Here is a 57671-nt window from a genome sequence, read left to right on the forward strand (position 1 = left end):
CTGCGTGCGTATGCGGGGGCTGTGGCTGAGCGCAGCGTGGAGTAGCCGGGGCTGGCTTGACCATGCGTCAAACCAGCCCCGGCCGGACTGTTCCCGGTACCGGTCAGTCGCGCACGGCCAGTTCGCCGAGTTCGGACCAGCCTTCCTGGTCCACCTTCGCGTGCACGATGCGCGGCGTTTCGGCCAAATAAGGCGGAAGCTCGCGCTGCGCGGTCTTGAAGTGGGCCGAACCGACGTGGGCGGCGCCCGCGTCGTCGTCGCGGAATGCTTCCACCAGCACGTATTCGCTGGCGTCGGCGAGGCTGCGCGACCACTCGTACCAGAGGCAGCCAGGCTCGGCTCGCGTCGCTTCGGTGAACGCGCGGGAGATCTCGGGCCACGCGTCCGCGTGCTCCGGCTTCACCCGGAACTTGGCGGTGATGAAGATCATCGGTCTCCTCGGAGCGGTTTTCCGTTTCAGGGAACCAGGATCGCGCGTCCGCGGACGCGGCCGGCGGCCAGGTCGTCGAGCGCGTCCTGAAAGGACTCGAGCGGGTAGGTCGCGGTGTGCAGGCGCACGCGGTCCTGCGCGGCCAGCACCATCAGCTCGCACAGATCGGTGTAGGAGCCGACCAGGTTGCCGATGAAGTTGATCTCGGCGGAGATGATGTCGATCGTGGGCACGTCGATGTTTTCGCCGTAGCCCACCACGTGGTAGTCGCCCGCGCGGCGCAGCATCGCGACGCCGTCGCGGGTCGCGCCGCCCTCTCCGACGAAGTCGAGCACGGTTTCCGCGCCCTCGCCGCCGGTCAGTTCCCGCACCGCGGCGACGTGCCCGCCGTCGGCGACCACGCCGTGGTCCGCGCCGATCGATTCGGCCAGCTTCACCGCGTCCTCGTTGCGGTCGACCACGATCAGCTCGGCGGCGGTGAGCGCCTTGAGCACCTGGATGCCGATGTGCCCGAGCCCGCCGGCGCCGATCACCACGCACCGGTCGCCCGGGCGCAGCCGCCGCGCTGCCTTGGCCGCCGCGTGGTACGCGGTCAGCCCGGCGTCGGCGAGCGCGGCGACATCGGCCGGTTCCAGCGAATCGTCGAGCTTCACCACGCTGCGCGCGGAGGTCTTGAGGTACTCGGCGTAGCCGCCCGCGGTGTCGATGCCGGGGAATTGGCTGGCCGCGCAGTGCACGTCGTCGCCGGCCCGGCAGGCGCGGCACAGGCCGCAGGTGATCAGCGGGTGCACGATCACCTTGTCGCCCTCGGCGACGTTGGTGACCGCACTGCCCACCGCGTGCACCCAGCCCGCGTTTTCGTGGCCGATCGTGTAGGGGAGCGCGACGCCGGACTTCTCCGCCCACTGCCCTTCGAGGATGTGGATGTCGGTGCGGCACACGCCGGCGCCGCCGATCCGCACGACGACGTCGTACGGGCCGGCGACCTCGGGGACGGGTACGTCGGCGAGCCGAAGTTGCTGGTCGTAACCGACGACCTGGACTGCTTTCACGATGCTCGGGCCTCCTCGGGCGAGCCGGGCCGCGGCGCCTGGTCGGCCGCGGATTCGGGATAACGGGTGCGGAGCAGGCCGCGGCAGAAGTGCGCGTTGCCGTCGATCGAAATCCGGACCGACCGCGCGAACCGCAGCCGCAGCGGCACTTCCTCCTTCGGATACGGCCGGCCGAGGTCGTCGACGAGCACCGGCTGGTCCGGCGTGACCGCGAGACCGAGCGCTTCCCGGCGGCGCAGGAGCGCGGCGGTGACCCGGTCGTCAGGCAGGTCGCCGAGCGTCACGTCGTGCAGCGCCTCTTCGCTCAGGTCGCCGTCCGCGCGCAGCAGCGCGGTGAGCGCCCGTTCCATGGCCGCGGTGTGCGCCTTGCGCCGGAACGTCGCCCGCAGCTGCTCGAGGTCTTGTTCCGCCTCGTCGCCGAACGTGCCGCGATAGCCGGCATCGGCGGCGAGGCCGCGGTTGATCAGGTCCGAATCGTGGTGGTCGTCCAGCAGCACCTCGACCCGGCCCGCCTCGGGCAGCGCGGTCAGCACGTCCTTCGCGTCCGATGCCATCAGGTACGCGAAATTGGGCGAACAGAACGAAGTCGGCAGCCGCAGGTGCACGGTCAGCGTTCCGTCGCGGGCTTCGAGCGAACGGACGAAGCCGAGATCGGTGATCGGTTCGTCCAGTTCGGGGTCGAAGACGGCGGACAGCGCGTCGCGGGCGCGCTCTTCCAGTGCGGGCATCAGCCGACCGCCACCGCGTCGGGGGTCGCCTCGGCCGGATCGTCGGCGACGCGCAGTTCGGCCGGGACCTCGATGTCGTACATCGCCGCCGCGTTGAGCCCGAGGATCTTCTTCTTGACCTCGGTGGTGAGCGGCGGGTACTCGGTCATGTCCGCCGGGATCTGGAAGTCGACGAATTTCTCCACCAGCCACTTCGGCGTCCAGATCGCGTAGTCGCTGGAGAACTGGATCCGGTTCTCGTCCAGCCAGTACAGCAGCTCCCCGATGATCTGCGCGAAATACCGCGGCCGGGTGTGGATGAACGGCATCGCGACGGCGAGCCCGGCGTGCACGTTCGGCTCCTGCGTGGCGATCCAGCAGAAGTCCTCCAGCCGGGGGAGCCCGCAGTGCTCGATGACGAAGTTCAGCTCGGTGAAGTCGGTGGCGACCTTGTCCACGTCGGCGACGTCGAACGCGTCGCGGTCCAGCGGCCGGATCGTCGGGCCCTTGTGGATGTGGATGTTCTTGACGCCCAGCTCCTGGGCCGCCTCCAGGTAGCGGTAGCTCCACTTGTCGTCGAGCTTCCAGCCGCGCGAATCGCCGAACCATTCGGCGGTGTAGAGCTTGGCGCCCTTGAGCCCGAACCGTTTCGCGTCCTCGCGCAACTGCTTGAGCCCGTCCTCGCCGAACCGGGGGTCCCAGCAGTGGTTGTAGGTGAGCTTGTCCGGATGCCGCTGGGCCAGCGCGAACGCTTCCTCGGTCTGCCCGAAGCCGTTCGTGTAGAACGCGGGCAGCAGGGCAGGCTGGAAGATCGCGTGGTCGACGTAGCCGTCGGCGAACAGGTCCTTCATCAGCCGGTCGCCGCCCTGGTAGAGGTAGTCCTCGTAGGGCCAGACCTCGGACTCCGGGCTGAGGTTGCGGTGGTAGTCGTAGAAGCAGTCGATGAACTGCTTGCCGTGGATGTTGCGCTGGTTGCCCGGCCGGGCGTCCCAGAGCGCGACGTGCGCGTCCAGGATGTAGTAGCTCTCCCCGTCCTTGGTGTACATCGGTTTCCTCTCCCGTCGTGACCTCATCGGCACGTCCGGACTCGGACGGTAGGGATCCCGGCGCAGGTCAGGCAGGGCCGCGCTGTCTCAGTTTGAGACAGCGGCCGCACTGCGGAGCGCCCGCGCGCGGGTAGCCTCGATCCCGTCCGACGCAGTGGCGCGTCTCCCGGGAGGCCGATATGGCGCACAGCCCGCGCGAATCGGGGCCGCTCGCGCCGCGAGGTTCGACCGCACCGCGGTTGCGCGCCTCGTGGCAGCGCAGCGAGCGTTACGGGGTGCCCGGCGACGAGGTCACCCCGGTGTTCAGCGGTGCGGTGGACACCGAATCGTTGCTGTACGACTGCGGCAACGAAGTGCTCGAGGGGTTGCACGCGACGCTCGCGAACGAGCCGATCAGCCTCATGCTCACCGACGCCGAGGGCCTGGTGCTCAGCCGGATGTGCGGGGACATGGGGATCACGCGGTCGCTCGACCGGGTCCACCTGGCGCCGGGGTTCTACTTCGCGGAGAGCAATGCCGGCACGAATGGACTGGGGCTAGCGCTCGCCGACCGCGTGCCGTCCTTGGTGCGCGCGGGGGAGCACTACTGCACCAGTCTGCGCGGCTACACGTGCGCCGCGGTCCCGGTGCTGGAGCCGATCAGCGGTGCGCTGGCGGGCAGCGTGAACCTCACGACCTGGTCGGAGCAGTCGTCGGAGCTGCTTCTCGCGCTCGCGCAGACCGCGGCCGGGCACACCAGCGCGCTGATGCTGGCGCGCGCGTCCGGTCGCCAGTCGCGTCCGGCGCCGCGCGGCGAGGTGTACCGGATGTATGCCGACCGGCTCGATCCGCCGCGGCTGTCGGCGACCTGGCAGCACGCGGTCTCCGAAGCCTCGGCTGCCATGCGCTGGGGACGGACGGTCCTCGTGACGGGCGAGCCGGGTGCGGGCAAGACCGCGCTGGCGGCGCTCGCGCGCCGGGAGCTGCACTCGCGCGAACGGCTGCTCAACGCCCGCGCGCCCGCCCCGGAGGACGTGCAGACGTGGCTCACGGTGTGGGAGCCCGAGCTGGGCAAGGACGACACCTGCGTGATCGTGGCCGGCGTCGACGCATTGCCGGCGTGGGCGGCGAGCGAACTGGCTGCCCGGTTCGCGGCGCTGCGCGAGCGCGGCAGTGCCGCGTCGTTCGTGCTCACCGCCGCCTCCGCCGAGGTCCCGGCCGCGCTCCTGCCGCTGGTGGACACCGTGGTCGAGGCGCCCTCGCTGCGCTTCCGGCCGGACGATGTGCTGCCCTTGGCACACCACTTCGCCCACCAGTCGCGGGGGCGGGCCGTCGCGTTCACGCCCTCGGCGGCGCGCGCACTGTGCGCCTACGACTGGCCGGAGAACGTCAAACAACTCCGGCGGGTGGTCCAGGCCGCCGCCGCCCGCTCGGAGACGATCGACAGCAGGCACCTGCCCGCGGAAATCTTCACGAACGCCGGGCACCGGCTCAACCGCCTGCAGGCACTCGAACGCGACGAAATCGTCCGATGCCTCGCGCAGCAAGGGGCGACAGTGGTTGCCGCGGCTGAGGAACTCGGCATGGCCCGGGCCACGCTCTACCGCAAAATGGCCCAGTACGGCATCGACCAGCGCCAGTTTCGCTCGTGACGCGGACAGTCGCGCCGTAGCGACGTTCAGTGGGACCGGCCGGGTGTCTCAAAGTGAGACGGCAGGTCCCGCCGCTCCGCTTGCCGCCTTCCTACGATCGGGCCATCGGCCGGTCGAAGGACATGGATTCGGCACATCCCGAAGGAGCATCAGCAATGTCGCTGCGCACCGTCATCAGCCCGAGCAGGTACGTCCAAGGAGCCGGCGCGATCCGGCGGCTCGGCGAATATCTCGCGCCGATCGGGGCGAGGCCGGTGGTCGTCGCCGACGATCTGGTGTGGGGAATGGTCGGCCACGACGTCGAGACGTCCTTGAAGAGCGCGGGCCTGCCGGTGCGGCGGGAGACATTCCGCGGCCTCCCGAGCGCGGCGGAGGTCGATCGGATCGCTGGTGTCCTGCAAGAAACCGGTGCCGATGTGGCGGTCGCGGTGGGCGGCGGGAGCGCGATCGACACGGTGAAGGCCGCGGGCCACCTCGCCGGGATCCGCTGGGCGAACTGCCCGACGGTGGCCTCGACCGACGCCCCCTGCAGCGCGCTTTCGGTGATCTACACCGAAAACGGCGAATTCGAGGAGTACCGGTTCTTTCCGCGCAACCCCGACTTGGTGCTCGTCGACTCACAGGTGGTGGCGAACGCACCGGTCGAACTGCTCGCCGCCGGGGTCGGCGACGCACTGGCGACGTGGCTCGAAGCGCGCGCCACCGCCCAGTCGAACTCGGCGACGATGGCGGGCGGGCTGCCCACGGTCACCGGCACCGCGCTGGCCAAGCTCAGCTGGGAAGTGCTGTGGGACAACGCACTTCAGGCCGTCGACGCGGTCCGCGATTCTCAGGTCACGCCAGCGGTGGAAAAAGTGATCGAGGCGAACACGCTGCTGTCCGGCCTCGGCTTCGAATCCGGCGGACTCGCCGCGGCGCACGCCGTCCACAATGGACTGACGGCGGTCGCGGCCACCCACGGGCTCGCGCACGGCCAGAAGGTCAACATCGGGTCGATCGCGCAACTCGTGCTGGAAGGCGCGCCGTCCGCCGAGGTCCGCGACTTCGTCGAGTTCACGACCCGGGTCGGACTGCCTACGACACTGACCGAAGTCGGCCTGCGCAGCGACGACCACGACAGCCTGCGCGCGGTCGCCGACGCCGCGACCGCCGAAGGCGAGACCATCCACGCCATGCCGTTCGCGGTGCACAGCCGCGATGTCGCTAGCGCGCTGGCCTCGATCGAACGCTTCGCGACCAGGGTCCGCCGCGAGGCGAAACTCCCTGACCCAGTGCCGTATCTGGCGCACGCCTGACGAAACCGCGCCCGCCCGGGCGGCGAGCGGAAACCCTCGCCGCCGCACGGGTAGTCAAGCCTGCCCGTCTGTGACCGACACACCATCTTTGCGCAGGCGGGGAGCCCTCGTGCGGCTCCGCGGCGGCTACGGCGATCCGCTCGCCGTGCCTTACACCGCGTACGCCTGACGAAATCACGACCGCCCGGGCGGCGGCGGAGCGGAAACCCCTTGCCGTCGCCCGGGTATTCAACCCTGCTCGCCTGCAACGGTTCCGGGACGGGCGAATGTCACTTCGGGTCAAGGAGGACCAGTGACCGACACACCACCTTTGCGCAGGCAGGGAGCCCTCGCACGGCTCCGCGGCGGCTACGGCGATCTGCTCGCCGAATTCTTCGGCACGTTCGTGCTCATCGCGCTCGGCGACGGCTGCGTCGCCATGGCGGTGGCCGGACTGCCCGGCTCGGGCCGTACCGCCGGCCCCACGGTGATCTTCCAGGGCACCGGCGACTGGATGCTGATCGTGTGGGGCTGGGCGTTCGCGGTCGCGTTCGCCGTCTTGCTCGCGGGCGGCGTCAGCGGCGCGCATCTCAATCCCGCGGTGACGTTCGCGATGGCATTGCGGCGGCGGTTTCCGTGGCGGCGGGTTCCTGGTTATTGCGGGGCACAGCTTTTCGGCGCGTTCGCAGGCGCTGCACTGGTTTTCGCGGTGTACCACCCGGCCATCCGCGCGTTCGAGGCGGCAGCCGGTGCCGACGGGAAGAACACGACGTTCACCATTTTCGCGACCGCGCCCGCGCGTTATTTCACCGATTGGCTCGGACCGCTGCTGGACCAAGTAGTCGGCACCGCCGTGCTCCTCGCGGTGGTGCTCGCGATCATCGACGGCCGGATCGCGGCGTCGACGCCGAAAATGGCTCCCTTGCTGATCGGGTTCACCGTCGCCGCGATCGGCCTCTCCTACGGCGCGAACGCGGGTTACGCGATCAACCCGGCTCGCGATCTCGGCCCGCGGCTCTTCGCGTTCCTCGCCGGATGGGGCGACGCCGCACTGCCCGGCCCCGGCGGCTATCTGTGGATTCCGATCGTCGGACCGCTGATCGGCGGCGCCGTCGGGGTGCTGCTGTACGACTTCTTCATCGGCGATGTCCTGCACGCGCGCGATTCGCTCCCACTCGGGAAAAGCGTCTCAAAGTGAGACAACCGACGCGTTGAACGGCCCCGAAACGCCGCCTACATTTCTGCCGGATCCCAGCGAAGACAAAGGAGTTGTCGCATGAGCAAGAACATTCTCGTCACCGGTGCCGCCCGGGGCATCGGCAGGGGAATCGCACTGCGCCTCGCGGCGGACGGGCACGACGTCGCGGTCAACGACATCCCGGCCAACGCGGGCGAACTGGAAGCGGTAGCCAAAGAAATCCGCGCCGCCGGCCGCCGCTCCGCGACAGTCACCGCGGACGTGTCCGACCCGGCCGCGGTGACCGCGATGGTCGGGGAAACCGTGCGGGCGCTGGGTTCCCTGGACGTGATGGTCGCGAACGCGGGCATCGCGCAGGTCCTGCCGCTGCTGGAACTGACGCCGGAGGACTGGGACCGGATGATGGCGGTCAACGCCCGCGGCATGTTCCTGTGCTACCAGGCCGCCGCGAAACAGATGATCGAACAGGGCGGGGGAGGCAAGATCATCGGCGCCGCCTCGATCGTCGCGCACCGGCCGTTCGCGTTGCTGGGCCACTATTCCGCGTCGAAGTGGGCCGTCCGAGGGCTGACCCAGGCCGCGGCGATGGAATGGGCCAAGCACGGCATCACCGTCAACGCCTACTGCCCGGGCATCGTCGGCACCGCGATGTGGGACCTCATCGACGAGAAACTGGCCGAATCCGAGGGCTTGCGCAAGGGCCAGGCCATCGCGAAGTACTCCGACCTCATCCACCTGGGCCGGGTCTCGGTCCCGGAGGACGTGGCCAGCTACGTGTCGTACCTGGCGTCCCCCGATTCGGACTACATGACCGGCCAGTCCGTGATGATCGACGGCGGGATCCAGTTCTCCTGAACCGCGTCCCAAGCTCCGGGCACCGGCCCACGGTGCCCGGAGCTTGAGAGTGCTTCTGGCCAACGCCGCCATCATGCTCGTCGACCGCACCCCGCGCGAGTATCCAAAAAGGAATCCCCGGTGACGTCCATCAGCCAGTCCGGCAACGTGTCCCCGCCTGATCCGGCCGCTCGCGAACGCCCACTCAGCCAGCCTGGCTCGTAGCCCGCCGTTCGCGCAGCACGAACTTCTGGATCTTCCCGGTCGACGTCTTGGGCAGCTCCCCGAACGTGACGGACTTCGGGGCTTTGAAACGGGCCAGCCGTTGCCGGACGTGGTCGATGATCTCCTGCTCGGTCGCGGCGAGTCCGTCGAGGAGCGTGACATAAGCCGCGGGCACCTCGCCCCACTGCGGGTCGGGCACCGCGATCACGGCCGCCTCGCGGACGGCGGGGTGGTCCATGATCGCCTGTTCCACCTCGATCGACGCGATGTTCTCCCCGCCGGAGATGATGATGTCCTTCGCCCGGTCGCGCAGTTCCACGTAGCCGTCGGGGTGCACCACGCCGATGTCCCCGGTCCGGAACCAGCCGTCGGGCGCCGCCGCTGCGGTCGCGGCCGGGTCGTCCAGGTAGCCGAGCATGACGTTGTTGCCGCGCAACACGATCTGCCCCGCGGTCTCGCCGTCGGCCGGGACGTCGTTCCCGTTCTCGTCGATCACCCGGGGGACGCACGAGATCATGTTCCCGACCCCCTGGCGCGCCATCAGCCGCACCCGGGTGCGCTCTTCGAGGGAGTCCCATTCCGGGCGCCGGTCGCAGATCATGGCGGGGCCGTAGGTTTCGGTCAGCCCGTAGAGGTGCGTGAGGTCGAAGCCCAGGGACTCCATCCGCCGCAGGATCGCCGGCGACGGAGGCGCGCCGCCGGTCGCGATCCGGACGGTTCGCCCCGCAGGGAGGGCGGCCGCCTCCTCGGCGTACGCGATCATCGACAGCACGGTGGGAGCGCCGTTGAGGTGCGTCACGCCCTCCTCGCGGATCAGCCGCCACACCTGCGCGGGGTCGACTTTCGGCAGGCACACGTGCGTCGCGGCGGCCGCGGTCACCGCCCACGGGAAGCACCATCCGTTGCAGTGGAACATGGGCAAGGTCCACAGGTGCACGGCCGACGGCGTCAATCCCGTGTGGCCGACCATCGCCATGGACTGCAGGTAGGCCCCGCGATGGTGGTACATCACGCCTTTGGGCCGGCCGGTCGTTCCCGAGGTGTAGTTGATCGACAGCAGTGCCAGCTCGTCGGACGGCGTATGCCGCACCGGTTCGGCCGCGGCCAGCAGCGCCTCGTAATCCTCCCCAGCGCGGATCCGTCGGGGAGGGGAGTCGAGCCGCGCGAGGGCGTCGTCGGCGAGGGCGTCGAACGTCGGATCGTGGATCAGCACCGAAGCCCCCGAATGCTGGAGGATGTAGGCGATTTCCCGCGCGGAGAGCCGGGTGTTGACCGCCACCAGCGGCACTCCGGCCCACACCACGCCGAAGTGAGCTTCCAGCAGCACATGCGTGTTGGGTGCCAGCACCGCGACGGGCCGGGCCTCGCTCATTCCCGCCAGCGCGCCGGCGAGGCGGGTGCACCGCTCGCGGAACTCGGTGTACGTCCAGCGCCGGTCCCCGTCGATCACCGCCGTCCGGTCGCTGTGCGCCGCGGCCGCACGATCGAGGAACGACGTCGGGGTCAGGGGTTCGAACGACAACGGCGGCGGTGGCATCCGCGGTCCTTTCTGAAGACGGGGTGGGCTAGAGCTGGCGGAGCACTTTGTCGAGTGCGTCGGCGGTGGCGTCGATGTCGGCGGGGGTGTGGGCGGTGGAAAGGAAGACTTTTCCCGAGGGCATGAAGAGGAAGCCGTGGTGCAGCATGCCGTCGAGGATGTGGCTCCAGGGGCCGCCGGTTCCGTGCAGGCCGGTGGCGCCGCCGTCGGGGACGTACTGCAGGAGCGAGCCGACCCGGTTGAGGCTGCCCCGGCCCGGTGCGGAGGCGAGCACGGCGCCGACGGTGTTCTCGAACTCCGCGGAGACGCGTTCCAGCGCGAGGTAGACCTCGGGGTCGGCGAGCACGCGCATGGTCGCCTCGACGGCGGCCAACGCGACGGGGTTGGCGTTGAACGTCCCGGCATGAACCACGCCGGACGTCACCTGATCTATCAGGTCGGCGCGGCCGACGACCGCGCTCTGGGTGAATCCTCCGGCGATGGCTTTGCCGAACACGGACAGGTCCGGGTGCACGCCGTATTTCTCGGCGGCGCCGCCGCGGGCGATGCGGAATCCGGCGATCACTTCGTCGAAGACGAGGACGACGCCGTGCCGGTCGCACAGGGCGCGCAGCGCGGGCAGGAACTCCGCCGACGGGGCTTCGACGCCGCCGTTGCTCATGATCGGGTCGATAAGCACGGCCGCGATGTCCCGCTCCACGGTCTCGGCGAGCAGGCGTTCGGCCATGGCGATGTCGTTGAAGCGGGCGATGACGAGGTCGTCGAGGACGCTGGGCGTCTGGCCTTTGGACGCGGGCGCGGGAGCGCGCCCGGTGTCGGTGTCGGCGAGTCCGGCGTAGACGCTGTCGTGCCAGCCGTGGTAGCTGCGGGCGAATTTCACCACCCGCCGCCGACCCGTCGCTGCCCTCGCCAGGCGCAGGGCGATCTGGACGGCTTCGGTGCCGGTGTTGCTCCAGAGCAGGCGTTGCCCGTGCGGGACCGCGTCCAGGACGGCTTCCGCGGCGAGGTATTCCAGGGCGTGGCCGGTGCCGACGACCTGCATCCGGGTCGCGGCCGCGCAGGCTGCTTCGATGATGCGGGGGTCGCTGTGGCCGAGCAGCATCGGTCCCCACGCCATGACGTAGTCGACGTAGCGGTCGCCGTCGAGGTCCCACACGTGCGCGCCGCGTGCTTCGCGGACATAGAGCGGATGCGGCCGCATCGCGAGGCGCAACCCCGACGCCACCCCGCCGCCGATGCTGCGCCGGGCCCGTTCAAAAGCCAGACGCGAACTTTCCAGTGCCATCAGGAAATCCCTCCTCAAGAGACCGAAGCAATCGCCGAGGTCGGCGTTGAAGTGGATGGCGCCGTGGCCACCATGGCCGTTGGCTACGGCGCCTCGCTTACACCGCTCCCAACGCGGCCCGTCGCCGTTGGGTCGCGTCATGGTCGACCCGGGCCGCGTGCTCTTCTCCGACGATGACCACGCCATACACCTCCGCGGCGGCCTCGCGGGTGACGTAACCCTCGGCGACGTCGTGGAGTACCGCGTCGGCGTCGCGGGTACGAGGGTCGCCGAATCCGCCGCCGCCCGCGGTCGTGTTGAGCACGTACTGGCCCGGTTCGAGGGCGATCGCGCCGGTGCCCGGCAGTTCGGTGACCTCGCCGGTCGCGTGGCGGAGCGCGGCCGCGGCCGTGGCGCCGGGACCGCCGCCGTGGATGCCGTTCGGCGGCGACTCGTGGGCGTCGAGCGTCCACACGACGTCGACCGGGTTTCCGCGTGCGGTGTAGGCCAGTTCCATCGCGTTGGCCCCGCGGTGCCTGCCGGGCCCGCCGGAGTCGGGGAGCAGCCGCACGTAGTCGAACTGGACCGGGTACTTCTGCTCGTTGATCTCGATCGAGTCCCGGTACAGCAGGCCGGCGCAGACCGGCAGGATCCAGGTCAGCCACCCGTCGCAGTCCCGCGAGGCGGGTCCGCCGTTGTTGGCGACGAACATCTGGTTCACGAACGGCATCCCGGTCCGCCAGTCGGTCCCGGAGATGACGCCCATGCCCGGTCCCATGCCGGTGCCGCCCTCGGCGACGCCGTGGCCGGTGCCCGCTTCGCCGAGGGCCGACTGGGCGAGGTTGACCAGCCGGTCCGCGACGTTCGTGGTGGCCATCGACGCGGACGTCGGGTGCCGGGGGATCCCGACGACGCAGTTCTCGCGCAGGAGGACCTCGACGCGGCGGAAAGCCCCGGCGTTGTGCGGCACGGTCGGGTCGATGTTGTTGAACAGCCCGGCGATCGCCATGTTCGTCGCCGTCGAGCGCGTCATGTTCAGGCCGGCCGGAACGCAGTCCGGGTTGTCGCGCAGGTCGATGCTGACCCGGCCCGCCTCGGCGTCCACCGTCAGGTCCACCTTGAGCGGGATCGGGGGCAGCGGCCCGACGCTGTCGTGCTGCCCGTGCCGCACGTAGCGCCCGGACGGCAGCGCCGAAATCGCCGCGGTCATCCGGCGCTCGGAGTAGTCGAACCACTCGGCGACGAACTGCCGGATCAGTTCGAGGCCGTAGACGTCGACGAGTTCCTTGAGCCGGCGTTCGCCGGTCCGGGCCGCGCCCAGCGTCGCGAGATAGTCGCCGTACCACTGGTCGGGCACCCGGATCCGCCTGCGGCACATCTCGATGACGTCGGAAATGTCTTCGCGGTCGCGCTGGACCTGCACGCACGGGAAGTTGAGCGCGCCCTCCTCGTACACGTCCTTGGCCATCGCGAAATAGGTCGTGGGCATGCTGTTGCCGATGTCGGCCTGGTGTGACTTGGCGACGGCGGTGAAGAGGTGCGTGTCGCCGACGAACACCGGCACCATGATCGTGTGGTCGGCGTGGTGCGAGCCGCCGACGTAAGGATCGTTGTCGAGGTAGGCGTCGCCGTCGCGGAGGTCGGGATGCCGGCGGCGCAGTTCGGCGGTCTGCAGATGCGCGCCGAAGATGTGCACCGGCAGGCCTTCGGCGGAGGCGAGCAGTTCGTCCTCGCCGGTCACGATCGAGCAGGAGAAGTCCCGCGCGACCGCGATGACCGAGGAGCGGCCGGCGCGCAGCAGCGTGCTGGTCATCTCGCGGACGATCGTGTCGAGCCGGTTGGCGATGACCGCCATCTGGGCGGGGTCGAGGGTCCCGGATGTCATGTCAGACCTCCACGAGGTAGTTGCCGGCGGACGTGACGTGCAGGCGGGCGCCCGGCGGCACGACGAGGGTGCTGGTCGGTTCCTCGACGATGAGCGGGCCCGCGAGGACGGTGCCGGGCGGTCGCGACCCTCCGGCGACGACAGTCGTGTCGTGCCAAGCGCCGTCGAAGTAGGCCGGTTTGACGCGGTCCGCGCCCGTGCGGACCGGTTCGAGCCCGTCCCGGCGCTCGGTGACCGCGGCGACCGCGCGGCTTCCGACGGGGGCGCGCAGCCGCGCCTTCCACGTCAGGCATTCCAATGGCGCACCGGGTTCCTTCACCGAGAAGACGCGCTCGTGGGCCTCGTCGAAGGCCTGCCGGAGCGCGGCCAGGCCGTCGGCGTCGTCGATCTGCGCGCCGACTGGCACTTCCAGCTCCCACACCTGGTAGGCGTAGCGGGCCTCGACGAGGTGGTCGACGGTGATGCCGTCGACGCCGCGCTCGCGCAGTCCGGCGGCGAATTCGTCCGCGCGCTCGTCGAGTCCTTTGAGGACGCTGTTCACCGCTTCGAAGTCCCAGGACCTGGTGTCGGCGAACTGGCTGGCGGTGAACTCCGCGACGATGTCGGAGAACTGGCCGCCGGTCGCGCTGAGCGCTCCGGCCGATCGCGGCATCAGCACCGAGGAACAGCCGAGCGCGCGCACGATCGCCGCGATGCCCAGCCCCGCGGCGCCGCCGCCCGCGACGACCAGCGCCCGCGCGGGATCGACGCCCTCGTTGATGGTGATGTCCTGGATCGCGCCGACCATGTGCTCGTTCGCGACGGTCAGGACCGACTCCGCGGTCTTCTCCCGGCTGAGCCCGAGCGTCGCGGCGAGCCCGTCGACCGCGGTGTTGGCGGCGTCGCGGTCGAGCGGCATGCGGCCGCCGAGGAATGTGTCCGGGTCGAGGTAGCCCAGGACGCAGGCGGCGTCGCTGACGGTCGGCTCGGTCCCGCCGCGGCCGTAGCAAGCCGGCCCGGGATCGGCGCCGGCGCTGCGCGGGCCGACACGCAGGAGCCCGCCGTTGTCGACCCACGCGATCGAGCCGCCGCCGGACCCGATCGAGCGGATGTCCACCGAGGCCGTTCCGGTCAGGTGCCCGAGATACTTCGGGCCGAGCCACGTTTCGTTGGTGAAGGTGACCGCGCCGGCCCGGACGAGCGAGACGTCGAAGCTCGTCCCGCCGGTGTCGCAGACGATCACGTCGCGGTTGTCGTTCTCGGCCCGGGCGAACGTCAGTCCGGCCACCGGGGCCATCGAGGGTCCGGAGCGGACCGTGTCGACCGGCCGGGCCGCGGCGTCGGGCAGGTGCAGCACGCCGCCGAACGAGGTCGCGACCATGAGTTCCCCGCGGAACCCGGCGGCGGCGAGATCCTCGGCGATGGCGGACAGGTGCGCGCTCATCATCGGTTTGAGGGAGGCGTCGATCGCGGCCGTCGAGGCTCGCCGGTACTCCCGGACGATCGGGTTGACCTCGTGCGAGAGCGTGTAGGGAATCCCGGGCAGCTCCTCGGAAATCAGCTCGCCGACGCGGCGTTCGTGCGCACCGTTGACGATCGCCCAGAGCAGGCAGACCGCGACGGCTTCGACGTCCTGCGCGCGCAGCCGGCGGAGGATGTCCCGGACCGCGTCCTCGTCCAGGCGTCGCACGACGTCGCCCTCGGAGTCGATGCGTTCCGGGATTTCGCTGGTGAGCGCGCGGGGCACGTAGGGCTCGGGATAGCGCACGCTGAGGTCGAATCCGTCGTGTTTCCCGCCCTCGCGCAGCACGAGGATGTCCGGGAAGCCCTCGGTGACCAGCAGCGCCGTGCGGGCGGTGCGGCCCTCGAGGATGGCGTTGGTCGAGCGAGTCGTGGAGTAGACGAACGTGGTCGTGTCCGCGAGCAGCTGCCCGGCGGTGATGCCCAGTTCGGCAGCGGCGACCTCGACTCCTCCGCGCACGCCGTCGAAAGCTCGCTCGCGGGTCGGTGCCTTGCCGATCGTGAGGCGGCCGTCGGCGTCGGTCACGACCACGTCGGTGAAGGTGCCGCCGGTGTCGACGGTGATCTTGTAGGGCACTGGTCCAGTCCTTTCAGCAGGGTTCGGAGCGGCCGGTCAGGCAGTGCGCGCGCCGGCGCGCCGGGCGGCGCGGACGAAATCGGCGGATTCCGCGGCGCAGCCCGCGCAGATCGCGGCCAGACCGGCGGACGGGTCGCGGTCCATTTCGATGGCGGTGTAGGAGAGTTGGCAGGCGTGGCACCGGATCCGGGCGCCCCAGACGTCGTCGACCTCGTCGCGCGGGTCGTCGCCGCGAGGCAGCAAGGGCGACCGTCCGACCCGCGTCCCGACGGCGTACAGGAGCGCGGCGAGGACACAGGTGATCGCCGGTGCGAGGGTCGTGTACCAGGCGCCGGGGCGGCCGGATTCGGTCAGCACGATCCCGGTCAGCGAGGCGAGGATCCAGGCCGCGAGGCCGGGCAGCACGTTGCGGAGCCGGCCGGGACGGAACTCGGGGATGCCGTCGCGGTCCCCGCGGACCAGCCCGATGTGGGTGAGCGCGATGGCGACCCAGGCGGCGACGAACACTCCCTGCCACGCCAGTGCGGTCAGCAGATAGGACAGCACGTCGGTGAGCATGAAGGCGAAGACGATGACTCCGGCGATCACCGACCAGGCGATCCGGGGCCAGCGCAGCCGCAGCGCGCGTTCGCCGAACGCCTCCAGGTTGGTCGAGGCGACGTAGTAGTTCGCCGTGTTGATCCTGGTTTGGCTGACCAGGATGAACAGCAGGCCCGCGACCCCGAGGGTGCCGAGCACCGCGTCGATGACCCCGGTCTCCGAGGCCGCCTGCCCCGGCAGGACGGCGGTGGTCACGAAGATGCCGATGACGCCGTTGAGCACGAATGTGGCCAAGTAGTAAGGAATTCCGAAGGTGACCCGCGAGTGGAACCGCGCGTCTGAAGGGCGGCCAAGGCGGGCGTAGTCGACGGCGAACATCATCAGGACCCAGGTGCCCAGGTAGACCATGAAGGCGGTGACCCAGCCGGGAAGCGCGAGCCCGGCCGGCGTCGGCGTGGCTGCCAGACCGGACGCGAATCCGTGCTGGATGCCGGCGGCGAGCACCAGCGCGACGAGCCCGGCGAGATAGAGCGGGAGCAGCACGCCGTTGAGCCGGTCGAGCCAGCGCTGGACTCCGCCGATCACGAGAGGCACGGCGTAGAGGACCACGATCGCGTACCAGATGCGGATGTCGCTGGTCGGCGCGAACCACCGCTGCAGCGCGACCGCGATCACCGAGCCCTCGAAGACCGCGTAGTAGATCGCGGTGGCGCCGAGCAGGAGCGGAGCGAGGCCGCCGCCGAGATAACCGAACAGCCGTCGGGAAAGCAGGGCCACGGTGAGCCCGGAACGAATGGCGTAGCGGACCAGCACGGCTTGAACGAGCCCGAAGACCACCGAGGCGAGAACCATGCCGACGACGGCGTTCGTGCGGCCGACGGCTTGGTCCACCGAAACCGCTACGTAGAGCCAAAACATCGCGCTGAAAGTCGCGAGCCACGCCATCGACAGGGACGTCCGGCCTGCCCGGCCGGTCAGCGGCACGACGTGGGTGGCGTAGTCCTGGGTCGCGGCCTGCTTGACGACCGCGGGGTCGTCGGTGCGGGTGATGCGGAGCGGAGGTCTGACGGGGTGTTCGGTCTCCGGGAAGGAATCGGCAGTCATGGGGCAGTCCTCGGATGGCCATGGTCGTCCGCCGCGGGCGGGTGCGGCGGACACGACCGGATGGGCCGCCGTCGACTGGGCGGCGACGCTGCGAACCGGCGAATGCGGTTCCGGCGACCGGGCCGCTGGGGGTGGGCGGGCCGTCGATCGCCGCGGACAACGCTACGAGCGGCCCTTGTGACCTGGGTCATCCCGGCGGACGGTCTTCGGGAGGAGATCGCTCCGGCCATCCGGAGGAGGAAGGCATCCTCCGCGCGGCCGGTGGCGGGGGATCAGTCGAGCAGGCCGCGCCGGATCGCCGCGGCCACCGCCGAGGCCCGATCGTTCACGCCGAGCTTCTCGTAGGCGTGCTGAAGATGAGTCTTGACCGTCGTCACGCCGACGAAGAGTTCGGCGGCGATGTCCTTGATCGCTGTTCCCTCGGCGGCGAGCCGCAGCACATCGCGCTCGCGCTCGGTCAGCGGCGGCTGCTCCTGCCGCCGGGCCTGTCGCCGGAGTTCCTCGGCCAGGCCCGTCTGCAACTCGGGCGGGATCACGGTAGCCCCGCCGGCGACGGCGAGGACGGTCTCGGCGACGGTCTGCCCGGAGACGATCTTCATCAGGTAGGCGCGGGCGCCGGCGGCCAGAGCGCGGTAGACCGTCGCGCTGTCCTCGTACGCGGAGACGATCACGCATCGCGACGCGAGGCCCTCGCGCGCGCACTGCTCGATGATCTCGATTCCGTCGGCCCCGGGGAGCATGAGGTCGAGCACCGCGACGTCGGGTTCGGTCCGGCGAAGCAGTTCGAGCGCGTGCGCGCCGTCCCCGGACACTCCGACGACCTCGATTTCGGCATGGCTTCCCAGCTGCGCGGCCAGCCCGTCGCGATAGACGGGGTGGTCGTCCGCGAGCAGCACCCGCACCAGGTTCATCCGCGGCTCTCCGAGGTCAGTTCGCTGATCGTGCGGACGAGCGCACGAAGGTCGACGGGCTTGGTCAGGTAGGCCGCGGCCCCGGCTTCGGTGAGCCGGGTGATGCGCGGGCCGAGCGCGTCCGCGGACACGACGACCACCGGGATCGCCGCCGTCTCCGGCTGGGCGCGGAGGCGGGCGAGGACGTTCTCCCCGTCGGCGTCCGGAAGGTGCAGGTCCAGCAGGATGATGTCGGGCCGGGCCACGCGCGCGAGCGCGACGCCGTCGGCCCCGGTCCTCGCGCAGGTCAGTTCGGCGACATGCTGCCGCTCGAGCACGCCTCGCACGAGTTCGACGTTCGCGTCGGCGTCCTCGATGTACAGGACGTGCACCGAGGACAGGTCGGCGAGCGGCTCGCCAGGCCCGGTCTCCGCCGCCTCGTGCTGCGGCCGCACCCCGGGGGCGACCGGCAGTTCGAGGAAGAACACGCTTCCCCGCCCCGGTTTCGACCGCTCGACCCCCAGCGTCCCGCCCATCGCCTCGACCAGGGTGCGGGAAAGGGTCAGGCCCAAACCGGTCCCTTCCACCTCGGTCCCGCCGGCGTCGAGGCGCTCGAACGGGGCGAAAACCCGCTCGGCCTCCTCGGCAGTCAGCCCCCGGCCGGTGTCGGTGACCAGGAACCGGATCCGCCCTTCGCCGGCGCGGAAAGACGCGGTCACCATGCCGTCCGGGCGGTTGTACTTCACCGCGTTGCTGAGCAGGTTCAACAGCACCTGCGCGAGCCGGCGCCGGTTGGCCACGACGGCGGTGTCGAGGCCGCCGTGGAAATCCCGGGCGAGGGTGATCCCGCGGGCCTCCGCCAGCGGCCGCACGAGGACCAGCGCTTCCTGGAAGGCCTCGACCGCGCCGACCGGCTCGACCTCGACGTCCAGTCCGACATGCTCGGTGGTGGTGATGTCGAGGACTTCGTTGATGAGGTTCAGCAGGTGGTGGCCCGCCTGCACGATGCGGTGCGCCCGGTCGGCCTGCTCGCCCCGCAGGTCGAGCTCCAGCAGTTGGCCGAAACCCAGGATCGAGTTGAGCGGCGTGCGCAGCTCGTGGCTCATCCGGGACAGGAACTCCGTCTTCGCCGCGTTGGCGCGCTCCGCCTCGTCGCGAGCTAGGCGGACGGCCTGTTCGGCGTGGCTGCGGTCGGTGATGTCGGTCGAGATGCCGCCGACCGCGTACGGCTTGCCGTCCTCGCCGATCAGCGGGAACTTCGTGGACAGGTAGATCGTGTCTCCCGGGACCAGCTCCTCGAACATCATGCTTCGGGCCGCGTCGAGAACGCGCCGGTCGTTGGCGTGATAGGTGCGGCCGAGCCGGGCGCCGAAGATGTCGTCGTCGGTCATCCCGACGACGTCCTCCCGGCGGACCCCGGTGGCTTTCTCGAACGAACTGTTGATCAGCAGGTAACGCCCGTCGGCGCCCTTGAGGTAGATGAGCGCGTCGACCGCGTCCGCGATCGCCTGCATCATCTGCTCGCTCTCCCAGAGCGCGCGATCCGCCCGGGAACGCGACGCGGTGACGTCGAGCTGCACGAGCACCAGCCCGGCGAGCTCGTCGGACCGCAACCGGTCGACGCGCAGAAGCACCGGAGTCTCCCCGCCAGCACCGGCGAGACTCACCTCGCGCGGTCCGCAGCCGGACGCGAGCGCGTCGGCGGGCAGCGCCGGGAACAGCTCGCTCAAGCAGGTGCCCGCCGGAACAGAACGGCCGAGCAGCGCGCTGAACGCCGTGCTGGCGGCGACAACCTCGGCACCGTCCGGTCCGTGGCGCACGATCAACGACGGCGCGACCGCGAGCTCGATCAGCTCCGCGGCCGCCGTCGATACTCCGTTGGATCGGCGCGACACGTCCACAGCCGCAGATCCTAGGCGCACACCGGCAGTGCGTCGGCCCATGACGCTGGTAAGCAGGGCGTATTGAGCTCGCTCTTTCGATTCAGTTCGCCGTTGTGCGACTGACCGCATCATGACCTCGGCGCTTCCCGGACAGCCCGCCGGATCGCAGAGCTGAAGGAGCTGATCCGCGCCGATACTCGCCGTGACTTCGGGATTCCTGCCCAGGTCGCCGCCGGAGCTGATGACTTGAGCGCACGCGGCGTACCGGTTGCGCGTTCGGAATCCTGCACCGCCGCGTCCAGCATCGCCAAGCGCTTGTCCCGCAGCGGTTTCGCCGGGGCGACGGCGTTTCACGGCGTCCCGTTCACGGTCGAGGACTCGCTGGACGTGCGGGGGAGGGGTACCGCACGCGGCTCCGCTCTCTTCCGGAACGGTGCACCCGCTGCCCTGGGATACGAGCGGATCCCAGGCGGGCCGGGCCGCGGGGAACCGGCCGCGAGCGCCGCCGGGACATCGCTGCCCAGGCTCACCTGATCGAGGCAACAGCGCGAATTAATTGGAGACACCGAGTTGCCGAGCGACCTGCTCAGCAGCCCGCTGACCAGTCAGGACCGCACCGTTCATCGTTCCGGCCCACTCGCCCGCGGTCTCCACCCCAGCCCAATGCACGCGCCCGTGCGGCTCGGCGAGAGCGCTCCCGTAACTGCCGGACGCGTAAGGGGGAACCGCCGGATTCGGGCCGCCCGGGGCGAACGGTTCCGTGCCCCAGCAGTGGTCCACGTAGTCGATCGGGGCACCGGCCTGCGGCCCGTACAGATCGACGAGCTGCCGGACGACGCGGTCCCGCCGGGCTTCCGGGCTGAAGTTGTCGTACACCCGGGGGTCGCAGAAGGCCATCAGAATGCCCGGTCCGCTGTCGTCGGGCGAGACGTCGAACGTGATGAACACGGTGCCGGTGTCGGTCAGTGCCTCGCCGGAAAGCCCGCTGCTGCGCCAAAACGGCTTTTCGTAGGCGACGAACGCCTTGCTCAGCGCGCCCATGCGCCAGGTCTTGGCCAGCCACTCGCCGTTCTCCGGTAGCGCGGGCTCGAACTCGATGTCGGCCCGGTGCGAGGGAGCAGCGGTGACGATGGCGTACTTGGCGTTGATCACCTCCGAGTCTGTGCTGACCGTGACGCCACTGCCGTCCTGCGCGATTCGCCGGACCGGAGTGCCCACCACCACCCGGTCGCCGAGCTTTTCGGCGAGCCGCGTGGCGATCTCCTGAGTGGTTTCGGCGTAGCGCTCCTCTTGCTGACCATCCTCGACGTCCAGCATGTGCGAAACCCCGCCCGCCGCGCGGATGTAGCGCAACGCGTGCAGCAGCGAGACGTCACCCGGGCTGCAGCCCCACTGCACCTTGCTGAGAATGGTCATCAGCGCACGCGTACCAGGCTGCGCGTCGTTCCGGTCGAGCCATTCACCGAACGAAACCGCATCGAGCCGGTCGGCTTCCAGAGACTCCCACGCCGCTTCGACGTCGACCGTCGAGAGCAGTTCGTGCAGAATCCCTTGCACGCGGCCCATGTCCTCCACGGCCTCAGTCGAAATCTCGGGAATGGTGCCCTGGTAGGTACTGCGCTCCCCGCCCATCCACAGAACATTGAGACCCTTGGCGAACTGTGGAGTCGTAGTACACCCCAGCCGGCTCGCGAGATTCCGGATCTCCGTGTGCCGCCGCGAAACCCACGTCGCCCCGAGATCGACTTTGACCCCCGCGACCTCGCCGGAATACGACCGGCCACCGATCCGGTCGCGCCCCTCCACGACCCGCACGGACACGCCCAGGTCCGCCAACCGTTCCGCAGCGGTCAACCCGGCGAATCCAGCGCCGACGACCACGACATCAGCCGATACGGTATTCGGTTCGCGCTCAACAGATTTCGACATAGTTCCCTCCTTGACACCCGCGGTCCGCGTGGTGTGCGATGCATCGGGTAATCGCCTCGGCTACGAAAATCCCGCGCACAACTGGGCAGTCCGGTGTTCGGATGCCTCAGCTGTCATGACCGCCCTGGTTCTCGCTCTTTCTGCTGCCGACGCTTTCCACTGTTCCTGCCAGCGACAGCGGCTCCCCACTGCAGAACGCACCTGATTTCACGAGGGCCGGTGCACGATGCACCGAGTTCGCTTGGCCACCGACCAGCCGGGAATCCGGAACCTTTCCATCCGCCAGGTTCCCGCCCGATGACTGCGGAGAGCTTCGAGCGACTGCCACAGTTTCTCTTATCCAGACGACCACCGTCGCGACGTGGACCAGCCTATGCGGAATTGCATTTCACGAGCACTCTCACTGGATTCGCTCGAGAAATTTTCGGGAGGGCCGGGCCGCATGCTCGGCAGAAGCCTGCCTCTGCCGGGCCTCAGCGGAGATCACCAGAGGTGAACCAGCCAGTGTTCCGTTCTCACGCCAATATCGAAGACATCGTCGTGCTCGGGCGACAACTCGGTCAGATATGCGGCGACGGAGTAATCGCGGACACCAGGAAGAGCGAGGGTGACGTCCCTCGGCGACGGTGTCATGGAGACGATCTGGAGAAGCGCGCTCTCTGTCCGAAGCGTGCTAGTGAATCGCTGCACCTGCGCCGGGGGAGGGGACGGTGGCGGGGCCCAGACTTCGACAGTCAGTCCGACGTCGGCAATTCCCGCCTCGGGGAGGCAAGAGGCATGCTCTCGCCGCGCCATGGGGTGTCTTCGTGCGCCCGGGCTTACCTCAACCGGCGAGGCGGGTGATATCGATAGCTGTAGTCCAGTTTGCGGAAGGCGAGGCACACCGCGAATGGCTCGTCGCCGAACTCCCGTCGCAAGAGTCGCCAGTTGCGAGCGAGGTATTCGGCAGCCGCCCAGGTGGTGTCGCCTCGACAGCCCAGGCAGAAGATCACGGTGGTGCCGCGGACCGCGTCGCGCACCTTCTCGACGACAGCGAGTGTCGTCGCGTCCGAGGCGACCCGTTCCCCGAGATCGGGGCCGTTGAGTACTTCCGCGTACCCTGCTTCGGGCTGAAGTTGGTGCGGGTCGGCGTCCGGGCGTTCGTTCGACAGCCGCAAGGTCACCAGATTCTCGTCGAGGTAGAGCTTGCGGATTCGGTTGCGTGTCGCAGCGCCGACTACGATGAGGTTGCCGCCCAACCCTGTGAAATGCTGGGGATCGTCGGTCACCGCCGGGCTTACAGTGGTCTGGAAGTCGTACTTGTGGCCGCCGAGGTAGATCGCGTCGACCAGACCGCGGACCAGGTCCGGAAGGCGGAAAGACGCCGAACCGAACAGTCGCGTGATCGCTTCGGAGGCGCGCAACTCATGCAGGGAAACTGAATAGCCGCGCGGGCGGGTGCTTGTTGTCGTGTTCCAAAGGTTGGACAGGCAGACGATCAGATGCGGGTTGGCGCGCAGGCCGAAGAACGTGCGGAAGCGGTGTTGGCCGATCCGGACCATGCCGGCTGCGGCGAGGCCCAGGCCGATCCAGAACACGATGTTCGCGATGACGTTGGTGGCGATGTCGAGCAGCACCGCATCAGCGTGGTACCCGCGCCTGGCGGGCGTCCGGCCAGTGATCCGATCGTTAGACGAGCACCGGCTGCAGCATCTGACAGTGCGCTCGCCGCCGACGGCGTTCATGAGCTCTTGAGCGCCGGATCATCCCGTCATTACTCCTTTCGTGTCAATGCCTAGCATGACGGTCTGTTGAGCGCGTTGCGTCATTTCGGCGACGACTCTCCCCGTTATGTGGGGTATCCAGGTACGTTCGGACCCATGGCGGACCCGCACCTCACCCTGCCGGAACGATCCGCGTTGCTCGCGCTGATGATCCTCGTCCACGAGGCATCGAATGCCAACCTCAGCGATGAACTGGGCATCAGGATCAAGAAAGAAGAGCGGGAACACCTGGTCGAATTGGGCTACGTCAAAGCGTGGCAGACCGGAAGACACCGGGCCTGGGTGCACGAACTGACGGACGAGGGCTGGCGGCGCTGCGGCGACGAACTGGGCAGTCCCGCCCCGGAGCGCGCGACCAGAGCCACCCGGCTGCAATACGCGCTGACGCGCCGGTTCGCCGCTTTCATGGCGCGATCCGACCTGCGTGTTGCGGACATCTTCGTCCTCGGTGACAAGCCGATCGCCCAGTCCGTTGACATCACTGACCGAATCCGCGCCGCGTACACCGAATTGGCTGCCGCGCCCGGGGTCGGGGTCAGCCTGGCCCGGCTGCGGCGCGCATTCGCAGACGTGGCGCGTTCCGATCTGGATGCTGCCCTTCTCCGGTTGGCCTTGGAACCGAAAGTGCGGCTCGAACCCGAGTTCAATCAGAAAACGCTGACCCCGGCGGACCGGGCCGCCGGGCTGCGGACCGGTGGAGAGGACGTGCACCTGCTGTCGATCGAGCAGTCATGAAGGACACCGAACGCGCCGCACTGACAGAACTGGCCAAGACCAACTGGGCTCCCACCAGGGAGAGCGTGTGGACTGAGCCCGAGACGCACGTCGACGGTCTCAACGATCGGGCACTGCGGACGGTCATGACTGGTTTCGCCGACGCCAAGGCCAGTGACGCGGAGAGCCCGATCGGCGTGGTCGTCACCGGACGTCCCGGTTCGGGCAAGACCCATCTCGTTGCCACCGTGCGGAAGCGGATCAGCGAGTCGCGCGGCTACTTTTTCGCCCTCGAACTGCGACATGAACGATCTTTCTGGCAGAAAGTCGTACTCGACGTGCTCGGCGGTCTTCTCCAGTCCGGCAGCGACGGTGTGGAACAGGGCGTGATCCTGCGGCGGGAGCTTGCCCGGAAACTCGCTCTGCCCGATCCTGCGCATCGGCAGCTCATGGGACTGGACAAACCGACTCGGTCCGGACTCAACGAAATGGTAGAGGCACTGGACCGGGTCGACCGGCGGCTTGCCTTCGAATGCGGGCACACCCTGCGAGCCTTGGCGCTGCTGGCGAGCGACTCGGTGAACACCAGGGAGATCGGCATCGCCTACCTGTCCTCGGAAAACGAATCGGTGGTCGGCGAACGAGCCGAGTGGGGTCTTCGCGCCGACCCCAGGACATCGCACGAAACGGTCAGCGAGCTATTCAAGTTGATCGCGCTCACAGGGCCGAGTGTGATAGCGCTGGATCAAATTGACACGCTGATCAAACAGTCGGATCGAGGAAGCGACAGTGCTGCGTCCGAAACCGTATCGGACGCGGTAGGATTGCCCAGGAAGCGGCTGTTCGAGGATGTCGGCAGCGGGCTCATGGAATTGCGCGAAGCCACTCGCCGGTCACTGGTTTTGGTGGCCTGCATGGATGCTGTCTGGCAGGGTATCCGGGATTACGCGCCGGGCTCCGTCGCGCAGCGGTTCCGTCGTGCCGAGCAACTGGACACCGTACCGACGGCGGCGGTCGGGCAGGCGCTCATAGAAAAGCGATTCGCGCTCAAATTCGGCAAGGTCGGCTTCACTCCGCCTTACCCGAGCTGGCCGGTACGGCCGGAGGCGTTCGCGGACGCGGTCCGGTTCACCGCGCGCGGCGTCATTCTCCGGGTCGACGCCCACATTCAGGCATGCCTGGAGGCGAACGAGGTCATCGAACTGACCAGCCTCGACGGGTCGAGCCAGCCCGATGTGTCCGCGGGGCGACCAGGGCCTGCGCTGTTGCCGGTCGAGCACCGTACGCTCGCCGAGATCGACCGTCGGTTGGCTGCTTTGGCGGACGATGCCGACGTGATCGCGGAGATTGCCAAGGCATTCGACCCGCGCGAGGAGGATCGGCACATACCGGCGCTCCTGCGCCCCGGCTTGAACTGGTGGGTCGCCGAACAAGGCGAGGAACGCCTCCAGTACGAGGTGCCGGCAGAGACGATGGACGCCGGCAATCCGGCCCTGCACGGCGAACTGCGGCGGATCGTGGACGAAGACACCGAGGACCAGATTTATTGGTCGTTCCGGGCGATCGCGTGGACGAACGGGAAAGCGGTGATCAACCGCATAGTCCGGGTCCTGAATACCACCGGCTTGGATCCGGCGGCTCCGAAACGCAAGGCCTATCTGCTGCGCACCGGCGATTGGTCGAACGGCAGCGGGACCCGGCAGAAGGTCGAGGAGTTCGAGGCGGCAGGCGGGGTGGTGGTCCGGCTGCCGCGGGAGGCGCTGGAGACCGGTCTCCGCACATTTGCCGCATTGGAGCGACTGGCCGCGACCCTGCCGCCGGCCCAGTTCAACGCATGGCTGCTCAGCCGTCGGCCGGCCGGCCGCACCGCGTTGCTGCGCGCGGTGTTCGGCGATCCGCCGAACGATGGGGGGCCGCGACATCCCGAACCCGGACGGGCTCCCGGGCAGCGGTCGTCTGACCTGCCCAGGCCGATGGCGGATCCGGGCACGATCACTCGGTCCGCGGCTGCACCGGTGACAGCGGACCCGGTGACGCTGCACGTAGGAGACCGGATGGACACTGGCGCGGCGGTGACGATCGCGTTGGAATCCTTGCGGAAGCACCTGGCGATCTTCGCCGGATCCGGGTCGGGGAAGACGGTGCTGATCCGTCGGCTGGTCGAGGAATGTGCTCTGCGGGGCGTGTCCGCGATCGTGCTCGACCCCAACAGCGACCTGGCCCGGCTTGCCGACTCATGGCCGCAGCCGCCGGATGCATGGAGATCCGAGGACGCGGCCCGCGCCGACGACTACCTTCGCAACACCGACGTGGTGGTCTGGACGCCGCGCTGGGAAGCAGGCCGTCCGTTGGCGTTTCGTCCGTTGCCCGACTTCGCCGCGGTCGCGGACAACCCGGACGAATTCCGCCAGGCCATCGAAACAGCCGTCGCGGCGCTCGCACCGCGTGCCCGTGCCGACGGTGCAACTGCGAAGGCCGAGCGATCGCGCGCCGTTCTCAACCAGGCGCTGCGGTACTTCGCGCACAGGACCGGCGGTGGGCTGGGCGATTTCCTGGATCTGCTCGGCGACCTCCCCGATGGCATCACGCCACTGGCCAAGGCAGGCGAAATGGCGGCGGACATGGCGCAGACCCTGCGCGCTGCCATGATCAATGATCCGTTGTTCGGAGGTGCCGGTGAGCCGGTGGACCCCGGTGTCCTACTCACTCCGGCGGCCGGGAAACGTGCCAGGATCTCGGTGATCAGCCTGATCGGCCTGTCCGCCGAGGAACAACGGCAGAGCTTTGTCAACCAGCTCCAGATGGCCCTATTCGCCTGGATCAAGCGGCATCCGGCAGGCAACCGGCCGCTCGGCGGATTGCTGGTCCTGGACGAGGCGCAGACCATCGCCCCGTCCGGCGCGCTTACCGCGAGCACGTACAGCACTCTTGCGTTGGCCTCGCAGGCTCGCAAGTACGGTCTCGGCCTGGTGTTCGCCACGCAGGCACCTCGCGGTATCCACAACCGGGTTTCCGGCAACGCCGCCACGCAGTTCTTCGGCTTTCTCAACAGTCCGTCGCAGATCGCTGCTGCCAAGGAAATGGCAGCCGCGAAAGCCAGTTCGGTGCCGGACATTTCCCGGATGAGTGCCGGCCAGTTCTATGCCGTCGCCGAGGGCTTGGCCTTCCAGAAGATCCGCACCCCCGTCTGCCTGAGCCACCACCCGCCGAGTCCGCTGACCGTCGAAGAAGTCGTCGCCCGCGCTCGGCGGAGCTGATGCCTGTGCAAGGAGTGAACTCGCCGTGGAGAAGGTGATCGAGAGTCTGGTCAAGGGCTTCCAATCCGACCAGGATTTGACTGAATTGCCAGAGTTCGAGGCGTTCGAGGCGTTCGCCGCCTATTGCGTGCTCAGCTCGTACTACAACGATCCCTTCAACCCGGACGCGTATCGTACCGGCGGCGGCAACGATCTCGGCATCGACGCGTACGCAGTCCTGATCGACGGGGATCTGTTTCGGGACCCGACGGAAGTGCGGGCGGCGATGAGCCGCAGGCGGCCGCAGGTGCAGGTGGTGATCATCCAGGCAAAGACCAGCGGCAAGTTCGAGACCAAGGTGATTTCGGATCTCGCGGAGAATCTTGGTCACCTGTGCGGCTCCGGCGAAATACCGTATGACATATCCGCCGATGTGGCCGGCCTGCGCGACTGCCTGGACGTCGTGTTCGAGAACTCGGCCCGGCTGGCTGGCCAACTGCCGCAACTGCACGTCCATTATGTGACCACCGGCGATCAGATCTCGGATATGGTCAACCGCAAGGCGCGATCGGCCGAGAAACATTTGGACAAGCTCAACCGGTTCGATACGACCGACGTGCGCTGCGTGAACTGGCGGGAGCTGCGCACTTTGTACCAGCAGGCGACTAGCACCATTCGAGTCACTTTGCCGGTGCCGAAACAGTTCGCGGTACCGGCTGGCCCTGGCGTTGAACAATCTTTTGTAGGACTGATCGCTGCGTCGGAACTGGTCCGCACGATATTGGAGGACGGCTCCGGAAAGCTGCGGGAAAACCTGTTCGAGAGCAATGTGCGCGCCTTCCAGGGCTACAACAAAGTCAACCACGGTATTCGGGACACCCTGCGAGACCCGGTCAAGCGACAGCGGTTCGCCGTGATGAACAACGGCATCACCATCGTTACCCGGAAAATGGACCGGGTCGGTGACGACTTCGTGTTGGACGATTTCCAGATAGTGAATGGCTGTCAGAGCTGTCATGTGCTGTTCCACGAGCGAGAACAGCTCACCGATCAGGTTTTCGTCAGCGTTCACATCGTCCACTCGGTGGACGAGGACGTGATCCAGGGCATCGTAGCCGCAACCAACCAGCAGACCCCGGTCAGCGACGAGGACCTGGCCGCGCGCGAGGACTTCCACAAGGAACTGGAGGACTTCTTTACCCTCGGCTGGGACAAGCCGCAGCAGCTGTTCTATGAACGTCGTGCGAAACAGTACAGCGAACGCAAGGACGTGGAGAAGACTCGGGTCATCAGCCGTGCTCAGCTCAGTCGCGCATACCTGGCGATGTTCCTGAACGAACCGTCCCGCGTGGGTCACTACCAGGAGCTGATCAAGGCGCGCGGCACTGAACTGTTCGTCAGCGGCCAGCCGCCGATCCTGTACTACACCGCCGCGGCAACCTGGTACCGATTGGAATGGATGATCCGGAATCAGCGCATCAATCGCGGCTACCGGCCCGCGCAATATCATCTCATGGCGATGATTCGGCAGAAACTGATCGGTTCAGCGAACCTTCCGTCCAATAGAAGGGCGGCGCAGAGAGAGTGCGACCGGATTCTGAAGATAGTCTGGAATGCGGAAGCAGCGGAAAAGCTGGTCGTCCGCGAGTTGCTGCCGGCCGTCCAGCGGGTCATCGACTCCGAACGGGCCGCCGGGGTGCCGCTAGGGGAGGCGGTGCGCAATGAGCGGTTCGCAGATCTGGTCCGCAGGGAGCTGGCCGACAGCACCGGTCGCTAAGAGCGCGGTGCGGCCAGCTCGTGGTGTCAGTGCGCCGTTGGCCTCGGCGTCCGGCGTGCTCAGTGCAGCCAGTGGTGGCTGTTGCGCCGCTGGCACCGGCCCACCGCTGGCCAGAGTGACGCGGAACTTGCCGGAGATCAGGAGCGCGAGCGTCGTTCGCGGTCTTCCGACGTCCATGTTGGTCGGTCGCCGGTTGGGTGGTGAGCCCCGCCTCGCTTCAGCGTCGCCGGTGGCGTGCGACTGCCGCCAATCCGATGAAGCGGCCCGCCAGCTGCCTGCGTGCCGATTGAGTCCTCGTTGGCGTTGCCGGATACCTGATCGCCCGCGAGGTTACCGGCCGCCGCGAGCCATCGACGACGGTGGGGTCACGGTCGTGACGCGAATTTCAAGTGGCGGAGACGGACTCCCGAGGCTTGACGACGAAAGAGATCGCGGCGGAGCTATTGCTCGGCCCGCGAACAGTGGACGCGCACGTGGCTCGGGGCCTGCGCAAGCTGGATCTCAGAACCGGGGCGTGGCTCGCGCATCTGCTGGCCGGGTGACGGGCCCGATCGGTCCGGCCCAGTTCGGTCACCTCGACCGAGAACTCGGCACCACGGTTCCGGCGAACCCGGGGACCGCCGCCGGGACCGGCTTCTCCAGGTTGTCCGGAGTCGCGCTTGCGGCCGGATCGGGCAGGCGATCCGAGCGGCGGCGAACAGGCTTTCCAGCGCGACCGGCTCTGTCCGTTCCATCTGGCCGGGACGCGCTCCGGTCGCGCACCCGCTCTCCGGTCCGGCGTCCGGCGCCCCGAAGAACGGGACGCCGGACGCGACAGTTCCGTCGGAACCGCCGAATGCCTCTCATTGGCCGGAGCGGCCGAACGTTGATCCCGGAAAAACGGTGAATTCGATTAGCGGGATGCGTCCAATTGCAGCAATGCGGTGGCGTCCCCGGGAGGCGAAGTGCCAATTCCTACCTGGGTGTCCGAATTCGGGTTGACGTCGACCGTGGTGTGCGTACCAGCGTCGGTGGTCAGCTGGGCCTTCAGTTTGTGCCCGGGCGCGGTCGAGGTGCCGTCGCCGCGCACGGCATAGACGTTCGGGACTTTCAGAGACAGGTGCCCGGTGTCGCCGACGACTGCGAAGCAGAGCCGGCCGTTGCTCGCCGAACCGATCCGGTCCGTGGTGCGTACGATGATCAGGCCGGGTGCTTCCGCTGCGGGGCAAGGCTTGTAGAGCAGGTGACCGTCGCCGCTGATCAGCTGTACGTGGTCGGTTGCCAGCAGTTCGGCGGCTCCCGGGTAGCTGTAGTCCTCGACCAGGGGAGGCGGCTCGTCGGCGGCCGTGGTGCCGCTGGCCGGGACGGCGACGGCGATCGCCGCCGCGGTGGCCGCCGCGGCGGCCACGGCAATCGCGAACAATGTCTGTTTTGACAGGTGCATGAGATCCCCCTGCTGGGCACGGAATTCTGGAATGACGCAGCGCGAGATTAAGCAGTCGGAGCGGAAAACTGCAGAGTGATCTCGGTCACCGGCAAACGGCGGTTGACCGGATCCGGGTTGTCCAGTAATTCTCTTCGTGCGCAATTTATGCCGCGGCGAATTCTTCGCGCGGCTGACCGAGGGGGACTCGCATGCGTGTGGCAAGACCGAGGTTCCGTGCTGCGCTGATCACGGCGATGACGGCCGCGCTGGCGCTGGCCGGCGTGCCGGTCCCCGTTGCCTCCGCCCAGGCCGCCCGGCCGGCCGCCGCCCCGGCCGCGTCGTCCGTCACCGGGTCCGACCGGGCGAAAGTGGCGTTGCTGTGGCGGTCCGGCGGGCCCGCGACCAAGCGCGACGCCGAGCTGGCGCTGGCCGGCACCGACGGCGACGTGACGCGGTTCCTGACCACGCTGAAGGACCCGGACGCCGCGATCGACCGGACTGTGCAGGTCAGCCGGATGATCTCGGCGGGCGGCGCGGCGACCCGGTCGGCCGGGCAGGCCGCGCTTGACGCGGGCACCGACGACGCACTGGCCGCTTTCCTGCAGAGCGGCTGGGACAAGTCGTCCGGGATCGACCTCAGCGTGCGGGTCAGCCAGGTGATGTCGTCCGGCGGCGCGGAAATCAAGAAAGCGGGGCAGCAGGCGCTCGACGCGGGCACCCCAGACGCGCTGCGGACGTTCCTGGATTCCGGGTGGCAAGCCCCGTTCGAGGTCGATCAGACGGTGAAGGTCAGCCGCGCGATCGCGGCGGGCGGTCCCGAAGTGAAGAAGGCGGGACAGCAGGCGCTCGACGCGGGCACTCTCGACGCGCTGAACCGTTTTCTGATCACCGATCTTCCGGTCGCCCAGGCACGGGACGCTGAGACCGAATCGATCGCGCAGCTGGTGTCGACAGCGCAAGCGGCGGCAGATCAAGCTGCGAGCCAGACCCAGCAAGCAGAAGAGGAGTCGGACAAGGCGGTCGCCGCGGCGGCGGCCGCACAGAAGGCAGCTCAGCAAGCGAAGGATGCCGCTGCGGCCGCACAGGGCCACGCCAGCGAAGCGACCGATGCGGCGAATCGCGCCGCATACGCCGCTGAGCAAGCGTCGGTCACCGCACGGCAAGCGATCGGCGCGGCTAACGCAGCGACGGCCTCGGCGCACACCGCAGCGGTAGCCGCGTCGCGAGCCGCCGGCGCGGCTTCGCAAGCGGGACGGGATGCGTCGCACGCGTACGACGCTGCCGCGACTGCCCTTGGCGACAGCAAAAAGGCATCAGATGCCGCCGCAGCGGCCCATACCGCTCGCGCTTCGGCGGAGAGCGCGACAACGGCCGCCAACGCCGCGCGGGCAGCGAGGACGGCTTCGCAGCAGGCCGTCGGCGCGGGTCAGGCAGCAGTGGACGCGGCGAATCAATCGCGTACCGCGGCACAAGCGGCGACCGACGCGGCGAACAATTCGGCGGCTGCTGGTGCGGATGCCCGGCAGGCGCTGGCGGCGGCCGCGCGGGCGCGCGCACAGGCTGCGCGCGCGGTTTCCGCGGCCCAATCGAGCCAGGCGTGGGCGAATCAGGCGAGCACGGCGGCCGGGGAGGCCGCCGACGCTGCTGACGCGGCTGCTGCCGACGCCAACCGAGCTGCTGACGCGGCTGCCGCTGCGGCAGTCTTCAAGGGTGCTGCGGACGAAGCCGCCAGGAAGGCCACTGACCATGCGAACGCCGCGACGGCGGCTGCCAACACCGCGGCCAACGCCGCACAGCAGGCGGCGAAGATCGCGCAGGTGGCGCGCAAAGCCGATGACGACCGGATCACGTTGGCCGGGCAGCAGTCCGACGATGCGGCCTTCGCCGCCGCGCAGGCATCCGCCGCCCAGCCGGTGCCGCCGCGGTGGGATATGGACCAAGCGGCCGTTCGGGACGCGGAGACCAACCGGCTGATCGCGGAAGCGAACGCTGCGGGCACCCCGCGTGCCACCGTCGTCGCCGACGCTCGTCGGGTCGCGCTGAAGCTGTCTGACACCGGCGGGTCCTGGACCAAGGCCGCGGCGCTTACCGCGGTCGCCGCGAGCGACGACGAAGCGGTCGACTACATCTCCTTCGGCCTTGGCGTCGCTGCGGGACAGGACGACCGGGTCGTGCTCGCCGAACTCGCGGAGAAGGGCACGGCCGGGTTCAAGACGGCGGCGGCCTCGGCGCTCGCCGGTTCGGACGACGATGTGCGGAACTTCCTGCGCAATCGCGACTATCCCGGCCGCCTGACCGACGACACCCTGCAAGTCAGCCAGATCATGTCGGCGGCGAGAGCGGCCGGCCGGACGGTGGTCGTCCAGCAAGGCCAGGCCGCATTGGACGCGGGCACCGGCAAAGCGTTGCGGGACTTCCTCGACACCGGTCAGTACACCGCCCTGAAGTCCGACGACCAGGTGAAGGTCAGCCAGGTGCAGTCCGCTGCGCGGGCCGCCGGATACCGCGAGGTGGTTGCCGGAGCGCAAGCCGCGCTGGACGGTCCGCCGACCTTGCTGCACGAGTTCCTGACCGTGGGCCAGTTCTCGGCGGCGCAGCGCGACCAGAACACCGCTGCGCACAACGCCGCGGTCGACAGCCTTCTGGCACAAGCGACCACCGCCGCGGCGAACGCCGCTCACGATGCGTACGAGGCACAGGCCGCCGCAGCCAGGGCGCGCCAGGCTTCCGATGACGCCGCGCACTACCTGGATCAAGCCAACGCGGCGGCGGCGGACGCCAACACGGCGGCTGACCGGGCACGGCAGGCGGCTGACCGGGCGGCCGCTTCCGCACAGCAGGCGCAAGCCTCCGCGAAATCGGCGGCTGCCGCGGCGGCGACGGCGACGGCCGCGGCCGACCAGGCTGGCCGCTCGGCGGCCTCGGCCGTCCAGTCAGCCGCGGAAGCCGCGGGGTACGCACGCGACGCGGCGAAGTCCGCCCACGACGCGTATCAGTCGGCTGTCAACGCCGGAAAGAGCGCGAGCGACGCGGCGAAGGACGCGCACGCCGCGTGGGCGAGCGTTTTCGGCAAGCTCAATACCGAGAAGCAGCAATTCATCGACCAGCGCAAGCAGTCCTGCCAGCCGGCCATGCGGACCGGCGCCTCGCTGGACTTCCTGAGTCCTGACGACTGCGTTCTCCTGCTCACCGGCAGCCCGGCGGACAAGGATCGCATCCTGCATCATCTCCAGGACGCGTGCCGCCAGCTGAACCCGGCGAACAGCCTCAAAACCAACGAGTGCCTGCAGCCGGAAAACCTGTACAGCGCCAATTTCGCGCCCCGGTACCCGGACCCGATCATGACCTCCGGCGGAGATCCGGTCGGCGACATCTTCCTGTTCGTCGCGGTCGGCCTGATCAGCGCGGCCTGCGACGGGGTCTGCGACCTGCTCGGCGTCCTCAGCGGCGCGGGAGCCGATCTCGGCCTTGCCGACACGATCGCCACGACCACCGAGCTGGCGGACGCGATGTCCTCGGGCAAGAGCGTCTTCGACGTGCTCGGCACCGAGATCAACGCCGAACTCGGGGCGATGGAACGGCTGTCCCAAGAGGCCACCGCGGACGCGGCGAATCTCGCGAAGGAAGGCTACGACCTCACCAACGTGGTGCCGTGCGGGGCCAACAGTTTCACCGGCGCGACGCCGGTGCTGATGGCGGACGGAACCGCGAAGCCGATCAAGGACGTCCAGCCCGGCGACCGGGTGTCCAACGCCGAGCCGGGAAGCCGTGCCGTCCAACGGCACGCGGTCACCGCGGTCCACGTGACCGGCGACGACCGGGATTTCGACGACCTGGCGGTCGCCGGTCCGGGCGGAACCGGGACGGTCACGACCACGGCCCACCATCTGTTCTGGGACAAGACGACCGACAGGTGGACCGCGAGCGAAACGCTCCGGCCGGGCGAGAAGCTCGACACGCCGGGCGACGGCAGTGCCACGGTCACCGCCAACCGCCGGTACAGCGCCGCCTTGCGCACTTACAACCTGACGGTTGAAGGGGTGCACACCTATTACGTGCTGGCGGGCAGCGTTCCGCTGCTGGTGCACAATACGTTTCCTTGTCCGCCAGGACTGCACGAGGCATGGCACGAGGGCAATTTTGTGACGCGCGAACAGAGCTTCGAGTACCATTACAAGAAGCACTCGGTGGAAAAGGGCGTTCCGGTCTCGCCGGAGCAGTACCTTGCGGACGCGAAGGCGTGGGCGGAGACTCTGAAGCAGCCCGGCGGGAAGAAAGGGCTCAACGCCAGTCGGAGGTTCTTTGATGACGGCCAGATCGGCGTCAGATACGTGAATCCCAACGGTGGACTGGGCGGGATCATCGGACCGGACGGCCGGATCGTGTCATTCTGGTACGAGTAGAGTCGGAAGAAGAGCGAGATGCTGAGTTTCCAGGACGCGTACACGCTGTGGCGATGGCTTCCTTTTCCTCGCGGCGTGTTCCATGACGTCCTGGCCGGTACTAAGGGGGACCTGGCGGGCGCCGACGAGTACGTGACCACAGTGATCCGCTTCGTGGAACGAGGCATCTTCATTCCTGCGCCGGTCGACGTCCTGGCGGACCTGGACCGCATCATCGGCCGGATCGAGGCGGTCAACCGCGGGCTGACCGAGGAAGAGCAGATCAGCGCGGACCAGCAGCATGCTTACGCCGTGCTGTTGAAGATCGTCTATGCGGGATTCCTGAGCCAGGCCCCGGCGGAGCCGTGATCCGGCGTCCGTCGGGCCGTCCTGAAGGCCTGCACCGCTGAGCGGGCACTCGCTTCGCCGTCGAAGGAATCTTCACGAACGAGCGGGAATTCCGACCCTGCGTGGCTCGCCCCGCACTTTCAAGGTGGCGCCGGCGGGCGGCCAGTTCCGCCGGACCGGGCAGCGCCGGAAGGAATCGAGTGTCCTCATGCACGAGACCGCCGAGATGCGGGCCGCGCCGCACTTCGTCGATTACGAGACTCCGATGGAGGTCACTGCGTGCGCGGCCCGCATGGAGGTGTGACCGGCCTGGCTGGACCGGATCGTTTGTGACGACGGGGCCGCCGGAGGCCCGTCATCACAGCCGGGATCGATCCAGTGGCGCTTGTGGAGAGCATTAACCAGGCGCAGGCTGATAGAGCGATGGCGCAGGCCGAACTGGTTAACCGGGGAGAGCTCGCCCGGAACGGGCACATGGACGGTCGGTGGCGTCACTGGCGCGGGATTTGAACGACCGGGCTGTGCCCCGTGCCCGTCGAGGATGGACCGAGGCGCAACCTTGATCGGCCGGGTACGGCGTGGACTGTCCGTACGGTGCAGTCCACTTTGGAGAACCCGCGATGCATCGGCCGACAGGCGTGGAACCGGCGGTGCAGTACGGAGGCCGCCGTCGCGGCAGTTCGCGCAGATGGAAGACCCCGGGTCATTCCCCAGTCGACCGCCCGGATTGAACGCGGGCATACCTCCGCATGTCAGATCGACAAGTACCGGGGCAGTCTGACCGCCCAACGCCGTCCCAGCACGCATCCGGTGAAACCGCTCTGAAGGCCTACGAACGACGCCTGCTTGAAGTCGGGTTCGGGAGTGCGCTGGAGTTCGCTCTTGAATGAGGTGTGCTTCTGTATGTACTGCCACCGGTCGCGCCCGAGGCAGACTCGACGGTTACGGCGTTACGGGGCGGCGGCTGGCCGACCCTGTGGAGTTCGTCCACCGAGCATGCTGGGAGGATGAGTGCATGATGCGTCGCAAGGCATCGGCAGCGTCGGCGAGTCGCGGTGTGACTCGAACCAGGTTGGCAGTAGAAGAGCAACTCGGTTGGCTGTTCCGTGAGCAGTCCACGGAGGACTTTGGTATCGATGCTCATATGGAGGTGGTCGACGGCGAGATTGTCACGGGAAAGCTGCTGGCTCTGCAGATCAAGAGCGGTGAAAGCTCCTTCCAGGAGCGCGGCCCGGGCGGTTGGTGGTTCCGGCCGACCGATAACCATGTGCGCCACTGGACGAATCACTCGCAGCGACTGCCGCAAACTCACGTTGCTGTTCGACAACCTCGAGTCCCGGATCGCTAACCGGCTGCTGCCCTTCATCGATGCAGAGTTCCGTGCCTTGCCCGAGAACGAGCGGGCGGCCGCGGTCGACCGGTGCACGAGACGTTCGTGCGCGGGGCATTGACAGAGGACGACTTGTTCGCGACCGACCTCGACGTGGCCTACCCTGTACCGTTACCTAGTAAGGACTGTGGCCGGTGTTCCGTGCGAGGTTTTCTTGTCGGCCGACGCAACCGAACTGCGCCGACGAGCCCTCCGGGAATGCTGCGCCTACCTGGTCCAAGTGACTGGTACTTTGCCCCTGTTCCAATCTGATGCGCTGGTCGAAGTTCTCCGGCGAGAAACAGAAATTCTCGAGGCGGTCCGCAATGTGCTGGAGGCGCTGCCGGAGCGAAGCCATGCCGACGACTTCGCTGCGGACTTGCGGCGGCAAGTGGTTACGGTTCTGGACCGTATGGAGCTGTTCGGCGCGGGCCTCACCGGCGCGACCCGACTGTACCCGCCGCCAGTGGCGTACCTGAGCCTGAGCGTGAGCACCGGCCACGGGGACGTGTCCGTCAGCCGGATCGAACATGCTTTGCTGCTCATGCCCCGGATCCTGTTGTGCGGCGACGCCGGCTCCGGCAAGACGACCCTGCTGCGATGGCTGGCCGTGCAATGTGCGAGTCGACAGCTGTAGGCCCATGACGGCTGGGCGGACCTTGAGCCGCTCCGTGTTGCCCACGTCGGAACGGTTCCTTGACGAGGCCGGTCGGCATATCGCGGACGAGATGCCGACCGGCTGGGTGCAACATCGTCTCCGCACCGGCCGCGCTGTTGTGCTGGTCGATGGGATCGACGAACTGCCCGCCAAACGCCGCCCGGAAGTCCCGACTGGCTGGACGAGTTGATCACCGCGTTCCTGGAGGCGCGTTATGTCGTCACCACCCGGCCGGCTGCGGTCGAACCCGAGTGGCTGGCCGCCCAGGACTTCGCGGAGTTGACGCTGCAGTCGATGACCTCGCGCGATGTTCAGATATAGTGAAGAGCATGAGCCTTGAAGTCGAACTCAAAAAGTACCGGCGGCGGATTGCGACGGACGCATACCCGATGTCGATCGGCGAGTTGAGCAACCTCTATCGCGATGGCGAACTCGACATTCATCCCGAGTTCCAACGAATCTTCCGATGGACTTCAGAGCAGAAGACGCGGCTCATCGAGAGCATTCTACTGGGAATCCCGCTGCCCAGTATTTTCGTTGCGCAGAACACTAGCGGGATTTGGGATGTAGTGGACGGCGTGCAGCGAATGTCCACAATATTTCAGTTTATGAACATATTAAAGGGCGAGGATGGTGAGCCAATCGACCCGTTCATCTGTAAAGCTGCACCATTCTTGAAGAGCATCGAAGGTATGTCATTTGAGGCTGCCGACGCCGCTACCGCCAGTTTCAGTCCGGCGCAACGTCTTGATTTCAAGCGCGCCAGGATAGATGTAAAAATCATCAAACGCGAGAGTGATAAGCGCGCCAAGTACGATCTCTTCCAGAGGTTGAACTCCTATGGATCTCTGGCGACAGAGCAGGAACTCCGAAATTGCCTGCTGGTGAGCATGAGCAAGAAGCACTTCGAATGGCTGGAGAAGATTGCCGAAGACGAGTCGTTTAAAGAGGTTTTAGATCTCCCTCATCGACTACTGGAGGAGAGGTACCATATGGAACTCGCTCTTCGATTTGTTGTCTTTAGAAAGATTGACGAATCGCAACTCAAGCGCATTGGTAATATTGGCGAGTATCTCACCTCGGCGCTCGTTGACTTCACGGAGTACAGTGATGGGCAGCTCGCGCACGAAGCCGCGGTTCTTCATGACACGTTTACGCTGCTTAACGATGCTGGCGGTTCTGCGATGCTGCGTCGTTGGGATGCGCAAACTGGGCGCACGGCGGGAAGTTTCGCACTGACCGCTTTTGAGATCATCGCTATGGGAATTGGCTACTACGACTCCCCTGATCGAATCGATGTCGATGACCTCAAGACTCGTCGTGCAGAACTCTGGCAGAAGGACGAGTTCAAATCTCGATTCTCGTTCGGCCTCAGCGCTGATCAACGAATGCGAAAGACAATTCCCGCCGGAAGAGTCCTGTTCGCAAGCTAGTACAGCGCACATAATAAATGGACATCGAATCGTTTGTCGGCGCACTGGAGCGAGATATCGCTAGACGGAAGCACGAGCTCTCACTTGTGCGAACAACTCTTGAAGAAGGTGTGGCCAGCAAAGAGCTTCTGGGGTGGGTGTCGCGTGCAGCGGTGACGTTGTCTTACGCGCACTGGGAAGGCTTCGTGAAAAATTCCAGCATTAGATATATAAAGTTGATCAACGCGCAGTTGTTGCGCGTTGATCAACTTAAACCTCCATTGCAGGCTGCATCCCTCAAGGGGCATTTTAAGCGTGCTGGTTCCAGTGTGAAGCCGTGCTATCTTGGATCAGTATTGATGGAAATGGACAGTCGAAGATGCGAGATCTTCAATGTTAACCCTGAGAAAGTGATTGATACAGAAAGCAATCTTTCATCGACGGTTTTCGAAGGCTTGGTGACGGGAATAGGTCTCGAATACCTCGACGTATACACGATGCGGCATCCTTTCATTGACGAACAGCTAGTGTCGGCAAGAAACGCCGTTGTTCACGGCGAAATGATGGACTTTTCTTCCGCTGAAGCTATTATTAGAATTGAAGGTGTACTCTATATGATCGCCGTATTCTTTGAGCATTTGGTTGACGGTGCTCGAGGTAGCTATTATCTAAATTGATGATTATATCAAGGGATTTTTGTGTCACGTTTTGTAGTGGTCGCATGCCCTGGCCAGCGAGTCGGTGACGGTGTTGTCGATGTCGGGGCGGCCGAACAGTTCCTCTTTCATCTCGCGCCGGAGCGTCGCGCCGATCTGTGCGTCGCGGCGGATGTCGGTGTGGGGTTGGTGGAAGCCTTTCGGGATGACGGCCAGGCGGCGGGCTGCGTTCAGGACGTTGCCCGAGCGTTCTTGGACCAGCAGGACGTAGTCGGCTTCTGCGCGGAAGGGGTCGGCGGGGCGGGCAATGGCGGTGAGGGCTAGTGCGCCCCCGGCGCAGAGGCGGTCGCTGACGTTGAGGACGGACGCGAGGTCGGGGAGGTAGCGGTCTCGCAATGGGAGTTTGAGCGGGCCGCCAGCGATGATGGCGTCGACCAGTTCGCCTTCCAGGAGGTCCAGCGTCAGGGCGTAGTGGACGAAGTGCGTGGTGCCGAAGGATCCGGCGAGCTGGTGTTCAGCGATGTCCAGGGCGAGCGCGCGGTAGAGAGGGCTGTTCACGAGGCGGGTGTTCATGGCCAGCGACTCGGCGAGCCGGTGAACTGCTGCGGTTGCGGCGCGATCGTCGAGGGCCAGGTCTGCCTCGGGCTGCGCGGTGGCGACCTTGAATCGGTCTGATGCGGGGCGTAGTTCGCAGTCGAGATCTAGCCAGTTCGCGCAGGTGTTCACGAGTTCGGTGCTGACTCGCGCGGTGTACAGGTCGTGGTCGCCGGATCGGCTGCCGTACTAGGCAGCGAGCGCGTCGGCGGTGTCGCGTTGGGTGACCCAGCTGCGGCGGGTGGCGCGGTCGCGCAGGGCTTGGGTGTCCAGTTGCGCGGCCTTGGCGGCGCTGCGCGGCGCGCGGTTCCAGGAGACCAGTGTGCGTGCTGGTCGATCCATTCGAGCGCGGACGCGATATTCGGGTCGTCGTCCAGGCGGGAATCTCCGGGTGCCTCGGCCGGAGCAGTGCCGGTCAGTTCGGCGAAGCGGGCGCGGTCGGCGTCGCCGACTTGCTCGTATGCGTGGTCGAGCACCTGTTGCATCTCCGACCGCGGGCGAAGATCCGGCTTCTGGTGCCACGACGCGACCGTGCGGACGCCGATGCCGAGGTGTGCGGCGAAACCCTCATTGCTCATTCGGAGAGCGGCTTGCAGTGCTGATGCGGTGCGGCCCGTCCATTCATCGGCGCGCGCATTCCGAATTCGAAGCTGCATTAGTCGTGCACTGCTCATGCACTGGCGATGCATGTGAACGGTCGCCGTTTCGGCCTTGAATTCGGGGCATGGAAATCACCTGGTTCATCAGCCCGAAGCGCAAGCCGTCACCGCTTCTTCTGCATATGGTCGACGACGGTCGCCAGGCTGGTCTGGACGTCGTCCAGCCGGTCGAAGATCTCGTCCAAGCGCTGCTCCAGTGCGTCGAGGCGAGTCGAGAGTTCGCCGCCGTCGTCGGCCGGTTCGTCGGGGTGCGGCGGCGTGCGGTTCTGCAGCACGGCCTGCAGATGCTGCGGGTGCCAGCCGAGCGTGGTCGACAGGGCTTCGAGCGTGCGCGCGCTCCGTCGGCGCTCGACCGTGTGGTGCTGCAGCTCGCGCACGATCGCCTGCGACACGTGCGACCGCTCCGCCAACTCGCGCTGCCGCCAGCCGAGTTCGTGCACCCGCATGTCGATCGCCTTCGCGACCGCCGCCCAATCCTCCGACACCTATTCCTCCGCGCTCCGCCTCAGCGTCGAGATTAGCGAGTCATTGCGCTTTTCTCGCGCCGCGTAGCGGGTGTGTAACCGTACGTCGACACTCGCGTCGGTTGGCACCTGACTTCCTGAAGCGGCGTCTCGCCGGATTTATCGGCCTTGCAGCTCAGGGTTGTGCGACTTCGCTGCATGCCGTGGTCGTTCGGCGAGGGATGCTGTCTCATCGCCGAGAGGGATGCGCGAGCGTTAAGGGCGGTCTTGGAGCATCTGGCCTGAGGGGGCAGAGCGGGGGAGCGCTGAGGGGATAGGGCTCTAGCCGCCGACGTTCGAGTCGATTCGCCGGCCCCGCACAGGGAAGCCGGATGGGTGCCGTGATGCGCAGGCGGCTGCTCGAACGCGATCGACGTAGGGCTGACCTGCAGAGATGCGAACGAGTATCTGAATGTCGAGAACACGTGAGGCTATCATGCGAGCTCTCGGCGCTGTTTCGCACCCCCCTGAAATGACGTGTCTGTTCGTCGTATACTCTCTTCATCAGCAAGTCCGAGTGGCGGAATGGCAGACGCGCTAGCTTGAGGTGCTAGTGTCCTTAACGGACGTGGGGGTTCAAGTCCCCCCTCGGACACATATACATGGGGGATCTCCTAGCCCGCAGAGTAACAGGCCCGCTACGGCGGGTCTTTCTCGTGTTCGGCTCCATCTCACTGTGGATACGCTGGTCGCGGACGCGCCCTCCCGTGGCTGTGCGAGCTGGGAGTGGGGCATGACCCGCATTCCCTCGCTGGCCGCGCCGGGCCGGATCGTCGCCCCGGTGAGTGTCGAGCGTCCTTTGCCCGTACCGTCGATGAGCCTCCCTGTGCTGCGCGATCTCGCCGCCGCTGGCGGGCCGCGGTTGTCCATCGCGGTCATCGCTGAGGGCGGCCGGCTGCAAGACCGCGGGGCGGTCGCGGCATTGGGGTGGAGGCCGGGCGACCGGCTGCTGATCACACTGGTCAAGACCTCAGCGGTGAGCCGCCGACGCTCAGACGGGGCCTTCGTGATGCCGCGCAAGCCCTACGTGGCTCTCCCCGCCGCGGTCCGGCGTGCCTGCCGAGCTGTCGTCGGCATCCGGCTGCTGTTGGTCGCCGACCCGTCTCAGGACGTGCTGGTCGTCCATCCCGAAGCCGCCGTGCAATCCAGCTGTGTGCTTTCCATGCCTCCCTTGCCGACGCTGAGGAGGCTGCCTCGCGACCGCGACCAACGACGACCTCGCCACCGCACGCCTGCTGCTCAACTGTCTCGGCCTCGACCCCGCCAAACTGCTCGGTCAGGAGCCTGCCGACACTCGTGGCCCGGACCTGCGGCCGACGCCCACGATCGGCGAACGGATCCCCGTCGTGACCAAGCTCGTCTCGCCCAGCACTGCCCGCTCTTGCAGGGTCTACTGGAACAAAGCCGGGGCGACCGGCGGATGGATACCATCGCCGCCACCGAACTCAAAGCAGAAGCCGAACAAGCCCGAGCTGCCGCGGTCGTGCGTCGCAACTCCCGCGGCGGCCGCAACGCTGCCGAGAACTTCGTTGCCGCTATGCGTTGTCTCTACAAACACCTCGTCAACGACAGTCATGTCGACGAGCGCGACAACCCGGCCGCCCGCGTCACCAAACCGCGCCGCAATGCCAGCACCTGGCGGGCGCTTCCCGGCGACCGGATCAGCGAGCTCAACGACGTCGTCGCCAGCACCGGCGACGACTCCGAGTTGGACGCCCTCTGATCCGCGGGCTCCACGAAGAAACTGCGTCTCGGCGCGGTCGCCTTGCGCCCCCGCGACCTCGATCGCACCTAGTGCACGATCAAGCCGGGCAGTGCCCGCGCGAGAGCCGGTGCCACCGGCGTGGGCCGCCGGGCGGAGGTGCAGAACCGGCTGCACATTCCCGCAGCGGCCACCGAGTCGTTGGCAATCGCCCAGCAGCCTCGATGCCGGCGGCGAGCAACGGGAATGCCGTGTCCTTGACCGCCGTCAGCACCTCGGCGAGGAACGCCGAACGCGTGGTGTGGATGACCTGGTCCTTGGCGCCAAACGCTTGTCGGCGGGGTCGAGCAGGTCCTCCTCGACGCGGCCGTGCGGGGAGAGGCCCGGCTCGTCCAGGAATCCGGCTCGGGTTCAGGCGATTCTCCATCGCCCTGCGGACCTGAAGGTCATCGGTCGCGTTCTCGCCCAGAACGTGTCCTCCTGGACTACCGCGGGAGGCGTCCCGCTCTCTGCGGAGTTCGGGCTGAAGAGGCTCGCGTGGCAGTGCTGATCCGCGGGCGCGGCGACTTGCACCGCACCGCGCCGCACTGCCGGTTCGAACGCATCCGGGGGGCCATTCAGCGTTCCAGCGGACAGTCACCACGTCGTCGCCGACGCTGGTCTCCACGCCGCACGTCGAGCTGGGGCCGCGTGCGCTCAGCGCCTCTTCCCGGTCATGCCCAGCAATGCCTCCTCCTTCTTTCTCGGGAACTCGCGGACCTTCCGAGAGATAGGCGACCACGAGAAGTGCACCGGCGACGAGCAATTCCGTTCGATCAGGCAGACGGCGTGTTCCTGGTGCTGATGGACGTCGAGGCTCAGCGGGCCGCCCCGAAGCACTCGAGAAGACGAACGGCGCGCCGACCGTTCAGTGCAGCGGTGAGAAAGCTGTCGGGATGGCGATGCTCGAAGTCGCCCGGGCGATGTTCTCCGGACCGTTCTTCGGCGGCCAGATTTCCCGCTCGTAGGACTCGCGGCGGATGGCGAGGCGTCCGTCGAGGCTGGGGAAGGGCCAGATGTGCGTGATGCGCGGGGTTCCGTCCAGTCCGTACATCGCGGTGGTGAGCGGAAAAAGCTTGGTGCGTTCGGGGAGCGCGGCCTCCCAGCCGGCCATGGTCGGCGGCAGGCCGCCGACTTTGAGTTCGTAGGTGCGGAATTCGTAGACATCGCCGAAGCGCCCGGTCTGCACGGGCGGGAGGAACGGGAACGGCGCGTAGCTGCTGACGGTGAACGAATCCAGGTGCTCGCCGACCCCGAACGGATTGGCGCTGGCGAGGATTCGTCGGCGTTCCTCGGCGAGTGCGCCCGCGTCCTCGAATTCCCGGAGCAGCAGCACGCGGCCGACGATCTCTCCGTGTTCGGTCTCCCAGCAGCCGAGCAGCTTGCCGCGCGCCGCCGCGTTCGTGGCGTAATCCTCGAGGGCGGGCAGTGCTCGGGGCACCGTGTAGAGCTTCAGCGCGAGATGGGTCAGTTCGTAGAACATCGCGGAACCTCCATAAGCATGCGTATCAAGCGTAAGCATGCTTATACTACCAACCATGGGCGACGACCTTGCGGGAGAACTGGCGGATTTCTGCGTGGGAACCACCACAGCACTGGTGCCGGCGGACGTCCTCGACAAAGCCAAGCTGTGTCTGACGGACTTCCTGTCCGCGGCTCTGGTGCCTTCGGACGAGAGCCGCATTGCCTTGCGCGCACTGGGAAATCCGCGAGCTGGCGCCGCGCTCGTCCTCCGTGCCGCGGCCGGCGCGCCCGCCCCGACGGCGGCGTACCTCACCAGCGTGCCCGCGGCGGCGACCGGCCGGACGGACACGCACGTCGAGAGTTCGTCGCATCCCGGCATGGTGGTGTTCCCCGCGCTGCTGGCCTTGGCCGGGCAGCACGAGGTGTCCGGCGGGCGTGTGCTGTCCGCTGCGGTGGTCGGTTACGAGGTGATGTGCCGCCTCGGCTCGGCGATGATCACGTCCGAAGTGGCCGCGACGTTCCGGCCCACCGGTGTGCTCGGCCCCGTCGCGGCTGCCGCCGCGTGCGCCCACCTGCTCGCGCTCGACGAGGCCGCGACGCGGGCGGCGCTCGGCATGGCGGCCAACGCGGCGTGCGGCCTCAACCACTGGGCGCGGGCCGCCACGCAGGAGCATGTGCTGCATTCGGCGACGGCCGCGCGGACCGGCGTCGAGTCGGCTTTGCTGGCGGCCGCCGGGTTGACCGCGTCCGGCGGGGCGGTCGACGGCGAGGCGGGACTGCTCGCCGCTTTCGGCGCCCGGGACCGGGCGCACCGGCTCGCCGGGGGACCTGGCTTCGCGATCCGCGACATCGTGCACAAGCCCGCACCGGCCTGCATCTACGTGCAGGGGCCCTGCCAGCTCGCCGAGGAGATCGGGCGGCGGCACCGTCCCGATCCGGCCCGCGTCGAATCCGTCCGCATCGGGCTCGCCGAGCAGGCGGTCCGGTATCCCGGCTGCGACAACAGCGGGCCGATCGCCGATGTCGTGGCCGCGCAGCTGAGCGTGCAGTTCAGCGTGGCGTCGGTGCTGGCGTCCGGCGGAATTCTCGACCGGAACTGGCGAAACCCGGCCGATCCCCAGGCGAACCGGCTCGCTGCCCGCTCCCGGCTGGTCGCGGACCCCGGGCTGACGGCGCGATTTCCGGCCCGCAACGGGTCCTGGGTGCGGGTCCTGCTCGACGACGGACGAGTGCTCGTCGCCGAACAGGACACCTTTCCTTCGATGAACGCCGCCGAGATCGTCCGGCGGTTTCATGCGGCCGCCGACCGGGTTTACGGCCGGGCTGGCAGCGAGGCGATCCTCGCGCGCGTCGATCGGCTCGACCGGACGCCGTCCGCGTCCGGCCTGCTGCGGGCTCTTCAGCCGCGCTGAAGCGCCTCGGTCACCGCGGTGCGGCCTGCCGAACGGCCGAACACCGCCGCCCGCATCAGTGCGGCGCCGCCGGGATAGTCGCCGTAGAACAGGCCGCCGGTGGCCTCGCCCGCCGCGTACAGCCCGGGCACGGGCGCGCCGTCGGAAGCCAAAGCGCGTCCGTCGGGGTCGATTCGCACGCCGCCGAACGTGAACGTCAGCCCGGCCACCGCGTGGTAGGCGACGAACGGCGGCCGGTCCAGCGGAACGGCCCAGTGCGATTTGGCCGGCGCGATGCCGTCCGTGCTCCCGTCTTCCCGGCAGGCGCGGTTGAATTCCGCTACCGTCCGGACCAGCGCCCCGGCCGGCACGCCGATGCGCGCGGCGAGCGCGGGCAGAGTCGGCGCGGTCACCGGGACCGCGGCCCCGGCGAACTCGTCCGCTACGCGCGCCGCGGTGTGCTGGTCGAAGATCTCGTACGCTTCGCGGCCGGGCTGGCCCATGATCGCCTTGCCCATCTTCGAATAGTTCTTCACCCACGGGCCGGGTCCCTCGTCGGCGAACCGCTCGCCGTCCCGGTTGACGAGCACCCCGAGCCAGAACCCGTGCAGCGGGAACGGCGGCGACGCCTCGCTGCGCTCCGGCGCGGGCATGGTCGGGTCCACGGCGGCGGAGTGGCAGCTCGACCACGTCCCGGCCGGACCGGCCCCGGCCCGCAACGCCGCCGCGATCCCCTCGCCGGTCGCCTGGCGGGTGCCGCGCAGTTTCACGTTCTCCCAGCGCGGGCCCAGATGCCGGAGCCGCAACTCGCGACTGGCCTGGAATCCGCCGCTGGCGATCACCACCGCGTCCGCCGGAAGCACGCCGTCGGCGGTCCGCGCGCCGGTGACCCGCTCGCCTTCGCGGACCACGTCGACGAGCGGGGTGGACCAGCGCAGTTCGACGCCGATCTGCTCGGCGTACCGCAACAGCGGCTTGATCACCTCGAACCCGCGCGACATCCCTTCGCCGGTGCTGGTCAGGATCTGCCCGGGCGGGATGTGCAGCACGCCGTCCCGCACGCGCGCGCCGACTGTGCGGTTGAAGGTGAAGCGCACTCCTTTCGCGGACAGCCACCGCACGGTGTCCAGCGAGCGTTCCGCGAGCGCTGTCACCAGTTTCGGGTCGGCCTGGCCGTCGCTCATTGCCGTCAGCTCGGCTGCGTAGGCCTCGCGAGTGTAGGGCGGCGCGACGATTTCCTCGGCGTGCACGCCGGGTTCGAAGTCCCGGGTGATCGAGGTGAGGTCGTCCGGGCCGTCGTAGCAGAAGAGGAACAGCCCGCCGGAAAACGCTGCGTTTCCGCCGATGTCGGCACGGCTGCCCTTTTCCAGCAAGACGACGTCCGCTCCCGCTTCGCGGGCGGAGATCGCGGCGGCGAGCCCCGTCAGGCCCGCTCCGGCGACGACAATGTTCGGCACTGGTCCTCCTTGACCGGTTGCGATGATCGGTGCCGGGAGAAGATCCCGGTTCACCAGCGGAAAGCGAGCGGCTGCCCTGGGGAGTCCGGCACCGGTCCGGTGCGCCGGACGAAACCCTTGCCGGGCACGCCGAGTTCGTCGGCGAGCCAGTTCGCGGCGGCGATCAGGCGCGGCAGGTCGATTCCGGTGTCCACATCGGACAATTCGAGCAGCTGGACGGCGTCTTCGGTGCAGATCCCGCCGCCCTGGGCGCCGGGCATGGCCGGGTGCCCGCCGCTGCCGGCGAGCGCGGTGTCGAGGTTCCGGACGCCGAGGTCGAGCAGGGGCAGCAGGGCGGCCAGGCCCATGCCGCGGGCGTCGTGGATCTGCACGGTGAGGTTTTCCGCCGGGATGTGCGCGAGCGCGGCGGTGACGAGGCCGCGGATCTGCGGCGGGGCCGCGTAACCGGACGAGTCGGCGAGGATCCACCGGTCCACGCCGAGGTCGAGGAGCCGACGGGCCAGCGGTTCCAGTTCGCCGGCGCCGCGGGCGGGCCCGGTCGGGCCGCCCCAGGCGAAGATCACGTAGGTGCCGAGCTGGACGCGGTGATCGGCGGCGTAGGCGGCCATGCGTTCGAGTTCGGCCAGAGAGTCCTCTGTGGAGCGTCCGATGTTGGCGCGGGCGAAGTCTTCGTCTGCCGAGAGAAGGAACGACGCGCTGTCCGCGCCCGCGTCGATCGCGCGGGCCAGGCCTCGGACGTTGCCGACGCAACAGCCGAGGTGCAGACCTGGGGTGCGGCGCACGGCCGCGAAAACTTCCTCGGCGTCGGCGAGTCCCTTGATCAGGTCGGGCCGCACGAACGAGGACAGCTCGAACGCGCGAACCCCGGCGTCGACGAGCCGTCGCACAAGCTCGACCTTGACCTCGGTCGGCGCGATGTGGTCCTGGAACGTCAGGCGTGGCGCGATTTCGCGGATGCGCACCGCCTTCGGTTCAGACATGGCGGGTCGGGGCGAGTCCGGCGGCCTGCGCGTCCCACGCTTCGCCCCGGCCTTGGCCGCGCAGGTCGGTCTTGCGGACCTTGCCGGTCGGGGTGACGGGCAGCTGGTCGAGCACGCGGTAGTAGCGGGGGACCATGAAGTGCGGCAGGGCTCGGTCGCAGTGCGCGAACAGCTCCGCGAAGTCCGGCTTCCGCCCGGATTCCAGCTGCAGCACGGCGAGGACCTCGTCCTCGCCCAGCTCCGACGGCGTGGCGACCGCCGCCGCCGCGACGACGCCGGGGTAGGCGAGCAGGACCGATTCGACCTCGTGCGAGGAGATGTTCTCGCCGCGCCGGCGCAGGGCGTCCTTCTTGCGGTCGATGAAGTAGAAGTACCCGTCCTCGTCGGTGTAGCCGAGGTCGCCGGTGTGCCACCAGAGGTCTTTCATCGTCGCGAGGGTGGCCTCGGGTTCGCCGCGGTAGCCGGAGAACATGATGTTCGCTTCGCGCGGCCGGTACACGATCTCCCCGGCTTGCCCGGGCGCCGCGCGGTTCCCGGACTCGTCGTGGACTTCGAGGATCGACGACTCCGTGGGCACGCCGATCGAGCCGATCTTGCGCGCGGCCAACGGGTTGTAGAGGACATTCTTGATTTCGGTGAGCCCGTAGCCTTCCACGACGTGGATTCCGAACCGTTCCTCGAACGGCTCCAGCACCTGGCGCGGAGCGGGCGCGGCGAACACTCGGCCGACCCGGTGGTCGCGGTCGCGTTCGGACGGGGGCTGGGCCAGCAGCACCGGCAGGATCGAGCCCAGCGCGTTGAACTGGGTTACCCCGCCGGCGCGGATGTCGTCCCAGAACCGGCTCGCGGAGAACCGCCGGCCGAGCACCACGGTGGCGCCGGCGAACAGCCCGTGCAGGGTGATGTTGACCTGGGCCGCGCCGTGGAACAGCGGCAGGCAGGTGTACAGCCGCTCGTCGGCGGTGGTGCCCATCTGCTGCGCGCATTCCTTGGCGGCGACGACCTGCATGCGGTTCGGGTACACGACACCCTTGCTGCGTCCGGTGGTGCCGGAGGTGAGCATGACCGCGACCGGGTCGGCCGGGCTGACCGCGGGAAGCTCGCGGGCGGGGTCGCCGGAGGCGAGTAATTCAGGCCAGCCCAGCACCCGCACTCCCGGCGGCGTGCCGCCGGGAGCGGCATCGTCGAGCACGACGACGGTGGTCAGCGCCTCCGGCAGTTCCGGGAGGTCGGCGACGAGGCCGAGCAGCGCGGGCTCGGTGACCAGGATCCGGACGCCGGTGCTGCGCAGCGCGTGGTCGAGGAACTGTCCTTTGTAGGCGGTGTTGACCGGAACCTCGACGAGCCCGGCACGGGCGGCTCCGAACCAGGCGAGCAGGTATTCGGCGCGGTTGGGCAGGAGAATGCCGACCGAGTCGCCTGGCGCGGCGCCGGTGGCGAGCAGACCTCGCGCGACCTCGGACACCGCGAGGTCCAGCTCGCCGTAGGTCAGCTCGGTGCCGTCGACCACGAGTGCGGGTTTGCCCGGGTGCTGCCGTGCCCGCGCGGCGATCAGCCCGCTGACGGTCTCCGCCGCGAGTTCTTCGGATCGGGGGACCGAACGCGTCATGCCAGCTCCTTCTTCACCCGGGCGAGGAATCCCTCCAGGGCCGGGTCCCAGGCCGCTTCGGCGCCGGTGGTCACGAGGAACGCGTCGACCCCGAGATCACGATAGGCGCCCAACGTGTTCAGGACCCGCTCCTCGGTGCCGACCAGCGCCTGCGAGTTGGCGAAACCGCCCAGCAGCTTGGTCAGCCCGGTCCAGAAGCAGTCGTCGTGCAGTTCCTCGTCGGTCAGCGCGAGCGCCCGCTGCCTGCCGACCGAGGTGTCAGTGGACGACGAGCGCAGGAACTTCCCGGAGGCTTCGGCGATCTGCCGTTCCGCCGCGCGAGCTTGGGCCCACGCGTCGTCGTCGGTGTCGCCGACGAACAGGCGCAGGCTCAAGGAGAACCGCATCTTCCGGCCGTACCGTTCGGCGGCCTCGCGGACGCGGTCGATGCGTTCCTTCGTGCCCGCGAACGGCTCGCCCCACAGCATGTACAGGTCGGCGTGGCGGGCGCCGAAGTCGACCGCGTCGTCGCTTTCGCCGCCCATGAAGATCGGCACCTGTCCCTGCACCGGCTTGGTCAGGATCTTCACCGCCTCGGCCGTGTAGTACTCGCCGTGGTGATCGAACTGTTCGGGCGAGGTCCAGGTGCGCCGGACGACGTCGAGGTATTCGACCGCGCGCCGGTAGCGCTCGGCCTTGGGCAGGTCGTCGGATTCGCGGCGCAGGTCCTTGTCGGACCCGCCGACGACCACGTTGATCGCGAGCCTCCCGCGGGCGAGCACGTCGAGCGTGGCGAAGTAGCGCGCGGCGGCCGCCGGCGGCATGACGCCCGGGCGGTGCGCGACGATCGGCGAGAACTTCTCGGTGAGCGCGAGGGCGAACGGCGCGGTCGCGTGGTTGTGCGGCCAGGTCGAGGAATACCCGACCAGAACGCGGTCGATCACCTCTGAACGGTCCAGCTCCCGGACTCGCGCGAGCAGGGCGTCCGGGCTGGTTTCGCCCGCTTCGAGGGGCTGCAGCCCGGTGAAGAATTCGACCATCAGGTCCTCCTTAATCGTGTGCCAGCCAGGCCTGATGCCTGGCGAAGTGATCAGGCCGCCGGGTGCGGAGTTCCGCGCTGGCGGCAGCCAATGCGACGGTTCCGCCGGCGAGGGTCATCCGCGCGGAGACGTCCCAGCGACGGCCCGCGTGACTGTCGATCCGCGCCGTCACCGTCAGCGGCCGTTCGACCGGAACCGGGCGGTGGTAGGAGATATGGAGCGATTTCGTGACCAGCCGGGCTTCGCGGCGCAGGGCGACTGTGTTCAGCACGTCGTCGAACACCGCCGCGGTCCAGCCGCCGTGGGCGACCTCGGGACCGCCGCACCAGTGCCGAGGGCAGACGACGTCGAACGTCGTCGCGGCTTCCCCGGCGTGCGCGACCTCGATGCCGAGGCGGCACCGGTCGTCGGGGGCGCAGCCGCCGCACAGCAGCCGTCCCGACGGCGACGGGCCGATCCGGAAGTCGTCCGCGCGGTCACTCATTCGCGGCCTTCCGCAGGGCCGCGACCACCGCGTCCGGAACGTCGATCGTGCCGCGCCGCAACGCTTCTTCGCGACAGGCGGCGGACCGGTCGAACGGCACGCGGACGGCGGGGCCGCCTTCCACGGGCCGGGTCGCCCGGATCGACGCGGCGTACTCGCTGACCCGACGGCGGTAGTCGTCCGCGTCGGTGAGCACGGCCGGATCGACCAGCAGCACGAAGAACCCGCAGTCGGAGATGCCCGGCGGGGCCGCGGCCGCGCCGCTCATCATGCCGAGCAGCTGCACCACCATGGCCAGCCCGGAACCCTTGTGCCCGCCCCACACGCCGAACGCGCCGCCCAGCGCCGCTGCCGGGTCGAGGGTGGGCGCCCCGGAAGCGTCGAATGCCTGGCCCTCTTCGAGTTGCTCGCCGAGCCGCGCTTTCAGTACTACGTCGCCGTACATCACTGCCGAGGTGCCGATGTCCCAGATGACCGGCGTCGGCGAAGCGGGGAATCCGAAGGCGATCGGGTTGGTGCCGAACCTGCCCTCGGTGCCGCCCTGCGGAGCGACGACGGCGGGCCCGCTGCCCGCGATCATCCCGGCGAGCCCGGCTGCGGCAGCCTTCTCCAGGTAATAGGAAAACATGCCGGTGTACCAGGTGTTGCGGGCGCCGACGACGGCCATTCCGTGCGCGCGGGCCTTCTCCGCCGCCAGGTCCAGGGCCCGCATGCCGACGAGGTAACCCACCTGGTCGCCGCCGTCGAGGGTGGCCGAAACCGGGGTCTCCGCGAGGACCCGGATCGGGCGCGGAGCCTCGGCTACGGCGCGGATGCGCTCCACAATGGACAGTGCGCGGGCGAGGCCGCCGAACGTCAGCCCGCGCAGTTCGCAGTCGAGTAGGTGTTCGGCGATGACGGCGGCCTCGTCCGGGGTGTGCCCGGCCTGGGTCATGGCGGCCAGGACGAGGTCGTGGGCATCGGGCAGGGGCAAGGTGGTCATGAGCCGGACTCCGCGGTCAGGGGAAGGGCGGACGGGGAAGCCGCGGGGGTGCGGGCCGCGCGGCGGGTGAGCGCGAACGCGGCGAGCGCGCTGGCGGCGGCCGCGGCCAGCAGCAGGTAGGCGGGGGAGCGGCGGTCGCCGGTCAGCTCGACCAGCGCCTGGCAGATGAACACCGCCGAACCGCCGAGGATGCCGACAGTCACGTTGTAGGAGATGCCGACGAGGCTGCCGCGCCGCCGCACGGGAACGAGCTGGACGTAGGTGATCGGCGCGACGCCCGAGTAGAACGCCGGGCCGGCCGACAGCGCCACCGTGCACACGATGATCAGCCACAGGGGAGGGGCGCTGGCCAGCGCGGCGAACAGCGGGTAGCTCACGACGAGCACCGCGAGCGAGGACGCCAGCAGCACTTTCGGCCGGCCTCGCCGGTCCGCGGCACGGCCGCCCGCGAGCACGAGGAAGATCCCGGCGAGCAGCGAGAACGCGATCACCGCGGTTGCCGCGACGGGGGACAGCCGCAGCTGGATGAGGTAGCTCTGCACGTAGGTGTAGACCATGTAGATGCCGACGATGTGCAGCACCGACACGCCGACGAGCAGGAGCACCGAGGACCATTGCCGGTCCGCCGATTGGTCCGATGCGGACGGCCTGGCGCGGGCGTCGAGGAACTCGGGCGTTTCGCCGAACCGGCTGCGCAGATAGAGGCCGATCCCGCCGATGGGAAATGCCAGCAGGAACGGCACCCGCCAGCCCCACCCGAGCATTTGCGCCGGAGTCAGCGCGGCGCTCAGCGACAGCACGACGACCGCGCCCAGCAGGAACCCGGCCAGACTGCCGACCTGCACGCGGCTCGACAGCGCACCGCGCCGGTGCGGCGGGGCGAACTCGGCGACGTAGATGATCGCGGTGGTGAACTCGCCGCCGCCGGCCAGCCCTTGCGCGAATCGCAACAGCACCAGCAGGATCGGCGCGGCGACGCCGATCGTCCCGGTCGCCGGCAGCAGGCCGATCAGTGTGCTGCCGCCGGCCATCAGCAGCAGCGATGCCACGAGCGCGGGACGGCGGCCGTGCCGGTCCGCGATCGGGCCGAACACCAAGGCCCCCGCGGGACGCGCCAGGAATGCCGAGCCGAACACCGCGAACGACGACAGCAGGCCCGCGCCGGTGCTCGCGGCCGGGAAGAACACCTTCGCCAGCACGGCGGAGAGGAACCCGTAGACGGCGTAGTCGTAGGTCTCCACGGTGTTGCCGATCGAGGCCGCGAGCGTCGTGCGTCTTGCTTCTGCCGGTGTGGTCATGACGTGCCTCTCCGTTGAGGTCGGGGCTGGCGCGGGGGCGCGGCTCAGGCCGCGAGGTGGTGGTACTGGCTGCGGAAGAACAGCAGCGGCTCCGCCGTGGTGTCGGCGGCCAGGTCGTCGACGCGGCCGAGGACGAGGTGGTGGTCGCCGGCGTCGTGCACGGCCTCGATCGTGCAGGCGATCCAGGCGACGGCCCCGTCGAGCACGGGATCGCCGTGCGGCCCGGGACGCCAGTCGACGCCGGCGAACTTGTCCCCGCCGGAGACCGCGAGCGCACGGCAGACGTCCTCCTGCCCGGCGGCGAGGACGTTGGCGCAGAACGTGCCGCGCCGGGCGAGCGCCGGGAACGTCGAGGACGTCTTGCCGGGCAGGAACGCCACCAGCGGCGGATCGAGCGAGACCGACGTGAACGACGAAACCGCCAGGCCCGCCGGCCGCCCGTCCGCGTCCCGCCCGGTGATCGCCACGACGCCGCTGGGGAAATTCCCCAAGGCGGAGCGGAATCGGGATGATGTAAGCATGCTTATACCATATAAGCGTGCGGATACGAATGCAAGCATGCTGACGCGCATCCGCGCCCGGCGCTCTACGCTGCGGGGGTGACCGATCCCTTGCCTTACGTAGATCCGTTCGACGACGGCCGCTCGCCCGCGCGCGCGGAGACCGGCATGGACGAGGCGTCCTCCTTGATCGACGCCGTGTTCCGGTTCGAGCGCGCGGTCTCGCGGATCGGCAACGCACGGCTGCGGCGGTGGAACATGACGCTGTCGAGCTACACCGCGCTGCGGATCCTGGCCAACCGGCCGCATCTGACGCTGGCTCAGCTGTCCCGGCGGTGCTATGTCCGCCCGCAGACGATGACGCGCATCGTGACCCAGATGGAGAAGCGCGGATTCGTCGCCCGCGGCGCGCACCCGGAAAGCGAGCGTGCCCTGTCGCTCGAAGTCACCAAGGCCGGGCTTGCCGCGCTTGAGGAGATGGACTCCGAGGTGCTCCGGATCAGCGACACCCTGGGGTCGCTTCTCGGCCGGGACGAGATCGTCGCCGCCGACCGTCAGCTGCGTCAGGCCGCCCTCGTCGTCGAAGGCGAGCTGCGCGAGATGGAGCGCGGCGAAGAGTAAGCATGCTCCTTTAACGTAAGCATGCTTATACTTGGGCCATGGACCGAATGACCATGGCGCTGGACGCGCTGCGCGAGGGCAGGCCGGTGCTCGTCACCGACGCCGCCGACCGCGAGAACGAGGGCGACGTGGTGCTGGCCGCGCACACCGCGTCGGCGCACTGGGTCGCGTGGACCGTGCGGCACACCTCCGGACTGCTGTGCGCCCCGATGCCCCCGGACCGCGCGGCAGACCTCCGGCTGCCGCCGATGGTGGAGCACAACGAGGACGCGCGCGGCACCGCCTACACCGTGACCGTGGACGCGAAGACCGGCGTGACCACCGGAATCAGTGCCGCCGATCGCGCCCGCACCCTGCGACTGCTGGCCGACCCGGCGGCCGCCGCCGCGGATTTCGCCCGCCCCGGCCACGTCCTCCCGCTGCGCGCGCGACCCGGCGGCGTCCTGGAGCGACCAGGACACACCGAAGCGGCGGTCGATCTGTGCCGGCTCGCGGGCGTGCCACCGGTCGCGGCCATCGCGGAACTGGTGGCCGACGACGGGTCAATGCTCCGCGGCCCCGGAGTCGCGGACCTCGCGCGCCGGTTCGGCCTGCCCGCGCTGAGCATTGAGGATCTGATCTCCCATCGGCTGCGGAATCCGCTTCCGGCCGGTGAACAGCCGCGCGTGGCGCGAACCGCCGAAACCGAGCTCCCGACCCGGTACGGCCGCTTCCGCGCGGTGGGCTATCTGGACCTGCGCACCGGTGCCGACCATGTCGCGCTCATCTGTGGCGAACCGGGCGACGAGGCGACCGTACGCGTGCACTCCGAATGCCTGACCGGCGAATCCCTGGCCTCCGCCCGCTGCGACTGCGGCCCGCAATTGGACGCCGCCCTCGCCCGGATCAGCCGTGACGGCGGGGTGCTGGTGTATCTTCGCGGGCACGAGGGGCGGGGCATCGGACTGGCGAAAAAGCTGGCGGCGTATGAGCTTCAGGACCGCGGACTGGACACAGTGGACGCCAACCTCCGTCTGGGCGAACCGGCCGACGCGCGGGAATACGGGGCTGCCGCGGCCATCCTGCGGGATCTGGGGATCGCGCGGACGCGGGTCCTGACCAACAATCCCGGGAAGATCCGGGATTTGGAAGCGGGCGGGGTCACCGTCCTGCGGAGGCTTCCGTTGACGGTGGGTGCCACGTCGGCGAATCTTCGTTACCTGGCAGCGAAACAGCAACGCATGGGGCATCTCTTCACCGAACGCGAGAGCTCCCGGCGTTAGTCCGCCAGCGGATTCCGGGGGTTCTCCATGGCAGAACCCCGCGCCCAGTCCGCTCGGCTGGACGAGCCTGGTTGCCCGGATGGACATCCGAACGCGTGCGGTCTGAGGCACTTCAGTGGGCAGGGCTCTCCGCCGAGCGGTGCTCGGGGTGCCGAACCTCCGGTGTCGACGACCGCCTACGGCGCGCCCAGGCCGGTGCGGTCTCTGCGTCGAGTCGGGGATGCCGAGGGCACGCTGGCTGGGCGTGGACCTCGCCGCCGGGCCGCGACGTTCCCGTTCGCCGTCGTGCCGCGCTCGCCGGGACCCGTGATGTTCGCTGCGGGGTTCGTCGGCCGCGGCGTCTCCCGGGGATGGCCGGTGCCGCTGCGGTCAGGTGCGGTTGAGCAGGGGCATGAAGCCGTAGTTCCGGTGCAGCTGCTGGAGGCAGTGCAGCGAGAGGCCAATCTGGTCGGCGACGAAGCCGAGGCCGAGTTTTCTGGTAGTCGCCGAGCATGACGGCGGTGAGCGCGTGCGCGAACGGGATTCTGGCAGGCACCAGCGCGCATTCAAGGATGGACGATCCCGAACCGCGGGACCGCCGCATGGACACGTCCGCCTGCGGGAACGACGTCTACCCATGACCCGGCAGCACCCGAGACCGCACCTGGAACCGGACTCCTTCCGGGGCTTCGAGGGAGAACTCGTTCCCCCGGCCGGGCACGACGTCGACAGTCAGGTCGTTGTGCCGCCAGTGTTCGTACTGGTCCGCGCTCATCCAGTACGGCGTGCCGCCGGCCAGTTCGCCGATCAGGACGTCCGAGCGGCCCAGCCGGAATTCGCTGTGCGGGTGGCACATCGGCTCGCTTCCGTCGCCGCGGCCGCCGGTCTGCTGGACCATCAGCGGGCCGTGCCGGAGGCGCAGGCGGAGGATCAGGTCCTCGGCTGCGCGGGTGATCCGCACCCGGACGAAAGGCCCGTTCGCCGTCCCGGATTGTCCTTCCACCGTGTCCCCTTCCTCGCCGGTCGCCGTGACGGGGCTCACGATGCGCGCGGAAGGTTGGCACGGGGTTGGCGTCCCGCGTCACTCCTGCCGGGCGACGGCGAGCCGGCCGGCGGCGATGGCTCGGCGGGCGTCGTCGCGGGGGAGCGAGCCGAGGGCGTGTTCGTGGATTTCCGCGTCGTACCAAGCACGTTCGCCGTAGGCCAGTGCGGGTTCCGGCGACTCGCTGGCCAGCACCGCTTCGCGCATGGTCACTTCGAGGTGGTCTCGCCAGCGCACGATGCCGGGTGCTTCCGACTGCGGCAGCAACGGGCCGCGGTACAACCGCACGGCTGTGGCCAAATCGCGGTGCTCCAACGCTTTCAGCACGTCCACCGCGTCGCATTCGATCGGTACCGTCGAGGCGTAGCGGCGGGCGGTGAGGACGCCGCCGAGCGCGTTGCGCAGGTGTGACGCCTCCGCGCGCACCGTTGTCGTGCTCACCATCCGGTCGCCGTACAGCGCTTCGCGCAGCGCGTCGAGGGAGTATCCCTCCGGCTGCAGCGCCAGCAGCGTCAGGATTTCCAGTTGCCGCGGGCGCAGGTTCAACCGGACCCCGTCGCGGACCGCGGCGGCTACTCCCAGCGCTGACACTCGCAGCCCGGCGGGGGACACCGCGGGCAGCCCGGACTCGATGGCCGAGACCAGCGATCGCACCGTCGACATCGCCAGCGGATGCGAACGGTCCCAGGTACTCGACAGGTCGAGGACGCCGAGCACCTGGCCCCGCGCGTCCCGGATGGGGGCGCAGTAGCAGACCCAGCCGTGCAGCGCGGCCACCAAATGCTCGGCCGAGAACACGGCGCTCGGCCGTCCGGTGCGCAGGGCGAGCGACAGCGCGTTGGTGCCCATCGCCGTTTCGT

Annotated in this window: 50 protein-coding genes, 1 tRNA gene and 1 pseudogene (2 of these 52 only partly in view); 24 read left to right on the top strand and 28 right to left on the bottom strand. The window is 68.5% G+C overall.

Annotated elements, in window-relative coordinates; genetic code table 11:
• Nucleotides 1-45, top strand: the 3' portion of a protein-coding gene (locus tag WA670_RS21945) for a TetR/AcrR family transcriptional regulator (protein ID WP_037814450.1). Its footprint begins 531 nt before the window's first position; 45 of the gene's 576 nt are visible here — the last part of the coding sequence; its start codon lies beyond the left edge, outside the window; the stop codon is at nt 43-45.
• 58 nt (nt 46-103) lie between these two features.
• Here the strand turns inward: WA670_RS21945 and WA670_RS21950 are convergent, their stop codons facing one another.
• The 4 genes from WA670_RS21950 to WA670_RS21965 are packed head-to-tail and all read right to left on the bottom strand — an operon-like array spanning nt 104 to nt 3235.
• Complete coding sequence (locus WA670_RS21950) at nt 104-430, bottom strand: putative quinol monooxygenase (RefSeq protein WP_134731619.1); 327 nt, start codon at nt 428-430, stop codon at nt 104-106.
• Nucleotides 431-456: 26 nt separating this feature from the next.
• Nucleotides 457-1482 (bottom strand): NAD(P)-dependent alcohol dehydrogenase, encoded by a 1026-nt coding sequence (locus WA670_RS21955; protein WP_134666038.1) that lies wholly within the window; start codon nt 1480-1482, stop codon nt 457-459.
• Nucleotides 1479-2210: an iron-sulfur cluster assembly protein gene (locus tag WA670_RS21960; RefSeq protein ID WP_336158706.1), complete on the bottom strand. Its 732-nt coding sequence runs from the start codon at nt 2208-2210 to the stop codon at nt 1479-1481. The genes WA670_RS21955 and WA670_RS21960 overlap by 4 nt, the downstream gene beginning before the upstream one ends.
• Nucleotides 2210-3235, bottom strand: coding sequence for an amidohydrolase family protein (locus WA670_RS21965; RefSeq protein WP_134666042.1), 1026 nt, complete (start codon nt 3233-3235; stop codon nt 2210-2212). The genes WA670_RS21960 and WA670_RS21965 overlap by 1 nt, the downstream gene beginning before the upstream one ends.
• A gap of 179 nt (nt 3236-3414) precedes the next feature.
• On the opposite strand from WA670_RS21965, the gene WA670_RS21970 reads away from it, so the two are divergent.
• From WA670_RS21970 to WA670_RS21985, 4 genes are all read left to right on the top strand, one after another.
• The gene (locus WA670_RS21970) at nt 3415-4866 is read left to right on the top strand and encodes a helix-turn-helix domain-containing protein (RefSeq protein ID WP_051171511.1); all 1452 of its coding nucleotides are present in this window, start codon (nt 3415-3417) and stop codon (nt 4864-4866) included.
• 155 nt (nt 4867-5021) lie between these two features.
• Nucleotides 5022-6161 (top strand): glycerol dehydrogenase, encoded by a 1140-nt coding sequence (locus WA670_RS21975; RefSeq protein ID WP_336158707.1) that lies wholly within the window; start codon nt 5022-5024, stop codon nt 6159-6161.
• Between the two features lie 292 nt (nt 6162-6453).
• Complete coding sequence (locus WA670_RS21980) at nt 6454-7338, top strand: MIP/aquaporin family protein (protein ID WP_037814443.1); 885 nt, start codon at nt 6454-6456, stop codon at nt 7336-7338.
• Between the two features lie 78 nt (nt 7339-7416).
• Nucleotides 7417-8193, top strand: a complete 777-nt coding sequence (locus WA670_RS21985) for an acetoin reductase (RefSeq protein WP_037814442.1) — start codon at nt 7417-7419, stop codon at nt 8191-8193.
• 184 nt (nt 8194-8377) lie between these two features.
• Here the strand turns inward: WA670_RS21985 and WA670_RS21990 are convergent, their stop codons facing one another.
• The 9 genes from WA670_RS21990 to WA670_RS22030 all read right to left on the bottom strand — a co-directional run bounded on the left by WA670_RS21990 (nt 8378) and on the right by WA670_RS22030 (nt 23122).
• Nucleotides 8378-9934, bottom strand: coding sequence for an AMP-binding protein (locus tag WA670_RS21990; RefSeq protein ID WP_336158708.1), 1557 nt, complete (start codon nt 9932-9934; stop codon nt 8378-8380).
• Nucleotides 9935-9962: 28 nt separating this feature from the next.
• Nucleotides 9963-11219 carry an aspartate aminotransferase family protein gene (locus WA670_RS21995; protein ID WP_336158709.1) on the bottom strand — a complete coding sequence of 419 codons (1257 nt, stop codon included), beginning with the start codon at nt 11217-11219 and terminating at the stop codon, nt 9963-9965.
• 97 nt (nt 11220-11316) lie between these two features.
• Nucleotides 11317-13083 (bottom strand): hydantoinase B/oxoprolinase family protein, encoded by a 1767-nt coding sequence (locus WA670_RS22000; RefSeq protein ID WP_336158710.1) that lies wholly within the window; start codon nt 13081-13083, stop codon nt 11317-11319.
• Between the two features lies 1 nt (nt 13084).
• On the bottom strand, nt 13085-15160 hold the full coding sequence (locus tag WA670_RS22005) for a hydantoinase/oxoprolinase family protein (RefSeq protein ID WP_134731629.1): 2076 nt from the start codon (nt 15158-15160) through the stop codon (nt 13085-13087).
• A 36-nt stretch (nt 15161-15196) separates the two neighbouring features.
• Nucleotides 15197-16804: a purine-cytosine permease family protein gene (locus WA670_RS22010; RefSeq protein WP_134731631.1), complete on the bottom strand. Its 1608-nt coding sequence runs from the start codon at nt 16802-16804 to the stop codon at nt 15197-15199.
• A 272-nt stretch (nt 16805-17076) separates the two neighbouring features.
• Nucleotides 17077-17715, bottom strand: coding sequence for a response regulator (locus WA670_RS22015; protein WP_134731633.1), 639 nt, complete (start codon nt 17713-17715; stop codon nt 17077-17079).
• Nucleotides 17712-19595, bottom strand: coding sequence for a PAS domain-containing hybrid sensor histidine kinase/response regulator (locus WA670_RS22020; RefSeq protein ID WP_336158711.1), 1884 nt, complete (start codon nt 19593-19595; stop codon nt 17712-17714). The genes WA670_RS22015 and WA670_RS22020 overlap by 4 nt, the downstream gene beginning before the upstream one ends.
• A gap of 534 nt (nt 19596-20129) precedes the next feature.
• The gene (locus WA670_RS22025; protein WP_336158712.1) at nt 20130-21506 is read right to left on the bottom strand and encodes a flavin monoamine oxidase family protein; all 1377 of its coding nucleotides are present in this window, start codon (nt 21504-21506) and stop codon (nt 20130-20132) included.
• A gap of 818 nt (nt 21507-22324) precedes the next feature.
• Complete coding sequence (locus tag WA670_RS22030; protein WP_336158713.1) at nt 22325-23122, bottom strand: hypothetical protein; 798 nt, start codon at nt 23120-23122, stop codon at nt 22325-22327.
• A gap of 243 nt (nt 23123-23365) precedes the next feature.
• Between WA670_RS22030 and WA670_RS22035 the strand changes: the two genes are divergently transcribed.
• The 4 genes from WA670_RS22035 to WA670_RS22050 all read left to right on the top strand — a co-directional run bounded on the left by WA670_RS22035 (nt 23366) and on the right by WA670_RS22050 (nt 29538).
• On the top strand, nt 23366-24004 hold the full coding sequence (locus WA670_RS22035; RefSeq protein WP_336158714.1) for a hypothetical protein: 639 nt from the start codon (nt 23366-23368) through the stop codon (nt 24002-24004).
• On the top strand, nt 24001-27240 hold the full coding sequence (locus WA670_RS22040; RefSeq protein ID WP_442893117.1) for an ATP-binding protein: 3240 nt from the start codon (nt 24001-24003) through the stop codon (nt 27238-27240). Before WA670_RS22035 ends, WA670_RS22040 begins: the two co-directional genes overlap by 4 nt.
• A gap of 25 nt (nt 27241-27265) precedes the next feature.
• The gene (locus tag WA670_RS22045; protein ID WP_336158716.1) at nt 27266-28996 is read left to right on the top strand and encodes an AIPR family protein; all 1731 of its coding nucleotides are present in this window, start codon (nt 27266-27268) and stop codon (nt 28994-28996) included.
• Between the two features lie 389 nt (nt 28997-29385).
• Nucleotides 29386-29538, top strand: coding sequence for a LuxR C-terminal-related transcriptional regulator (locus WA670_RS22050; RefSeq protein WP_336158717.1), 153 nt, complete (start codon nt 29386-29388; stop codon nt 29536-29538).
• A 350-nt stretch (nt 29539-29888) separates the two neighbouring features.
• On the opposite strand, the gene WA670_RS22055 is transcribed toward WA670_RS22050, so the two are convergent.
• Nucleotides 29889-30419 carry a hypothetical protein gene (locus tag WA670_RS22055; protein ID WP_336158718.1) on the bottom strand — a complete coding sequence of 177 codons (531 nt, stop codon included), beginning with the start codon at nt 30417-30419 and terminating at the stop codon, nt 29889-29891.
• A gap of 191 nt (nt 30420-30610) precedes the next feature.
• Between WA670_RS22055 and WA670_RS22060 the strand changes: the two genes are divergently transcribed.
• The 9 genes and pseudogenes from WA670_RS22060 (at nt 30611) to WA670_RS22100 (ending at nt 39247) form a co-directional block, all read left to right on the top strand.
• Nucleotides 30611-34804, top strand: coding sequence for a polymorphic toxin-type HINT domain-containing protein (locus WA670_RS22060; RefSeq protein WP_336158719.1), 4194 nt, complete (start codon nt 30611-30613; stop codon nt 34802-34804).
• 18 nt (nt 34805-34822) lie between these two features.
• Entirely contained in the window at nt 34823-35152 is a 330-nt protein-coding gene (locus WA670_RS22065) for a hypothetical protein (protein ID WP_336158720.1), read from the top strand.
• A 124-nt stretch (nt 35153-35276) separates the two neighbouring features.
• Entirely contained in the window at nt 35277-35435 is a 159-nt protein-coding gene (locus WA670_RS22070) for a hypothetical protein (protein ID WP_336158721.1), read from the top strand.
• A gap of 711 nt (nt 35436-36146) precedes the next feature.
• Nucleotides 36147-36479, top strand: a complete 333-nt coding sequence (locus tag WA670_RS22075; protein ID WP_336158722.1) for a DUF4365 domain-containing protein — start codon at nt 36147-36149, stop codon at nt 36477-36479.
• A pseudogene (locus WA670_RS45220) lies at nt 36397-37137 on the top strand (NACHT N-terminal Helical domain 1-containing protein). Before WA670_RS22075 ends, WA670_RS45220 begins: the two are co-directional and overlap by 83 nt.
• 34 nt (nt 37138-37171) lie before the next feature.
• A complete protein-coding gene (locus tag WA670_RS22085) occupies nt 37172-37348 on the top strand; it encodes a hypothetical protein (protein ID WP_336158724.1) in 177 nt (58 codons plus the stop codon).
• The gene (locus WA670_RS22090; RefSeq protein WP_336158725.1) at nt 37345-37479 is read left to right on the top strand and encodes a hypothetical protein; all 135 of its coding nucleotides are present in this window, start codon (nt 37345-37347) and stop codon (nt 37477-37479) included. The genes WA670_RS22085 and WA670_RS22090 overlap by 4 nt, the downstream gene beginning before the upstream one ends.
• Before the next feature lie 8 nt (nt 37480-37487).
• Nucleotides 37488-38591, top strand: a complete 1104-nt coding sequence (locus tag WA670_RS22095) for a DUF262 domain-containing protein (RefSeq protein WP_336158726.1) — start codon at nt 37488-37490, stop codon at nt 38589-38591.
• 17 nt (nt 38592-38608) lie between these two features.
• Entirely contained in the window at nt 38609-39247 is a 639-nt protein-coding gene (locus WA670_RS22100; protein ID WP_336158727.1) for an MAE_28990/MAE_18760 family HEPN-like nuclease, read from the top strand.
• Between the two features lie 24 nt (nt 39248-39271).
• Here the strand turns inward: WA670_RS22100 and WA670_RS22105 are convergent, their stop codons facing one another.
• Both WA670_RS22105 and WA670_RS22110 read right to left on the bottom strand, forming a co-directional pair.
• Complete coding sequence (locus WA670_RS22105; RefSeq protein WP_336158728.1) at nt 39272-39952, bottom strand: hypothetical protein; 681 nt, start codon at nt 39950-39952, stop codon at nt 39272-39274.
• 57 nt (nt 39953-40009) lie between these two features.
• Nucleotides 40010-40162, bottom strand: a complete 153-nt coding sequence (locus WA670_RS22110; RefSeq protein ID WP_336158729.1) for a hypothetical protein — start codon at nt 40160-40162, stop codon at nt 40010-40012.
• Here WA670_RS22110 and WA670_RS22115 point away from each other — a divergent pair.
• Entirely contained in the window at nt 40147-40422 is a 276-nt protein-coding gene (locus WA670_RS22115; protein ID WP_336158730.1) for a hypothetical protein, read from the top strand. The genes WA670_RS22110 and WA670_RS22115 overlap by 16 nt on opposite strands.
• Nucleotides 40423-40583: 161 nt before the next feature.
• Here the strand turns inward: WA670_RS22115 and WA670_RS22120 are convergent, their stop codons facing one another.
• A complete protein-coding gene (locus WA670_RS22120; protein WP_336158731.1) occupies nt 40584-40964 on the bottom strand; it encodes a helix-turn-helix transcriptional regulator in 381 nt (126 codons plus the stop codon).
• Nucleotides 40965-41493: 529 nt separating this feature from the next.
• On the opposite strand from WA670_RS22120, the gene WA670_RS22125 reads away from it, so the two are divergent.
• Nucleotides 41494-41577: transfer RNA gene (locus tag WA670_RS22125), tRNA-Leu, on the top strand.
• Between the two features lie 81 nt (nt 41578-41658).
• A complete protein-coding gene (locus WA670_RS22130) occupies nt 41659-42705 on the top strand; it encodes a hypothetical protein (protein WP_336158732.1) in 1047 nt (348 codons plus the stop codon).
• Between the two features lie 886 nt (nt 42706-43591).
• On the opposite strand, the gene WA670_RS22135 is transcribed toward WA670_RS22130, so the two are convergent.
• Nucleotides 43592-44206 carry an NIPSNAP family protein gene (locus WA670_RS22135; protein WP_037814422.1) on the bottom strand — a complete coding sequence of 205 codons (615 nt, stop codon included), beginning with the start codon at nt 44204-44206 and terminating at the stop codon, nt 43592-43594.
• Between the two features lie 55 nt (nt 44207-44261).
• Between WA670_RS22135 and WA670_RS22140 the strand changes: the two genes are divergently transcribed.
• On the top strand, nt 44262-45599 hold the full coding sequence (locus WA670_RS22140; protein ID WP_336158733.1) for an MmgE/PrpD family protein: 1338 nt from the start codon (nt 44262-44264) through the stop codon (nt 45597-45599).
• On the opposite strand, the gene tcuA is transcribed toward WA670_RS22140, so the two are convergent.
• Genes tcuA through WA670_RS22180 form a run of 8 tightly spaced genes read right to left on the bottom strand, consistent with a single transcriptional unit; the run spans nt 45587 to nt 53928 of the window.
• A complete protein-coding gene (tcuA, locus tag WA670_RS22145) occupies nt 45587-47035 on the bottom strand; it encodes an FAD-dependent tricarballylate dehydrogenase TcuA (RefSeq protein ID WP_336158734.1) in 1449 nt (482 codons plus the stop codon). The two genes, WA670_RS22140 and tcuA, sit on opposite strands and share 13 nt — an antisense overlap.
• A 50-nt stretch (nt 47036-47085) precedes the next feature.
• Complete coding sequence (locus tag WA670_RS22150) at nt 47086-48015, bottom strand: pyruvate carboxyltransferase (protein ID WP_037814420.1); 930 nt, start codon at nt 48013-48015, stop codon at nt 47086-47088.
• Complete coding sequence (locus WA670_RS22155) at nt 48008-49624, bottom strand: AMP-binding protein (protein ID WP_336158735.1); 1617 nt, start codon at nt 49622-49624, stop codon at nt 48008-48010. The genes WA670_RS22150 and WA670_RS22155 overlap by 8 nt, the downstream gene beginning before the upstream one ends.
• Complete coding sequence (locus tag WA670_RS22160; RefSeq protein ID WP_336158736.1) at nt 49621-50643, bottom strand: LLM class flavin-dependent oxidoreductase; 1023 nt, start codon at nt 50641-50643, stop codon at nt 49621-49623. Before WA670_RS22160 ends, WA670_RS22155 begins: the two co-directional genes overlap by 4 nt.
• A gap of 10 nt (nt 50644-50653) precedes the next feature.
• Entirely contained in the window at nt 50654-51127 is a 474-nt protein-coding gene (locus WA670_RS22165; protein WP_336158737.1) for a PaaI family thioesterase, read from the bottom strand.
• Nucleotides 51120-52109 (bottom strand): Ldh family oxidoreductase, encoded by a 990-nt coding sequence (locus WA670_RS22170; RefSeq protein ID WP_336158738.1) that lies wholly within the window; start codon nt 52107-52109, stop codon nt 51120-51122. The genes WA670_RS22165 and WA670_RS22170 overlap by 8 nt, the downstream gene beginning before the upstream one ends.
• Complete coding sequence (locus tag WA670_RS22175) at nt 52106-53407, bottom strand: MFS transporter (protein ID WP_037814413.1); 1302 nt, start codon at nt 53405-53407, stop codon at nt 52106-52108. Before WA670_RS22175 ends, WA670_RS22170 begins: the two co-directional genes overlap by 4 nt.
• Nucleotides 53408-53451: 44 nt before the next feature.
• The gene (locus WA670_RS22180; RefSeq protein ID WP_037814412.1) at nt 53452-53928 is read right to left on the bottom strand and encodes a flavin reductase family protein; all 477 of its coding nucleotides are present in this window, start codon (nt 53926-53928) and stop codon (nt 53452-53454) included.
• Between the two features lie 78 nt (nt 53929-54006).
• On the opposite strand from WA670_RS22180, the gene WA670_RS22185 reads away from it, so the two are divergent.
• Both WA670_RS22185 and ribA read left to right on the top strand, forming a co-directional pair.
• Nucleotides 54007-54528 (top strand): MarR family winged helix-turn-helix transcriptional regulator, encoded by a 522-nt coding sequence (locus tag WA670_RS22185; protein ID WP_051729038.1) that lies wholly within the window; start codon nt 54007-54009, stop codon nt 54526-54528.
• Between the two features lie 38 nt (nt 54529-54566).
• Nucleotides 54567-55790 carry a GTP cyclohydrolase II gene (gene ribA / locus WA670_RS22190; RefSeq protein WP_336158739.1) on the top strand — a complete coding sequence of 408 codons (1224 nt, stop codon included), beginning with the start codon at nt 54567-54569 and terminating at the stop codon, nt 55788-55790.
• 610 nt (nt 55791-56400) lie between these two features.
• Here ribA and WA670_RS22195 read toward each other — a convergent pair.
• Both WA670_RS22195 and WA670_RS22200 read right to left on the bottom strand, forming a co-directional pair.
• Entirely contained in the window at nt 56401-56772 is a 372-nt protein-coding gene (locus WA670_RS22195) for a DUF779 domain-containing protein (RefSeq protein WP_336158868.1), read from the bottom strand.
• A 78-nt stretch (nt 56773-56850) separates the two neighbouring features.
• A protein-coding gene (locus WA670_RS22200) for a GAF domain-containing protein (RefSeq protein ID WP_336158740.1) crosses the window boundary here: on the bottom strand, nt 56851-57671 show its 3' portion. It continues 433 nt past the right edge of the window; the window shows 821 of its 1254 coding nt (coding positions 434-1254); its start codon lies off the right edge, out of view — the gene reads right to left on this strand; it ends in the stop codon at nt 56851-56853.

Origin of the sequence: Amycolatopsis sp. VC5-11, from assembly GCF_037034185.1 — a bacterium.
Lineage (GTDB): Bacteria > Actinomycetota > Actinomycetes > Mycobacteriales > Pseudonocardiaceae > Amycolatopsis > Amycolatopsis nivea.

Bases quoted from the DNA above. Each gene is read 5' to 3' on its own strand.
- WA670_RS21950 (WP_134731619.1), bottom strand. From the start codon at position 430: ATGATCTTCATCACCGCCAAGTTCCGGGTGAAGCCGGAGCACGCGGAC.
- WA670_RS21960 (WP_336158706.1), bottom strand. From the start codon at position 2,210: ATGCCCGCACTGGAAGAGCGCGCCCGCGACGCGCTGTCCGCCGTCTTC.
- WA670_RS21965 (WP_134666042.1), bottom strand. From the start codon at position 3,235: ATGTACACCAAGGACGGGGAGAGCTACTACATCCTGGACGCGCACGTC.
- WA670_RS21970 (WP_051171511.1), top strand. From the start codon at position 3,415: ATGGCGCACAGCCCGCGCGAATCGGGGCCGCTCGCGCCGCGAGGTTCG.
- WA670_RS21975 (WP_336158707.1), top strand. From the start codon at position 5,022: ATGTCGCTGCGCACCGTCATCAGCCCGAGCAGGTACGTCCAAGGAGCC.
- WA670_RS21985 (WP_037814442.1), top strand. From the start codon at position 7,417: ATGAGCAAGAACATTCTCGTCACCGGTGCCGCCCGGGGCATCGGCAGG.
- WA670_RS21990 (WP_336158708.1), bottom strand. From the start codon at position 9,934: ATGCCACCGCCGCCGTTGTCGTTCGAACCCCTGACCCCGACGTCGTTC.
- WA670_RS21995 (WP_336158709.1), bottom strand. From the start codon at position 11,219: ATGGCACTGGAAAGTTCGCGTCTGGCTTTTGAACGGGCCCGGCGCAGC.
- WA670_RS22000 (WP_336158710.1), bottom strand. From the start codon at position 13,083: ATGACATCCGGGACCCTCGACCCCGCCCAGATGGCGGTCATCGCCAAC.
- WA670_RS22010 (WP_134731631.1), bottom strand. From the start codon at position 16,804: ATGACTGCCGATTCCTTCCCGGAGACCGAACACCCCGTCAGACCTCCG.
- WA670_RS22015 (WP_134731633.1), bottom strand. From the start codon at position 17,715: ATGAACCTGGTGCGGGTGCTGCTCGCGGACGACCACCCCGTCTATCGC.
- WA670_RS22025 (WP_336158712.1), bottom strand. From the start codon at position 21,506: ATGTCGAAATCTGTTGAGCGCGAACCGAATACCGTATCGGCTGATGTC.
- WA670_RS22035 (WP_336158714.1), top strand. From the start codon at position 23,366: ATGGCGGACCCGCACCTCACCCTGCCGGAACGATCCGCGTTGCTCGCG.
- WA670_RS22040 (WP_442893117.1), top strand. From the start codon at position 24,001: ATGAAGGACACCGAACGCGCCGCACTGACAGAACTGGCCAAGACCAAC.
- WA670_RS22055 (WP_336158718.1), bottom strand. From the start codon at position 30,419: ATGCACCTGTCAAAACAGACATTGTTCGCGATTGCCGTGGCCGCCGCG.
- WA670_RS22060 (WP_336158719.1), top strand. From the start codon at position 30,611: ATGCGTGTGGCAAGACCGAGGTTCCGTGCTGCGCTGATCACGGCGATG.
- WA670_RS22065 (WP_336158720.1), top strand. From the start codon at position 34,823: ATGCTGAGTTTCCAGGACGCGTACACGCTGTGGCGATGGCTTCCTTTT.
- WA670_RS22075 (WP_336158722.1), top strand. From the start codon at position 36,147: ATGATGCGTCGCAAGGCATCGGCAGCGTCGGCGAGTCGCGGTGTGACT.
- WA670_RS22095 (WP_336158726.1), top strand. From the start codon at position 37,488: ATGAGCCTTGAAGTCGAACTCAAAAAGTACCGGCGGCGGATTGCGACG.
- WA670_RS22100 (WP_336158727.1), top strand. From the start codon at position 38,609: ATGGACATCGAATCGTTTGTCGGCGCACTGGAGCGAGATATCGCTAGA.
- WA670_RS22110 (WP_336158729.1), bottom strand. From the start codon at position 40,162: ATGGATCGACCAGCACGCACACTGGTCTCCTGGAACCGCGCGCCGCGC.
- WA670_RS22135 (WP_037814422.1), bottom strand. From the start codon at position 44,206: ATGTTCTACGAACTGACCCATCTCGCGCTGAAGCTCTACACGGTGCCC.
- WA670_RS22140 (WP_336158733.1), top strand. From the start codon at position 44,262: ATGGGCGACGACCTTGCGGGAGAACTGGCGGATTTCTGCGTGGGAACC.
- WA670_RS22150 (WP_037814420.1), bottom strand. From the start codon at position 48,015: ATGTCTGAACCGAAGGCGGTGCGCATCCGCGAAATCGCGCCACGCCTG.
- WA670_RS22155 (WP_336158735.1), bottom strand. From the start codon at position 49,624: ATGACGCGTTCGGTCCCCCGATCCGAAGAACTCGCGGCGGAGACCGTC.
- WA670_RS22160 (WP_336158736.1), bottom strand. From the start codon at position 50,643: ATGGTCGAATTCTTCACCGGGCTGCAGCCCCTCGAAGCGGGCGAAACC.
- WA670_RS22165 (WP_336158737.1), bottom strand. From the start codon at position 51,127: ATGAGTGACCGCGCGGACGACTTCCGGATCGGCCCGTCGCCGTCGGGA.
- WA670_RS22170 (WP_336158738.1), bottom strand. From the start codon at position 52,109: ATGACCACCTTGCCCCTGCCCGATGCCCACGACCTCGTCCTGGCCGCC.
- WA670_RS22175 (WP_037814413.1), bottom strand. From the start codon at position 53,407: ATGACCACACCGGCAGAAGCAAGACGCACGACGCTCGCGGCCTCGATC.
- WA670_RS22180 (WP_037814412.1), bottom strand. From the start codon at position 53,928: ATGCTTACATCATCCCGATTCCGCTCCGCCTTGGGGAATTTCCCCAGC.
- ribA (WP_336158739.1), top strand. From the start codon at position 54,567: ATGGACCGAATGACCATGGCGCTGGACGCGCTGCGCGAGGGCAGGCCG.